Genomic DNA, 57,671 nt, shown 5'->3' on the forward strand with positions numbered 1-57,671 from the left:
CTGCATGTTGTGCGCTTTGCTGATTGGACGTTTGACATTCATCGTCGGGCATTGAGCCGCAATGGTGAACCGGTAAAATTAACCAAGGCGGAGTATGAGTTATTAGTAGCACTCTCGTCATATCCCAACCAGGTGCTGAGCCGTGAGCGCATTTTAAACATGATTAGCCATCGTGTTGATGCGCCTAACGATCGCACCATCGACGTGCTGATTCGCCGCATGCGTGCCAAGATGGAGTTTGACCCCAAGAATCCGCAAATTTTTGTCACAGTTCACGGCGAAGGCTATATGTTCGCAGGCGATTAAAAGCCAGAAATGCGCTAAAGCAGACCGCTTGATCTCAGTGTCGAACAATAAAAAACGAGCTGCACAGTCAGCTCGTTTTTTATTGGATGGCTTCGTTTTAAGCAGGATTTTTCGCGGCGACTTTTTCGTTGTTAGGTGCAGTGGTCAGTAAATCGCGCAAAGATTGCCAAATAATGCCTAAAGTTTCATACCAATAGCGTTCGGTTTGCTCTAAATAGAGCGCTTTTGGCGCGTATTTGTCCCAAGCTTGGGTGATCTCTTTTTGCGCCAAATAGTTGGTAGGGGCTGGCAAAGGGGTTAAGCCGGCATCGTTAAACTCTTTCAAAGCTCGGGTCATGTGACTGGCCGAGGTAACCAGCACCAACTGCTTCTGCCGAACAAAAGCGGCGGCCTGTCGTGCTTCTTCCCAAGTATCTTTGGCATCTTCCAACAAGATAATGTCGGATTTCGCTACCCCAAGCGCTAGAGCCACATTCGCCATCATCCGGGCATGACTGATTTCAGAACCGCCAGCGTAACCAGACAAAATCATTTTTGCTCCCGGGTACATACGCAAAATGCGAATCCCTTCAGCAAGGCGCATCAAGGCGGTGCGACTGAGTTCAGAGGTCGGGGGAATTTGGTCGTCCACTACATGGCCATTACCCAATACCATCACGTAATCGACACTTTGCACTTCAGGTAGAAAGACCGAGTATTGGCGCTCTAGAGGCATTAAAAGTTTGCTGGCAACGGGTTGGAATGAAACCAGAAAAATGCCAGTAAAAGAGAATAAAATGACAAAGCAACCTGTTTTTTGCCTGGTAGTAAACATAATCAACATCAGGCCGAGCAGGCCGATGATGAGTAGCGCAGGCAAAGGCATGAGAAGCGCAGATACCGCTTTTTTCAGCTCAAACATACAGAAATAGTCCGAAAAAACATCACTTGACAGTAAAAAAGAGAGAATCCCTCTTTATTCCTGCTTTCCTTATGACAGAATAGCAGCACGATTCGATATGATAACCCAAGCCACAGTGAACCAAGACCGTAATTTCGACGATATTGCCCACAAATTTGCAAAAAATATTTACGGATCAGATAAAGGTGAGATCCGCCAAGTGATTGTTTGGGAAGACCTTGAGCAGGTTTTGACCGCAATCGATGCTGGCACGAAGGCGCTGACTATTCTCGATGCGGGCGGTGGCTTAGCACAAATGTCGCAAAAGCTTGCTAAGCTCGGACATCAGGTTGCGTTATGTGATCTATCTTCTGAAATGCTGCAATTGGCTGAACAGGATATTGCAAAAAACGGTTTGCTTGCGCAGTATCGGCTGATCCATTCTCCGGTGCAGTCCATTGCTGAACATTTGGAGCAACCAGTGGATTTATTGCTGTTTCATGCGGTCATGGAGTGGTTAGCCGATCCGAAAAGTGCGTTAGAGACGCTGCTTGAGCAAGTGAAACCCGGCGGGGCGGCATCCATCATGTTCTATAACCATCATGGTTTGGTTTATAAAAATGTGGTGTGCGGTAATATTCCACATGTTTTGCAAGGCATGCCGCATCGCAAACGCTTTAAACTGCAACCGCAAAAAGGCCTCGATCCGCAACAGGTTTATCAGTGGATTGAAGATGCAGGATTTGAGATTGGTGGAAAATCCGGTATTCGCTGTTTTAGCGATTACATAGGTAACCGACAGAATATGGGCGACTACCAGTATGAAGACGTGTTGGCACTGGAAAAACAGTTGTGCCGACAAGAACCATACCTCTCGTTAGGCCGATACATCCACGTATGGGCGAAAAAGAAAGAAAAGCAGGAATAACAATGAGTGAGACAACTCTCAATGCTGCAGAGCAACCAATCGATGAATTGGTGAGCTGGGTTAAGCAGCACGATTTCTCATTGAACCTGACCACAGAACGTCTGGCATTTTTGATAGCCATCGCGGTGTTAAGTAACGAAAGGTTCGATGAAGAGTTGGGTGAAGGTGAATTGCATGATGCGTTTACTATCGTCACTCGATTATTTGAAGAAACAGGTGAGGCGTCGGCGTTTCGAGCCAACAACGCAATTAACGAACTGGTTAAACAGCGCCTTATCAGCCGTTTTACCAGTGAAGTGACCGATGGAGCAAGCATCTATCGTTTGTCACCACTGGCGATTGGTATCACCGACTATTACGTCCGTCACCGAGAGTTTTCCAAACTCCGCCTCTCGATTCAGCTCTCTATGGTGGCTGGTGAAATGGCCAGAGCCATTGATGCCGCTCAGAAGGGGGGAACCGCAGAGCATTGGAAGAAAAATGTCTATGGGGTGCTTAAGTACTCGGTCGGTGAGATTTTTGACCAGATCGATCTCAACCAGCGTGTGATGGATGAACAGCAGCAATCGGTTAAACAGCAGATTGCTGATTTGCTCAACAAAGACTGGCGTGATGCGATCAACAACTGTGAGTCTCTGCTGTCTGAAACCTCCAATACACTCAAAGAGTTACAAGATACGCTACAAGCGGCAGGCGACGAGCTACAAACGCAGATTTTGGATATCCAAGAACTGGTTTATGGCGATCCTGAACTGGAGTTTATCGAAGAGACGCTGTTTGGTTTGCAGATGAAACTTGATCGCATCGTCAGTTGGGGACAGCAGGCGATTGATTTGTGGATCGGCTATGACCGCCACGTGCACAAGTTTATCCGTACGGCCATCGATATGGATAAGAACCGCGCCTTTAGCTCGCGCCTACGCCAATCGGTGAAGGACTACTTTGACCTGCCTTGGTATCTCACCTATGCCGATGCAGAGCGCCTGAGCGATCTTCGCGATGAAGCGCTGATGTTGCGTGATGAAGAAGTCACCGGACAAGTCCCCACAGAAGTGGAATATGAAGAGTTTCAACAAGTCAATGATGAGCTTGCTGAGCGTATTGGCGGCATGCTTAAAGCGCATAAAGAGCAGGGTAGACCGATTGATCTTGGCGCAGTACTGCGCGATTACCTCGCGCAACATCCTCAGACTCATCATTTTGATTTAGCACGAATGGTTATCGACCAAGCGGTTCGTCTTGGCTATTCCGAGTCGGATTATCAGGCGATTCAGCCCGATTGGCAGGCGATCAACGATTTTGGTGCAAAGGTACAAGCAAATGTCATCAACCGATATTAATGAATACATGCCAGAGAATCTGGCCAAAGCGATTTGTAACCCGCTTTTTCCCGCTTTAGATAGCCTGCTGCGTGCAGGACGTCATATCTCCAGCGAAGATCTGGATAACCACGCGCTACTTTGCGACTTTGAAGTTGAGCTATCGTCTTTTTATCAGCGCTACAACACCGAGCTGGTGAAAGCGCCGGAAGGCTTTTTCTATCTGCGCCCGCGCTCGACCTCGCTGATTGGTCGCAGCGTTTTGTCTGAACTGGACATGCTGGTGGGTAAAGTGCTCTGTTTCCTTTACCTTAGCCCAGAACGTTTGGCGCACGAAGGCATCTTCACCAATCAAGAACTGTACGAAGAGTTGCTGGCACTGGCGGATGAGAAGAAGCTGATGAAGCTGGTCACTAACCGCGCTTCTGGCTCGGATCTTGACCGCGAAAAGCTGTTTGAGAAAGTGCGCACCTCACTTCGTCGTTTGCGCCGTCTTGGCATGATCATCCATATCGGCGATACCGGTAAATTCAGCATCAGTGAGGCGGTATTCCGCTTTGGCGCTGACGTTCGCGTTGGCGATGACATGCGTGAAGCGCAGCTTCGCCTTATCCGCGACGGTGAAGCGGTGGTGCATACCAAAGAGCCAACACAAGGCAGCCTATTGGGTGATGAAGACGATAGTGAATTTAACGAGCAAGCAGAATTAGAGGGTGAAGCATGATTGAAAGAGGTAAGTATCAATCGCTGACCATGGTCAACTGGAACGGCTTCTTTGCTCGTACTTTTGATATCGATGGTCTGGTGACGACTCTCTCGGGCGGCAACGGTGCGGGTAAATCGACCACCATGGCGGCATTTATCACCGCTTTGATCCCAGACCAAAGCTTGTTGCATTTTCGCAATACCACTGAGGCGGGGAGTAGCCAAGCTTCACGTGACAAAGGCCTCTACGGTAAGTTGCAGCCAGGTGCCTGTTATGCGGCGCTGGATGTGGTGAACTCGCGCAACCAACGTTTGCTGTTTGCAGTGAAACTGCAGCAGGTGGCAGGGCGCGATAAAAAAGTCGACATCAAACCGTTTGTGATTCAAGGCTTGCCGAGCCATGTGAAGCCGACCGATGTGCTGATTGAAACTGTTTCGTCTACTCAGGCTCGCGTGCGCCAGTTGAATGACGTGAAAGAGTGTGTCGGCCAATTTGAGGGCGCGCACTTTAAATCGTTCCCATCGATTGTCGATTACCACTCGCAAATGTTTGAGTTTGGCGTGATCCCGAAAAAGCTGCGTAACTCAAGTGACCGCTCTAAGTTCTATCGCCTGATTGAAGCCTCGCTTTATGGTGGTATCTCAAGCGCCATCACCCGCTCTTTGCGCGATTATCTCTTACCGCAAAACGGTGGGGTGAAAAAAGCCTTCCAAGACATGGAATCGGCTCTGCGCGAAAACCGCATGACGCTGGAAGCGATCAAAACCACGCAGGCGGATCGTGATCTGTTCAAACACCTGATCACCGAATCAACCAACTACGTGGCCGCCGACTACATGCGCCACGCCAACGATCGCCGCAACAAGTTAGAGCAAACACTTTCTCTGCGCTCTGAGCTGTTTGGCTCACGCGAAATGCTGATTGAACAAAATAGCTTACTGACTCGCGTTCAGGAAGAGCTGGCGCTGTTGATCGAGTCGGAATCAGCATTAGAACAAGATTATCAAGCGGCGTCGGATCACTTGCAGTTGGTACAAAACGCCTTGCGTCAGCAAGAGAAGATCGAGCGTTATCAAGAAGATCTTGAAGAACTGAACGAGCGTCTCGAAGAGCAGAGTATGGTCGTTGAGGAGGCGCAAGAGCGCGTATTGATGGCCGAAGAGCAGGCGACGGTGGCCGAAGAAGAGGTGGATAGCCTCAAGACTCAGCTCGCTGACTATCAACAGGCGCTGGATGTACAACAAACGCGCGCGCTTCAATACCAGCAAGCGGTGCAAGCGCTGGAAAAAGCCAAACTGCTGCTTGGTAACGATGAAGTGAGCGCGGAAAGTGCACAGTCAATGGTTGCTCAGCTCAAAGAGAGCGAAGCGCAACAAACCCAAGCCCTATTAGCACTTAAACACAAGCTGGATATGTCTTCGGCCGCTGCGCAGCAGTTTGAAAACGCGCTGAAGTGGTTACAAAGTATCACTGGCCCCGTTGAGCGTGCGTCAGCGGCAGAGAAGGCCCGCAGCGTCATGCAACAAGCGCGTGCGGCGCAGCAGTTGCTGAGCAATGAATCTCAGTGGCGTGCACAGCATCGTGATTTGGAACGTAGCCTGAACGCACAGCGTCAAGCCCAAGAAATGGCGGATGAATACCGCAAGCAGCACAATGTTTCGCTAAGCGATGAGCTGGTGTTCGAGCAAGAGCGTGAGCGTCACCACGAGCTGATTGATTCTCTGGAGATGAGCTTAGAAGAAGCCCGTGAGCAGCGCAGTGAGCAGCGCCGTCTAGAACAAGACACCCGCGCTGAGATCGCACATTTGCAAGTGCTCGCGCCGAGTTGGATTGCGGCCAATGATGCGCTGGAGAAACTCCGAGAGCAAAGTGGCGCTGAGCTTGCCGACAGCCAATCGGTGATGTCACAGATGCAGATGGTGCTCGAGCGCGAAAAAACGCTGTCGCTGAACAAAGACAAGTTGGCAGAGCGCCGCGCCAAGCTCGAAGGCGAGATTGAACGTTTGGCATCGCCAGGCGGCTCGAACGATCCGCGCCTGAAAGGTTTGGCGGATACGCTTGGCGGGGTGCTGCTATCGGAGATTTACGATGACATCACCATCGATGATGCGCCGTACTTTAGTGCCATGTACGGCCCAGCGCGCCACGCCATCGTGGTGTCTGATCTGTCCGGCATCGAAGAAAAATTGGTTGAGCTGGACGACTGCCCCGAAGATCTTTACATCATCGAAGGGGATATCGACGCCTTTGATGACAGCTCCTTCAACGCTGAAGAACTGCATGGCGCAGTCTGCGTGCGCCTGAATGAGCGTCAAATGCGTTACTCGCGCTTGCCGGAAATTCCTCTGTTCGGCCGCGCGGCGCGTGAGCAGCGTTTAGAATTGCTGCGAAGCGAGCGTGAAGAGGTGGTTGAGCAGCATGCCAAAGCGGCGTTTGATGCGCAGAAGATGCAACGTCTGTTCCAAGCCTTCAACCAGTTTGTTGCTGAACACATCCAAGTGGCGTTTGCCGCTGACCCTGAACTGGCGCTGAACAAAGCGCGTGATACGCATAACCAATTGACTCGCACCTTGAGTGAACTGGAAGGCAAAGAGCAACAATACCGAGCGCAGATCAGTAGCAGTAAGCAAGCTTTGGTGCTACTAGATAAACTTGCGCCGAACATGCGATTGGTTGAAGACGAGACGATCGAAGCGCGTTTTGCCGAAGTTGAAGCGCAAATTAGCCAACTTACTCAAGCGAAAGCCTTTATCAGCGAGCATGGAAAAGCGCTCGCGGAACTGGAAAAAATGGCTTCGGTGTTGGAGGCTGATCCAGAGCAGTTTGACGCGCTCGAGGCCCAATTTGCAAGCGCCGATCTCGCTCTGCAAGATCTGAAAAAGCAGATTTTTGCGCTGTCGGATCTGGTGGAACGTCGCCACTACTTTGCTTATTCCGATTCGGTTGATCTGCTTAACCAAGGCAGCGAGCTCAGTGAGCAGCTTCGCGGCAAATTGGTGGCAGCGGAGCGCAGCCGTACTCGTTACCGCGAAGAGTTGAAACAAGCCCAAGGACAGATGAACCAATACAACCAAGTGCTGGCGTCACTGAAGAGCTCGTATCAAGCCAAACTGGAAACGGTGCAAGAATTTAAGCAAGAACTGGCAGAGTTTGGTGTGCACGCTGATGACGGTGCGCAAGAGCGAGCCATTCGTCGTCGTGATGAACTGCATGAGCGGCTACACACTTCGCGCAGTCGCAAGAGCGAATACGAGCGCACCATCACCTCGACCGAGCTTGAAATGAAAGGCCTCGTCAAACGTCTGAAAAAAGTGCAGAAAGATTACAGCGATCTGCGTACCTTCGTTGTGGCTGCCAAAGCGGGTTGGTGTTCGGTATTACGCTTAGCACGTGAAAACGACGTTGAGCGTCGCTTACACAAGCGTGAGCTGGCTTACCTTTCGGCCGATGAACTGCGCTCAATGTCGGATAAATCGCTTGGCGCATTGCGTCTAGCGGTGGCGAATAACGACGATCTGCGTGATGCGCTGCGCTTGTCGGAAGATAACTCCCGCCCAGAGCGCAAAGTCCTGTTCTACATTGCGGTCTATCAGCATCTGCGTGAGCGTATTCGCCAAGACATCATCCGTACCGATGATCCGGTGGAAGCGATTGAAGAGATGGAAGTGGAACTGGCTCGTTTGACCGAAGAATTGACGCTGCGTGAAAACCGCCTAGCGATCAGTTCTGAATCGGTGGCGAGTATTATCCAGAAAACCATTCAGCGTGAGCAAAATCGTATCCGCATGCTCAACCAAGGCTTGTCCAACATCGCCTTTGGTCAGGTGAAAGGGGTGCGACTGAATGTCAAAGTGCGGGAAAGCCATGAAGTGTTGCTGAACGGTTTGGCCGCGCAGCAAGAACAGCACAAAGATCTGTTTGAATCGCCGCGTTATACCTTCTCGGAAGCGATGGCGAAACTGTTCCAACGGGTCAACCCACACATTGATATGGGCCAACGTTCGCCGCAAGTGCTTGGTGAAGAGCTGCTGGATTACCGCAATTACCTCGAGTTGAGCATTGAGGTCAACCGTGGTTCAGATGGTTGGTTGCAAGCCGAATCGGGCGCGCTATCGACCGGTGAAGCGATTGGTACTGGTCAGTCGATTCTGCTGATGGTCATTCAGAGCTGGGAAGAAGAGTCACGTCGTCTGCGCAGCAAAGACATTGTTCCTTGTCGCTTGCTGTTCTTGGATGAAGCTGCACGTCTCGACGCGAAATCGATCTCGACGCTGTTCGAGCTGTGTGATCGTCTCGACATGCAACTTTTGATCGCCGCGCCTGAGAACATCAGCCCAGAGAAAGGCACAACCTATAAACTGGTGCGTAAAGTGTTTAAAGATCATGAACACGTGCATGTGGTTGGGCTGCGCGGATTTGGTCAAGAGAAGAAGCCAAAGAGCGAGGCTCAGGAGCTGTTGGAAGCCTTCTAATCTTTCCGATGTAAGTTAAACACCCGCCCAATATGGCGGGTGTTTTTGATTGTGGCGGCAACTAAAAGCAAACAATGCCGATCATCACAGCATGTTCGCTGCCAATTGCAACTGTTCGTCATGTAAACAAGATGTTAATATAAGCCAGCGATGACAGAGGAAGAGGCAATGAATGCACTGGTGAAACCTGAAACGGATATCCCTTTTGAAGCAACATCCACTCATGCAGTCAATGAGCTTGAGTCTTGGTTTGATGCACTCAAACGCGCTTATCAGCAAGAGCCAATGCCAAGCTTTAGCCAAAGGAAGCAGCGGTTGCTGGCGCTAAAAAAACAGTTAAGTCGCTATCAAGATGTGCTTGCGCAGGCGATGAGTGACGATTTTTCTGGCCGTAGCGTCACTGAGTCGAAAATGGCTGACGTACTCGCGCCGATTTTAGACATCAACCACGTTGTGCGTCATTTAAAAGGTTGGATGAAACCGCGCCGCCGCGCCACTGAGCTGATGTTTAAGGGCAATAAACTGGAGTTGCGTTATCAGCCCAAAGGAGTGGTGGGGATCATTTGTCCGTGGAATTTTCCGATTTATCTTTCTGTTGGGCCACTTATTACTGCCTTGGCGGCAGGTAATCGCTGCATGATAAAAATGCCGCCAAACTGCCCGAGAACCAGCCAAATTTTGAGGCAGATGTTGAGTGAAACTTTCCCCCAAGACTTGGTGTGTGTGGTGGATGGCACTCACCCTCAAGCGATGCAGATCTCCCATTTGCCGTTTGACCACTTGGTTTTTACCGGATCGCCAACCAGCGGACGGGTTATCATGGCGAATGCGGCTGCCAATCTCACCCCAGTGACTTTGGAGCTCGGTGGTAAATCGCCAGCCATTGTGCTGGATGACTTTGATATCACTCAGGCGGCGCAGCGTATCGCCCATGGTAAAGGGTTTAATGCAGGGCAGATTTGTATCGCACCTGATTATGCCTTTGTACCGCAAGCGAAAATGGCCAAATTTGTGGCGGCGCTGAAACAAGCGCACAGCAAAATGTATCGCCAGCTTTCTGGTAATCAGGATTACACCTCGCTGGTAGATGAGGCGCAATATCAACGTTTTCATCAGCTTCTGGAGGATGCTCGCGAAAAAGGTGCAGAGATAACACAATGTCTTGAGTATGGCGATGGCAGACAAACGCCGCTTTATGTCGTGACACAACTAACGCCACAGATGCGCATTTGTCAGGAAGAGATTTTTGGCCCACTGCTTCCCGTGCACTGCTATCAAGACGTGCAAGAGGTGATTGATTACATCAACCAACGTCCACGGCCGCTGGCTTGTTACCTCTTTAGCCACGATGAGGCTCAGCGCGAGCAAATCCTAGCGCAGACCCATAGCGGCGGCGTCACCATCAACGATTGGGGTTGGCATGTGATGAACCATTCGGTGCCGTTTGGCGGAATTGGCAATTCTGGTATCGGTAACTATCACGGTGAAGAAGGCTTTCGTGAGCTGAGCCATGCGCGCAGCGTTTTGCTAATGCGAGATTGGTTTCCGATCAGCCTATTTTCTCCGCCTTATGGCCGTTTGATTCAAAAGCTGGTTTTGCGGCTGTTTGTCGGCAAGGCCGACAGAAATCTATAAAGTCGATGGCTGGATTTGCCCGTTTGTATCTAAGACAGTCGATAACCGCCAGTGGAAAACAACACGTGAGCTAGGCAGAAAAAGGCCCACATTGGTTGTGGGCCGTTGTGGCGATTAATAGCGTGATGTGATCACGCCAAATTGTTTGGCTGAATATGCGACGCGCTCTGCCGGTGTGGGATACGTAAGCTGAGTACCTAAATTTTCAATATGGTGCAATCTTGGTAGCAAGCCACAGCCATTGGCTATCTGAATCGCTAAACCCGGACGAGCGTTGAGCTCCAACACCATCGGCCCTTCTTCTTTATCCAACACCATGTCGGTGCCAATATAGCCAAGCCCGGTCATTTCCCATGCGCTGGCGGCCAATGTGAGTAAGCGCTCCCAATGGGGAACCTGCAGTGTTGCCAGCTCCTTTCCGGTATCTGGATGGTGGGTGACTGGCTGGTTAAATTGCACCGCGCGCACCGCTTTACCTGTCGCAATGTCAATGCCCACTCCGACGGCGCCTTGGTGTAAGTTGGCTTTGCCATCGGATGCAGCCGTCGAGCAGCGCATCATCGCCATGATTGGATAGCCTTTAAAAACAATAATGCGCACATCCGGGACGCCTTCAAAACTGAAACCGTCAAAACAGTCATCAAATTTGATGAGGTTTTCCACCACAGCAACGTCGTTTTTTCCGCCCAGAGAAAAGAGCCCTGCCAGTGTGTTACTTAAATGGCGCTCGACTTCTTCCCTATTGATGGTTGCCCCAGAGGGTTTGGTATACACGCCATCTTTATGCGAAGTGACCACCAAAATGCCTTTGCCACCACTGCCACGCGCTGGTTTGATAACAAAGCCAGGCCAGCTTTTGACCATCTCATGAATGGTTTTCACTTCAACCTGATTACTGATCACACCAATCAATTGCGGCACCGTACATCCAGCGCGCTGGGCGATGATTTTGGTTTGCAGCTTGTCATCCACCAAAGGGTATTTAGAGCGATCGTTATAGCGGCCAATGTAGCTATGGTTGCGCTTGTTCATGCCCATAATCCCTTTACGGCGCAGCTTAAACGGCGAGGTGTAGTTGGACAAAATCGATAGCATCAATTAGTCCTCCACCAGAGGTTTGAAGCGGCGTAATTCGGTGATACGGTAACCTGTGTAAGTACCCAGCAGCAAAATAGCGGCAAGGACGATCAACTGTAGGCCGATAAAATTAAAGGTCAGATGCTGCACATAGCTGTTGGTCATACCAAGGTAGACCAACACGGCGGTAAAGAGCGAGCCACCACCTTGCAAGATAACCTCTTTGGCGCCTTCCTCTTCCCACAGAATGGACATACGTTCGATGGTCCAAGACAGGATAATCATCGGGAAGAAGGTGATTGAAAGCCCTTCTGTCAAACCGATCTTAAACGCCACCACAGTGAATATGGAGATGATTAAGATCACCGTTATGATCACTGCTGATATCCGTGCGACCAACAGTAAGTTCAGTTTGGAAAGATAGCTGCGGATGATTAAGCCAGTACCGACAATCAGCAAAAAGCCGACAATGCCCGTGACCAGTTGCGTTTGCACGAACGCCACTGCGATCAGTACCGGCATAAAGGTCCCTGAGGTTTTCAGACCGATGATAACCCTGAGGAAAACGACAATTAGAGCGCCGATCGGGATCAGCATAATAGTCTTAAACATCGCTTGTTCTTCAAGCGGCAAGCTGTGAATAGAAAGATTCAGTAGGCCATCGGCTTCGACCTTGTTGTTGGTCGCTTGCTGCGGAGAGATGTCCTGAGCGATCATCGAAAAGTGCACTTGGCTGTTCTGACCGCCCATCAAATCTAACAAAGAAATGTTGGACTCATCCCACACAAGTAGGTTGGCCGATGTTGCGTGCTGCTCTGAATTGGGTGAAAACAGCACCCATTCTTGGCCATTCCATACTTGGACCATAGGTTGAATCATTTGACGGCGACGTCCATCTTCAAGCTCAATGACACCGACAATTTTGCTCTGCACTTCGGCGTTGGAAAGCAGTTTGTAGAGCGTCGTGGTTTTGTCTTGGCTATTAAGCAGCAGCGCCGCACTCTGGCTATCGGGGTCATTGAGCGTTTTGATCAGTTCACGTGTAAACGTCACGTTATCTGAAGAACGGCTCATTGCTTGATTGATCAGTGCATCGGCCGCGGTTTGTTCGGGGCCAGTAAAGGTCGGTTTTTCGATGGTTTCTGCCGGAGGAATAGGCGTGGCTTTAGCATGCGGATCAACCAAAAACTGAGTTTTGTAATAGATGGTCTGTGCACCAGAAGCTTTGCGAATCGACCACTCTGCACGGCGGCCTGAATCGGTGTTCACGTAGGAGACACCGTAACCTGGCGAAGAGGCTGTTTCACTAATCAGGGTAAAACCAGTTTGCGTATTTGGGGCGGCAAGAGAGGCTTTTACCTCCTGACCTTGCGCGTTAAATTCAATGCGCGCCTCGATATCCCAAATTTGGCGGCTTTCGCCAGGAGTCCAAGGAACGCCATAAGTCTGATGTCTAAAAACACTTAATGTTACCCCGGCGACGATCAGCAAGATGATCGATAGGTAAAAAGGAATTCGGGAAGTCATGATCTACCTTATTTTTTCTTTGCTTCGCTCTGAATGTACGTACGACTGACGTCCACCAGAGCGATATCGCGAATAAACTCGCGGCCGAGCAGAACCGGATGGCTCATCTGTGAGCGGTCTGCTAATGTAAACTGTGCTTTTTCATGAATCGCCCCCACTTTCACCCACAGCTCAACGACTGCGCGGCGTTCGGTTTCATCACTAGTGGACTGGCGGATTTTGACGAAGCGAATAATCGGCGCTTCAATCCAATTTTCCTCGGTTGCAGGCTGAGTGTTGTCGGCGAGATGAAAACGTACCCACTGCTTGCTATTGCGCTCGAAGATTTCAATATCGATAGCATTAAGAGAAGAGGTGGCCGCACCTGTATCAACGCGGGCATCAAAAGACTGCTTAATCGAATCAATCGTCACTTTCTCAATTGCGCCGAGAACAATGTCCGTTTTGGCTGGAGCATGCTTGACTGCGACGACTTCAGGTTGAACCGCCTTAGGAACGGCAACGGCTACTGGTGCTTGAGGTTGCGGCATCTCGGCGATTTTTTTTTGTAGTTCGAGGATCTGATTTTCTAAGCTTTCAATGTAATCGACCTGATTGGACGATTGAAGAGTCAGGTTTTCGATTCTGTTGGTAATACGCGCTTCAGAATCTTGTAAGGCGGAAAGCATTTGTTGTTGGTGTTGCTCGCTGTTGGTTAATGTGCAGCCAGATAACAGAACAAAAGCGAGTGCTGGCGTCAATCGTAGTAACATTGAAAGCCTTATATTTATGAGGATTAAGTATTTGTATTTGGGAGTTTAGCTTAATAAAAAGGATGCGTGAAGCATCCTCATGTAAGGGTATGGTGATACTCAAATTTCTGAGTCAAGAGAGTGTCAATTATGGCTTCTTCGCAACTAACACGGCGCGGCGAGGCGCTGGGTAGCCTTCAACGGTTTTGCTCGCTTCGTTTGGATCAAGATAATCGGGCAGTGAATTGTGAGTCATCCAATCGGTGCTACGTTGCTCTCCAATCGAGGTGACATTTTCATCGACAATGCGCACTTGTTCAAAGCCGACCAACTCCAACCACACTTTCAATGCGCGCGCAGAAGGGAAAAAGTAGACATTGCGCATTTGCGCGTAGCGCTCTTTCGGTACCAAGACGGCGTTTTCATCGCCCTCGATGACCAGTGTTTCCAAAATCAATTCACCCCCAGCAACGAGCTGATCTTTCAGTTGGATCAGATGATCGAGCGGTGAACGGCGATGGTAGAGCACACCCATACTGAATACGGTATCAAACGCTTGCAACTTTGGCAGTTGCTCAATCCCCAAAGGCAGAAGGTGAGCACGTTGATCTCCCCCCATCAGTTTGCGAATTGCTTCAAACTGGATCAAAAACAGATGAGAAGGATCAATGCCTACACACAGACGTGCTCCTTCGCCGAGCATGCGCCACATGTGATAACCGTTACCACAACCGACATCCAGCACGCTGCGGTTTTTCAGTGGCGAAATATGCGGGAGAACACGATCCCATTTCCAATCACTGCGCCACTCGGTATCAATATGAATGCCGTGCACATGGTATGGCCCCTTGCGCCAAGGGTGAAAAGTGCGCAGCAAGCTTTCGAGTTTTTTCAGCTCACCAATAGGCATGGGTTGGTGATTTGAAATGGTCACCGACTGCTTGAGATCGATGTTGTCTGGTGTGTCGGCAGAGATTTTGTTGAGTGCACGTAACCAGCGATCAAAATCACCGTGCTCCGCGTTTTGCCAATCTGTCAGTTGCTGTGGCAGTACATTGAGCCAAGGTTGCAGACGAGTGTCCTGAGCAATAAGTTGATAAAAATTTGCAAAGTTAAACATGGTTAATTGATCACTGTTGGTAAAGTCATTTTTAAGTATGTGTTTGAACGGCAATGCTGGCCGCTATGTATGGCACCTGGTGACTATTTGATGGCAAACATTGAGCCAAAGTTAAAGCATTGGAACCACACTTCAAAGCTGGAGAAGCCAATTTCAGCGAAACGTGCTTTGTGCACTGCGATAGAATCTGGGCGCATTACGTTTTCAATGGCACTGCGTTTTTGGCTGATTTCCAGTTCGCTGTAGCCGTTGGCGCGCTTGAAGTCATGGTGTAAGTCAATCAGCAGTTCGTTCGAGACTTTGTCCTCAAACACGTATTTTTCCGACAAGATCAAAATACCGCCTGGGCGCAGCCCCTGATAGATTTTTTCCAGTAGCGCTCTTCTGTCGGCAGGTACTAAAAATTGTAACGTGAAGTTGAGTACCACCACTGAGGCGTTTTCGATATCAATGTCGCGAATGTCCGCTTCAATGACGTCAACCGGTGTATCGCTACGATAAGCGTTAACGTGCAGTTTGCAACGCTCGACCATCGCTGGTGAGTTGTCGACCGCAATGATCTGACACCCTTCTTGTTTGATACGGCGGCGCATTGATAAGGTCGCGGCCCCTAGCGAGCAGCCCAGATCATACACTTTACTGTGCGGTTTGACGAAGCGCTCAGCCAGCATGCCGATGGCAGAGATGATGTTGCTGTAACCCGGCACCGAGCGTTGGATCATGTCCGGAAAGACTTCGGCAACACGCTCATCAAAGGTGAAATCCCCAATTTTATCGATTGGAGCCGAAAAAATAGTATCTGGATTGCTTTTGGGGTTCATAGCCATTCTCTGCATGCAACTGGCCTACAACGACGCAGGCACTAAAAAGGCGCGTATTTTAGGGGAAATTGACGCGTGTGTCATGTTTTGCCGTGCCCTGTTTAGAACATCGATATCTGCGATTGGTTGTCGTTTGCTGGAAAATTTGCCAAATCAGGTAATTGCACCATTTGTTGTAGCTGTCGGTAGAGTTTGAGCGCGAGCTCGGGCGCCAAGATGTTATCGGGCGTATGGATCATCACATAGGGCTGTTTTCCCTCACTTATCCACTGTGGCAGTTTTGCCAGCCAAGGCTGGAAAAAGGGCAGGTTTGCCTCAAGAGCCGGATGACCAATAAAGCGGATCATTGGATGATGGGCGGTAGCAATCGCGTGCACAGGCACGCGCGGTTTTTTCTGCTGGGCATCAATGACGGCATCGCTGGTGGGAGCGGCAGCAAAAACCGGACGGCTATCCATAATAATGCGATCGATGCCGGCCTCCATTAACCAGTGGTTAAGGCATTTTTCGTCGTCGCCTTTGGCAAAAAAGGCCGGATGGCGGACTTCCACGCCAAGCGGAAAATCGCGCGGAAAAAGCTGACAAAAGCGTTGTAGCCTTGGCAAATATTCGGGAGCAAAGGCGGCAGGCAATTGAATCGTCCATTGGCCGATGCGTGCATGCAAAGGGGCCATAATGTGCAGAAAATCCGCCAGCATTGCTTGGCAGCCTTGCAGCATTTGTTGATGGGTAATCGCTTTGGGCAATTTGAAGGTAAAGCGAAACTCATCGTGTGTGGCTACAGACCAATTGCTCACTGTAGATGCGTTAGGCGTGGCATAAAAGGTGGTGTTGCCCTCTACGGTATGAAAGACTTGCGCATACTTTTCCAATCGCTGTGCAGGCTTAGTGCCGGAGCCATAAAAGCTCTGTTGCCACTGGTTGTGCGACCACATCGTTAAGCCGAGTCGCATAGGGAGTTTATTCATCATTTACCTTGCTCTCATTCCACCTGATTACTTTACGGCAGTTTTGCCCCAATAGGTACTTTCACGCTATAATCGCGACCCATTTTTATGCTTTGCTGTGCTTTTGAACAGTTGTTGTATTAAAAAGCACCAATGCATGATAAAACGCAATAAATTGTATTCTGACTAGTCGATTTTCTTAGACTTTCAGCGTATAAATGGACCTTTGCTCTGCGGAGAAATTCACCGGCGGAGTCGTTATCAATTTAAGAGAGATTGGGAATTTCATTATGCGTACCCATTACTGTGGTCACCTGAACAAGTCCCTTGCAGGACAAACTGTAGAGCTATGCGGCTGGGTTAACCGCCGTCGTGATTTAGGCGGTCTGATTTTTATCGATATGCGAGATCGCGAAGGTGTCGTTCAGGTAGTCGTCGATCCGGATATGGCGGACGCGTACGAGATCGCAAGCCAACTGCGTAATGAATTCTGTATCAAACTCACGGGTGAAGTTCGTGCGCGCCCAGAAAGCCAAATCAATGCGGAGATGGCAACGGGTGAAGTGGAAATCTTGGCCAAAGGTCTTGAGATTATTAACCGCTCTGACGTGCTGCCATTGGACTTCAACCAGAAGAACTCAGAAGAGCAACGTCTGAAATATCGCTATCTGGACCTGCGTCGTCCAGAAATGAGCGATCGCATTAAACTGCGTGCCAAAGCGTCGAGCTTTGTTCGCCGTTTCCTCGATACCAATGGTTTCCTTGACATCGAAACGCCAGTGCTGACCAAAGCGACGCCGGAAGGTGCGCGTGACTACTTGGTGCCAAGCCGAGTGCACAAAGGTAATTTCTATGCGCTGCCTCAATCACCACAGTTGTTTAAACAGCTGCTGATGATGTCTGGGTTTGACCGCTACTACCAAATCGTCAAATGTTTCCGTGACGAAGATTTGCGTGCAGACCGCCAGCCTGAATTTACTCAGATCGATATTGAAACGTCATTCATGACGTCAGATGAAGTGCGTGCTATTACGGAGAAAATGATCCGTGAAATGTGGCTGGAGTTGCTGAACGTTGATTTGGGCGAGTTCCCAGTGATGCCTTACAGCGAAGCGATGCGCCGTTTTGGTAGTGATAAGCCAGACCTACGTAACCCGATGGAATTGGTTGACGTGGCTGATCTGCTCAAAGACGTTGATTTCAAAGTCTTCTCTGGCCCGGCGAACGACGAAAAAGGTCGTGTTGCGGTTCTGCGTGTTCCAGGCGGTGCGGCTTTGACGCGTAAACAAATCGACGAATACACGTCATTTGTGGCGATCTATGGCGCGAAAGGCTTAGCATGGTTAAAAGTTAATGATCTTGCCGCTGGCATGGAAGGTATTCAGTCACCAGTGGCCAAATTCCTTTCTGATGACATCGTCGCTGCGATCATTGAGCGTTCGGGCGCGCAATCTGGCGATATCATCCTATTTGGCGCCGATAAAGCCAACGTGGTTGCCGAAGCGATGGGCGCGTTGCGTCTGAAAGTGGGTAAAGATCTTGCTATCACTAACGAGTCCGCTTGGGCGCCGCTGTGGGTGGTGGATTTCCCAATGTTTGAGAGTGATGGTGAAGGCAATGTTGCCGCGATGCACCACCCATTTACCTCGCCACTCAACATGACGCCAGAAGAGCTGAAAGCCAACCCAGAAGGTGCGTTATCTAACGCATACGACATGGTTCTAAACGGCTACGAAGTGGGTGGCGGTTCAGTGCGTATCCATGACGCGAAAATGCAAGCTGCCGTGTTTGATCTACTGGGCATTGAAGCCGAAGAGCAGAAAATCAAATTTGGCTTCCTTCTGGATGCGTTGAAATTTGGTACACCGCCTCACGCAGGTTTGGCGTTTGGTCTGGACCGTTTGGTGATGTTGCTGTGTGGAACGGAAAACATCCGTGACGTGATTGCCTTCCCGAAAACCACTGCGGCAGCGTGTCTGATGACCGATGCGCCAAGTCTTGCTAATGCGGCGGCGTTGGAAGAGCTGGCAATTTCGGTCTCGCTAGCAAAAGAGAAAAGCGCTGAGTAAGCGTTAAGTTTGTGAAAAAACTCCCGCCTTTGCGGGAGTTTTTGTTTTCACACTGGAGCCATCTTTTCTAAGATGAAGCCAGTCTATCCACATGACAAAAAGAAAGTGGGAAAGTCATGTCTATTATTCTTGGGATTGATCCGGGTTCGCGTGTCACGGGATACGGTGTGATTCGTCAAAACGGTCGCCACCTTTACTACCTTGGTAGCGGTTGTATTCGCACTTCGGAAAAAGATCTGCCCGGTCGGCTGAAACAGATCTACGCTGGAGTAAGCGAAATCATCACTCAGTTCCAACCGGATGCGTTTGCCATTGAACAAGTCTTTATGGCAAAAAACGCCGACTCCGCGCTGAAACTGGGCCAAGCTCGGGGGAGTGCGATCGTGGCTGCAGTGAATGCAGAGCTGCCAGTGTATGAGTACGCGGCGCGTCTAATTAAACAGGCCGTGGTGGGTAACGGTGGGGCTGACAAGGTGCAAGTTCAGCACATGGTACAGCATATGCTCAAGTTACCCGCTAAGCCGCAGGCGGATGCGGCGGATGCGTTGGGGGTGGCGATTTGTCACGCCAATACCAATAAGACCTTGATTGCATTAGCAGGCCAAGCCACCAGTGCCAAAAAAGGTCGTTATCGCTGATAACCAAGCGATGCAGAAAAATGAGACAGGCGAAACAGAATCAAAAATGAGATTTGTTATCCAAATGTTACATAGATATAGTGGTCGGAGGTCATAACAGTTTCGATCAGGAAGATTGAGCATGAATCCAGCCACCTTATGGCGTCAGTTTTTTGTTCCCTCGCAAAGCGAGTGGACAAGCGCTCAGCAGCGGCAAGCTGACATCTTATCTCTCTTTACGTTCATCGCGTTTCTCGTTGGCGTTTACAGTTTAATCAAGTGGAGTAAGCATGGCAGCGAAAGCCTTGTCACCACGTCAATCGCGTTAATCGCACTCGAGTTGCTGGCTGCATTTTGTCTCAAGTGGTTTAAAAATCCGACCTTAGCTCTCAACTTGGGGTTTGTCGGTATGACGTTGCATGCGCTCAACATCATCTATCAAAGCGGTGGCGTGGTGGACTCGACCCAGACCTATTGGGTTCCGCTGTTGGTGGTGGCTTTTTTCCTCTCAGCGACACGCGCTATGGCGCTCACTTGGAGTGGCATTGTCATCGCGATTTCCGCCATCATGACTTATCAACATATTGCAGGGACTCCCTTTCCCCATTTAACGTTATCCGCTGGAGAGACACGTGTAGAGATTTGGTCGGGAACCATTTTGCCGCTGGTGGTGATTTGCATTGCTCAGGCGTTTACTGCCCGGCAGCGTGACAATGCAATTGAAGGGGCTGAACGGGCGAAAGCGCAAAGTGAAGCGGTGGCTTTGCAAGCGAAGGAGGGGGAGAAAAACCTGTCGACTGTGCTGGCGCATGCCACTACCAATACCAACCAGTTGAACATCGTTTCTCAAGCGCTGGAAAGCCAATCGACAACGCTTGATAGCCAAGTCACTCAACTGAATCTCAATTGTGAGTCGCAAGCCAGTGCCGCAGAGCAAATGAGCCAGCAAGTACACCAAATGGCGCAAGGGGTCGAAGAATCGGGACGTTTTGTGCAAGAGCTGCGGCAAAAGAGTGAGCTGGTACATCATCAAGCTGAAAAAAGCTCAGAGCTGCTTAATGCCTCGACAGAGGCTATCAGCCAGATCTTAGAAAGCCACGAACAGATCATGAAAGTGGCGGATTTGATCACCTCAGTAGCGGAGCAAACCAATCTATTGGCGTTGAATGCGGCGATTGAGGCAGCGAGAGCGGGTGAACAAGGCCGCGGGTTCGCTGTGGTTGCCGATCAGGTACGTGAACTCTCTTCGCAAAGCAGCCACTCGGCTGTTGAGATCCGAAATTTGCTTGATCGTAGTGAGCAGGAAGTGAAGCATGGTCAGCACGTGATTCACTCCAGTGCTGAGCGAATGGCTGAGATCATCGACCAAGTGACAACTATTTCCTCTGACGTTAACAGCTTGGCCGATATCATGAGTCAGCAAATGACTGCGCTTAACGAGTTGGATCAAGCCAGTAGCGAAGTAGCGTCAGGCGTAGTGAACACAAAAAGTATCTCTGAAATTGTCGCGGCGAATGGTACGCAATTGAGGCAGCAAGTTGACACGGTTCGTCAGTTGACATCCCAGTTAGAACAAGTCGTCTCAAAAATCTGAACGCTCGCCAATAAAGAACTGGATGTCTATCCAGTTCTTTATTATTCTGTCGCAAATTCATTTCCAAAGAGTATTTAACGTGATCGGACGTCTTCGCGGCATTTTGCTGGAAAAACAACCCCCTGAAGTTTTGATAGAAGTTAACGGCATCGGCTATGAAGTGCAGATGCCGATGAGCTGTTTCTACGAGTTGCCTCATGTGGGGGAAGAAGCCGTGATTTATACTCATTTTGTGGTGAGAGAAGATGCGCAACTGCTGTACGGTTTTAATACGGTCAAAGAGCGTGCTTTGTTCCGTGAGGTGATTAAAGCCAATGGTGTGGGGCCGAAACTGGGTCTGGCCATTTTGTCCGGTATGACGGCCAGTCAATTTGTCGCGTCGGTTGAGCGTGAAGATATCTCGACTCTTGTGAAGCTACCGGGTGTTGGCAAGAAAACCGCAGAGCGGTTAGTGGTTGAAATGAAAGATCGCCTCAAAGGGTGGAGCGCTGGTGATCTCTTTACCCCGTTCACTGATGCCGCACCAGCAGATATCGGCGCGGCGGCAAGCAGTAACGCCGAAGACGAAGCGGTGAGCGCGTTGTTAGCGCTGGGTTACAAACCTGTTCAAGCGTCGAAAGTCGTCGCGCAAGTGGCTAAACCGGACATGACCAGCGAGCAGGTGATCCGCGAAGCGCTGAAATCCATGATCTAAGGGTGCATATTGAAATGATTGAAGCAGATCGCTTAATTGCACCGGAAAACCCTACATTTCGTGAAGAAGACGTGATTGATCGTGCTATTCGGCCGAAAAAGCTGGCTGATTATCAAGGCCAAGATCATGTGCGTGACCAGATGGAAATCTTTATCAAAGCGGCCCAGTTGCGTAGTGAAGCGTTGGATCACTTGTTGATTTTTGGTCCTCCGGGCTTGGGGAAAACCACCTTGGCTAACATCGTCGCCAACGAAATGGGCGTCAATATTCGTACGACTTCTGGGCCTGTGTTAGAAAAGGCAGGGGACTTGGCAGCGCTACTGACCAATCTCGAAGAGAATGATGTGCTATTTATTGATGAGATCCACCGTCTTAGCCCAATGGTTGAAGAGGTACTCTATCCGGCGATGGAAGACTATCAACTCGACATCATGATTGGTGAAGGCCCTGCGGCGCGTTCGATCAAAATCGATTTGCCGCCTTTTACTCTAATTGGCGCGACTACGCGAGCGGGCTCCCTTACCTCGCCGCTACGCGATCGCTTCGGCATCACTCAGCGTCTTGAGTATTACAACATTCCTGACTTGCAAAATATTGTCCAGCGTAGTGCCAGTTGTTTGAATCTCTCAATGGATGCAGAAGGTGCTCTGGAAGTGGCGCGCCGCGCACGTGGTACTCCTCGTATTGCCAACCGTTTGTTGAGGCGTGTACGAGATTACGCCGAAGTGAAAGGTGATGGGCACATTTCAGCTGAGGTTGCGGATCTTGCGTTGAATATGTTGGATGTTGATTCGCAGGGTTTCGACTACATGGATAGAAAGCTGCTGCTCGCTATCATGGAGAAATTCTCTGGCGGCCCGGTTGGGCTAGACAATATGGCTGCAGCGATCGGTGAAGAAAAAGATACGATTGAAGATGTACTTGAGCCGTATCTCATTCAACAAGGTTATTTACAAAGAACACCCAGAGGCCGGATCGCAACAGATAGGGCTTATCTCCATTTCGGAATAGAAAAATAAGTTTGCAGAGCCAGAACGTCAGATCTGGCTCTCTACTTAATGTGATTTAATTCACATTATTTGAAATCTTACCACCCCTTTGTAGGTAAGAAAAAGTGGTCAATTGTTAATCTTTGGTGTTACTTATTTTCCCTTTGATTCTCTGTGGTTACCTGCATTTAACAAACCCTCTATTTGAGTGTTGATTTAGATCAATTTGACGCTTTTTTGCTCAAAAATGAACAGATTATCTTGATTTGGATCAACGCAGAATCTCCCTATAAATTTTTTGAAACAAGATAGCTTTAGCAGTAGTATTAGCTGTAGCTATATTAGCTGACGCTTAACAATTAACTAACCAATACGGTACATTTTTGCAACAAATACTTGTTTTGTTTAAACAAGTGCTAAGCTTTCTCAACACTGGTGAGTTGTAAAATGTAGAGAGTGTCATTCAGCCGACACATAGGAGTTACTATGATTGACGTAGTTGATCTATCGCGGTTGCAGTTTGCACTGACAGCGATGTATCACTTCCTGTTCGTACCTCTGACTCTGGGCATGGCTTTTCTGTTAGCCATCATGGAGTCACTGTACGTAATGACCGATAAGCAGATCTATAAGGACATGACAAAGTTCTGGGGTAAGCTGTTCGGGATTAACTTTGCTCTAGGTGTGGCGACAGGCCTAACCATGGAGTTCCAGTTCGGTACCAACTGGTCTTACTATTCGCACTACGTAGGTGATATTTTTGGTGCACCTCTCGCGATAGAAGCCCTGATCGCCTTCTTCTTAGAATCCACTTTTGTTGGTCTTTTCTTCTTCGGTTGGGATCGTCTATCTAAACGTCAACACCTAGCGGTAACCTGGTTGGTGGCCTTAGGTTCTAACTTCTCTGCATTGTGGATTCTCGTGGCGAATGGTTGGATGCAAAACCCAGTGGGCGCAGAGTTCAACTTCGAAACCATGCGCATGGAGATGGTGAGTTTTGCCGAAGTAGTGCTTAACCCAGTGGCACAAGTGAAGTTCGTTCATACCGTGGCTTCTGGTTACACCACTGGCGCAATGTTCATCTTGGGCATCAGTGCTTACTACTTGCTTAAGGGTCGAGATATCGCCTTTGCTCGCCGCTCTTTTGCTATTGCCGCTTCGTTTGGTATGGCCGCTATTCTCTCTGTTATCGTGCTTGGTGATGAATCAGGCTATGAGCTTGGTGAAGTGCAGAAAGTGAAACTAGCCGCTGTTGAAGCCGAGTGGCACACAGAGCCAGCGCCTGCCGCTTTCACGCTGTTTGGTCTGCCGAATCAGGATGCGATGCATACCGATTACGCCATCAAGATCCCTTATGTGATGGGTATTATTGCCACGCGTTCATTTGATGAACAAGTGACGGGCTTGCGTGACCTGCGTGATCAGCACGTTGACCGCATTCGTAACGGCATGTACGCCTATGAACTGTTGGAAAAACTGCGCGCTGGCGATAAATCACCTGCCAACATGGCGGCTTTTGATGAGGTCAAAGGTGACTTAGGTTATGGCTTGTTGCTGAAACGCTACACAGACAAAGTGACCGATGCGACAGAAGAGCAGATCCAAGCGGCTGCGGATGATTCTATTCCAACGGTTTGGCCACTGTTCTGGTCATTCCGCATCATGGTTGCTTGTGGTTTCATTATGTTGTTCGTGTTTGGTGCCGCGTTTGTACAAACTTGTCGTCAAAAGATCGAACAAAAGCAATGGATACTCAAAGCGGCGCTATTCAGTATTCCACTTCCTTGGATCGCAGTCGAAGCAGGCTGGTTTGTTGCTGAATTTGGTCGTCAGCCTTGGGCCGTCGGCGAAATCTTACCTGTCAATGTGGCAGCCTCTGCGCTGAGCGCTGGCGAAATCTGGACATCGTTGTTCGCTATTTTAGCGCTCTATACCGTGTTCTTAATCGCAGAAGTTTACCTCATGGTGAAGTTTGCCCGTAAAGGCCCAAGCAGCCTGAAAACAGGTCGTTATCACTTCGAACAAAATGCAGACTCTGTTGCAGACAAAGTCAGTCGTCAGGTCGAAGCGTAAGGTCAAGGAGATACAAGATGTTTGATTACGAAATCTTGCGATTAATCTGGTGGGTACTGATCGGTGTGCTACTCGTTGGTTTCGCAATTACTGATGGATTCGATATGGGGGTGGGTGCGCTCGTCCCTGTAATTGGTAAAAATGACAATGAACGCCGCGTGATGATCAACTCGATCGCGCCACACTGGGATGGTAACCAAGTTTGGCTTATCACCGCTGGTGGTGCCCTGTTTGCCGCTTGGCCACTGGTTTACGCGACCTCGTTCTCTGGTTTTTACTTAGCAATGATCGTAACGTTGGCCGCGCTATGGCTGCGTCCGATTGGTCTCGATTACCGCTCAAAAATTGAAGATGCCAAATGGCGCAACACTTGGGATATCTGTATCTCGATCAGTGGTTTTGTGCCGCCTGTCATTTTTGGTGTGGCGTTTGGTAACTTACTGCAAGGCGTGCCATTCCAACTGAGTGACTTTTTGATGCCAACCTATCATGGTTCATTCTTTGGTCTGCTGAACCCGTTTGCATTGCTTTGTGGTTTGGTGAGCTTGTTTATGATCCTGATGCAAGGCGCGACTTGGCTGCAAATGAAAACCACAGATGCGGTTCACGTTCGTGCACGCAATGTTGCACAACTGACTGGTGTGCTGACAGCGCTTGCTTTTGTGGCAGCAGGTTTTTGGATCCAGAGCATTGACGGTTACGTCATTGTTGGCAGCATCGATACCATGGCCGCATCAAACCCACTGAATAAAGAAGTAGTTCGTCAAGCGGGTGCTTGGATGAACAATTTTGAAGCTTATCCACTGCTATGGGCTGCACCAGCTCTGGGTGTACTCATGCCTTTACTGGCCGTGATTGCTTCTCGTCTTGAAAAAGGGGCGTTGGCTTTCTTAGCTTCAAGCCTAGGAAATGCGGGTGTGATTTTTACGGCTGGATTTGCCATGTTCCCATTCATCATGCCATCGGATCTAATGCCAAGTCACAGCTTGACGATGTGGGATGCGACTTCATCTGAGTTGACACTGAATTTGATGACGGGCGTTGCCTTTGTGATGGTGCCGATCATTTTGGCCTACACTGCGTGGTCGTACTACAAAATGTTTGGCCGCCTAGACAGCAAATTCATTGAAGACAACAAAAACTCACTTTACTAAGGAGCAAAGACTATGTGGTATTTCGCATGGATTCTCGGTGTACTGCTTGCTTGTGCATTTGGCATCATCAACGCTCTTTGGCTAGAGCATTCAGAAATGATGGACAAAGACAGTGAATAAACTAGCAGAACAGATCGCGACACTGCATGAACCGTTCGACAGAACGTGGCTGAAAGCATTCACGCTAGTACTCGGGTTTGTTCATGTTGGTTTAGTGATGTGGGAGCCTCACGCCTACGCAACAGCAATCGGCGGTTTTAATGTGCTGATTGGTCCAGCGCTCATTTGGGCGGTGTGTTCGAGCATGGTGTATGGTATTGGGTTTACGCCGAAAAATTGGTATTGGCAGCTCTTGTTCAGTCCCTATTTTTCAATCCCAATTCTGCTGTTTTTAACCGCTTTACACATTTTGTAACCGAGATGGTTAATATTTGAGCCAGGCCAAGTGCCTGGCTTTTTATTTTCTCCACACAATTCAAAAAAAGGCAGGCGTGTAGTACCAATTTATGTGACTTAAGTTATAGTAATCGCTTTAATCCATGCACTGAATCGGTACGACATTGAACAGCAATAACCAAGCTTTTACTTGGCCAGTGACGGTTTATTATGAAGATACGGACGCCGGAGGGGTGGTTTATCATGCTAACTACCTCAAGTTTTTCGAACGCGCTCGGACAGAGTTACTACGCTCGGCTGGGATCTCACAAGATGCGCTACTGAAACAAAATATCGGTTTTGTGGTCCGACATATGGATATCGATTTTATACATGCAGCAAGACTCGATGAAAAGTTGACCGTACGAAGCAAAATTGGCGAATTTAAGCGCGTTTCTCTGACCTTTTGTCAAGAGTTGGTCAATGAAGAAGGGCGGTTGTTGTGTAAAGCAACAGTTAAGGTAGCATGTATCGATAATTTGAAAATGAAACCTTTTGCCATTCCCACATCTATTATTTCGGAGTTAACAAATAGTGACTGCTGATATTTCTATCTTAGATCTTTTTCTACAAGCGAGCCTGTTGGTTAAGTTGGTCATGTTAACTTTGCTTGGTATGTCAGTCGTCTCTTGGGCCATGATCATCAAGCGTAGCAAAGTGTTGTCGAAGGCGAGCAAAGATGCTGAAGAGTTTGAAGACAAATTTTGGTCTGGTATCGACCTTTCTCAGCTTTATCAACAAGTGAAAGCCAGAAAAGAGAACCTCTCTGGCGCAGAAGAGATTTTTTATGCTGGTTTTACCGAGTTTGCTCGATTACGTAAAACCAATGCCAACTCACCAGCTTACGTTATGGAAGGAACGGGCAGAGCAATGCGTGTTGCCGTTTCCCGTGAGGTGGATGATTTAGAAAACAGTCTGCCATTTTTGGCAACGGTTGGTTCAATCAGCCCTTACATTGGACTATTTGGTACCGTTTGGGGCATCATGCACGCCTTTATTGCTTTAGGTGAAGTGAAACAAGCCACCCTTTCTATGGTCGCCCCTGGTATTGCTGAGGCTTTGATTGCTACAGCTATGGGTTTGTTTGCCGCTATCCCTGCTGTTATGGCCTATAACCGTCTGAGTAATAAAGTGACGAAGTTGGAGCACAACTACGCCACCTTCTCAGAAGAGTTCCACAGTATTTTGCACCGTCAAGCCATGGCAGGTAGCCACTGATGGCGGGGTATCAACCGAAAAAACGCAAGATGACCGCGGAGATCAACGTGGTGCCGTATATCGACGTTATGTTGGTTTTGTTGATCATCTTTATGGCGACCGCCCCTTTTGTGACTCAAGGGGTGGATGTAGAACTACCGAAGGCAAGTACTGGTGAGGCTTCTGAGAGCAGCCTTTCTTACATTGTCATTGAAATCGATAAGAATGGGCAGCTCGGGTTAAGCGTTAATAACGAAGAAGTGCAACGTGGTCTATCGTTGGCCGACGTTATTTTGCGAGTTAAAGCAGAGCTTTCTCTCAAACCTGATTCGCCTGTTGCTGTTGGTGGTGACGCCGCAACACCGTACGCGGAAATTGTGTTATTGCTCGATGAACTCAGTAAAGCCGGCATCCCCAAAGTTGGCCTGCTAACCGACATAGAATAAGTCAGACGCGATCATGAGAGAAAAGAAAAATAAAAAGAATGATTTCGTAGTCCCCATTGTGGTCTCACTACTCCTGCATGTCGCCTTAGTTGTCGCTTTGCTTTGGAGCACCGATTTTAATATGCCTAAACCGCAAGCTTCTGGGCAAATGGTACAGGCTGTGGTGATTGATCCTAAGTTGGTACAACAGCAAGCGAATGAAATCCGTCAGCAGAGAGAAAAAGCCGCTAAGAAAGAACAGGAACGGCTGGACAAGTTGCGTCGTGAAGCAGAACAGTTAGAAAAGAACCGTAAAGCAGAAGAAGAGCAACTGCGTAAGCTAAAAGAGCAGCAAGTTCGTGATGCGAAAGCAGCACGTGAAGCTGAAGAGGCGCGCAAAAAGAGAGAGCAAGAGCAAAGAGTCGCAGAAGAGAAGGTGCGACAGGAAAAAGATCGTGCCGCTAAGCTAGAAGCTGAGCGGAAACTGAAAGAAGAAGCGATAAAAAAAGCCGAACAAGAGCGCGTTGCGAAAGTAGCGGCTGCCGCTAAAGCGGAACAAGAGCGTTTAGCAAACGAAAAAGCGGCTAAAGAAGCCGAAGAAAAGGCTCTCCGTGAGCGCGAAGCTGCACAAAAAGCAGAGCAAGAGCGGATTGCTCAACAGAAAGCCGCTGCAGAGGCAGCGGAAAAGGCGCGCAAAGAGAAAGCACGTTTGCAGCAGCTGGAAAAAGAACGCAAAGAGAAACAAGAAGCGCTCGATGATATTTTTTCGGGCTTAGAAAATGAGTTGGAAGCTAATTCATCGGCACGTTCAAAATATTTATCTGATGAGCGCTCTCGCTACATCGCAATCTATGAAACAACAGTTGAAAATAATTTAATTAAAGATCAACCGTACAACGGGCGTAGTTGTGTGCTGAACATAAAACTGATTCCCACTGGAAACAACAAAGCTTTTGTCTCCGAAGCTACTGTTGTTGAGGGAGATCCTGCACTTTGCCGTGCTGCGAAAGCATCCATCGTGAAAGCAAAAGAGTTTGATTTTCCAAAGGAACCGGAGCTTCAAAAGGAGTTTAGAGATTTTGACTTTAGATTTAAATTATAGGGACCTGACGTGAAAGAATTAATGAAATGCTTATTGCGGCCATTGTTCTGTATGCTCCTAGTGCTAGTGCCACTTACAGCAAATGCAAAACTAGAAATTGTAATTACGGATGGTATCGATTCGGCAAGGCCTATCGCTATTGTTCCGTTTAAATGGCAAGGAAAAGCAGCACTTCCAGCCGATGTCTCCGCGGTGATTGCGTCCGATCTGCAACGTAGCGGTAAGTTTAGCCCAATCGCAACCAATAAAATGCCTCAGACTCCTTACAACGAGTCTGAGGTTAACTTTGACGCGTGGACGGCTTTGGGCGTTGATACGTTAGTAACTGGCAGCATCAGTCAAAATGAGAAAGGTGAGTATGTCGTCCGCTATCAATTGATCGATGTCGTGCGTGGTATGCTCACCAACGGTCAAAGTCGGGCATTGGAAGACGGCCAACTCGTGCTATCAAAAGATCATGTGTTGTTTACCAAAGTCGCAACCGTCGAAGGCGAGCGTCTGCGCGAATACGCCCATCGCATCTCCGACCTAGTCTATGAGCGTTTAACCGGAGAACGCGGCGCATTTTTGACTCGCATAGCGTATGTAGTAGTCAACGACAACGACAAATTCCCCTATCAACTGAGAATCTCAGATTACGACGGCTTTAATGAACGTTTAGTGCTGCGCTCAAAGCAACCACTGATGTCACCCGCTTGGTCTCCTGATGGTCGACAACTGGCTTATGTGAGTTTTCAAAATGGTCAGGCGGAAATTTTCATACTGAATATTTATACTGGCGAACATGAGAAACTAACGTCATATCCACGTCATAATGGTGCGCCACGCTTCTCTCCAGATGGGAGTCAATTGGCGCTTGTTCTGTCCAAAACGGGATCTTTACAGCTCTATACGCTGGACTTAAAAACTCGCCAGTTAACCCAAATAACGCGGGATAGATCAAATAATACGGAGCCATTCTGGCATCCTGATGGCAAATCGCTCATCTTTACTTCTGATCGGGGTGGTAAACCACAGATATATAGAGTAAATTTGAGCGACGGGTCGACTAGCCGTCTTACATGGCAAGGTAGCCAGAACTTGGGTGGACAGATTACTCCGGACGGAAGATTCCTGATCATGGTTAATCGTAGTGAATCCGGCTTTAATCTGGCCAAACAGGATTTGGAGACGGGTGCAGTTCAAGTATTGACAAAAACCTTACTTGACGAGTCACCAAGTATTGCGCCAAATGGAGGTATGGTTATTTATAGCTCCATTTACGATAAGAAAAATGTACTGTCGATGGTGTCTATCGATGGTCGCTTTAAAGCTAGATTACCGGCAACGAATGGGCGTGTCAGAGCTCCCGCATGGTCTCCGTTTTTGTAGCAACTAAGTTTGATTAATAAAGGAAAATAAGATGCAACTTAACAAGGTTCTTAAAGGGCTTCTAATCGCACTCCCAGTAATGGCTGTTACTGCGTGTAGCTCAAGTGATGACGCAGCGTCTAACGCTGGCACCAGCACTGAAACTAACCAAACAACGTCTGGTGGTTCAGCGACGACTGGTGGTACTGATACCACAGTGATCACGCCGATCAACCAAAACGGTCAGCTATCTGAGCAAGAGCTTAAAGAACAAACTCTGCGTGAAACTCAAACCGTTTACTTCGCATTTGATAATTCAACTATCTCAAGTGACTACGAAGAGATGTTAGCGGCGCACGCAGCGTACCTAAGCAAAAACCCGTCACTGAAAGTAACTATCGAAGGTCACGCCGACGAGCGTGGTACACCTGAGTACAACATCGCGCTGGGTGAGCGTCGTGCACAAGCAGTTGCGAAATATCTGCAAGCGATGGGCGTTCAAGCGGATCAAATCTCTATCGTGAGTTACGGTGAAGAGAAACCTCTTCTTCTTGGTCAAACCGAAGAAATCTACGCGAAAAACCGTCGCGCAGTATTGGTTTACTAATTGAGGATATGCCTCATGTTCAGTAACACTAAGCGAGCGGTTACGCTTACGTTACTGGCAAGTGCAGCGAATATTGCATTCGCTGCACCAGCCCCAGTATCTGATCTCAATAGCGAGCCCGCGACAGCGTCTGCTGTCAATGCTAGCCAATCTGTCGTTAACGCTGCGCCTGAAACAGATGTTCAGCGTCTTGAGCGTCTGCTGCAAAACCGAAATCGAGTTCAACTGCAGATGCAGCAACAAATCGATCAAATGTCGCTAGAAATTGCGGAGCTGCGTGGCAAGCTTGAGCGCAATAGCTACGATATGCAGCAAATGCTAGAAAGACAGCGTGAATTGTTCATCGAGCTGGATCGCGTGCGGGGTGAAATTAAGTCCGTAGGGAATACGAGCTCACCAGCAGCCGAGGTGGATTCGGGTGCAGATAAAGGTGTGTACAGTACCAACGTGGATGAGCAGACCGCATATCAAAATGCAGTCGACATGATTTTGAAAAAGCGTGATTACGCTGGTGCGATTGCCGCGTTTATTCAGTTTCAAAAAGATTTCCCAGATTCGAGTTATGCAGCGAATGCCAGTTATTGGCTAGGTCAGCTTTATTTTGCGCAAAAGCAGGATAAAGAGGCGGCTAAGAGTTTTGCTGCGGTGGTGACTTACCGTGATTCCAACAAGCGTGCTGACGCTTTGGTCAAGCTGGGTGATATTGCGGCTCGCAACAACAATCAAGCGGAAGCGAAGAAGTTCTATCAGCAAGCGATTGATGAACATCCTAGTAGTGCTTCGGCCAAGGTCGCTAAATCAAAATTGCAAGAATAGGGAGCTCAGGCTCCTTATTTTTTTGCCAGTTTTCTGCATGCTATGGCTTTTGCATCTTCTATTCGCTTGAGGTTACAATACGCGAACTATAGGAAGTTGCGTAGAGCACGAGCAATGAGCCACATTTTAGACAAGATTGACACGGTTTATCCTTTCCCTCCAAAGCCTATCCCTTTGACGCAGGAACAAAAAGAGCAACATCTTTCCAACATCAAAGCATTGTTGAAAGAGAAAGATGCCGTCCTGATTGCCCACTATTATACCGATCCTGAAATTCAAGCCCTCGCTGAAGAAACCGGTGGTTTTGTCGGCGACTCTCTGGAGATGGCTAAGTTTGGTAATCGTCACCCTGCGAGCACTTTGATTATTGCTGGTGTGCGCTTTATGGGTGAATCGGCAAAAATCCTTACCCCAGAGAAACGCATTTTGATGCCGACATTGGAAGCTGAATGTTCTTTGGATCTGGGCTGCCCTGCAGACAAGTTCACGGAGTTTTGTGACGCGCATCCAGACCATACAGTGGTGGTGTATGCCAACACGTCTGCCGCCGTCAAAGCACGAGCTGACTGGGTGGTGACTTCCAGTATCGCACTTGAAATTGTCGAGCATTTGGACGCCGAAGATAAGCCGATCATTTGGGGGCCAGATCGCCATTTGGGCTCTTACATCGCCAAGAAAACCGGCGCAGATATGCTGCTTTGGCAAGGCGAATGTGTCGTGCATGATGAATTCTCTGCCGATGCGCTTCGCAAAATGAAAGCCGTTTATCCCGACGCTGCTATTTTGGTGCATCCAGAATCGCCAGCCAGTGTGGTTGAACTGGCCGATGCCGTAGGTTCAACCAGTCAATTGATCAAAGCGGCTAAAGCATTACCTCAGCAGAAGATGATCGTCGCGACCGACAAAGGCATTTTCTTTAAAATGCAGCAGCTCGTGCCTGAGAAAGAGTTGATTGAAGCGCCGACAGCTGGCGCCGGCGCGACATGTCGCAGTTGTGCCCATTGCCCTTGGATGGCGATGAACGGCCTGCAAGCCATTGAGACCGCTTTGCGTGATGGTGGCGAACGACATGAGATTTTTGTAGATGAAGAATTGCGTGTTAAGTCTTTGATTCCATTAAACCGTATGTTGGACTTTGCCGAAAGATTGAACATGCAGGTAAAAGGAAACGCCTAATACTGCGCACAAGATCACAAAATGGAAACCAGCCTAATCGGCTGGTTTTTTTATCTCAAATAATTGACTTATATTCAGCATCCTGATGAATGAAGGGGTTCACTATGTCAATTTGGTTGGTGCTAAAAAAGTGGTTTCAAACCCATGTATTTAGGCTAAGCAACCGCAATTTACTGTTACTGGTTGGCGTGTACCTGAGCCTTTGCTGGGGATTATTACGCTGGGCTGGTGAGGATGCGATTACCCGTGATCTCTCGGTATTTGTTTACTACTTAATGGTGACGGCATCGACCGTGGGGTATGGCGATTTATCACCCAGCACCACCTTTGGTCGCTGGGTTGTGGTTCTCGTTGTTATTCCTGGTGGATTGAGTCTGTTTGCTGCGTTACTCAGTCGTATCGCGGGTGGGGCGATTGATTATTGGCGTGCTGGCGTCTTGGGCAAAAGGAGAGTTCGAGTGGAAAATCATATTCTTTTATTAGGCTGGAATAACCAGCGAACGATTCACTTGATCCGCATGTTACAACATTAAGAGGCGGGTAAGCGGCCGATTGTGCTCTGTAGCCGTTCAGACATTGAGAATCCATTACCCGGCGAGATAGGTTTTGTTAAAGTGACCAGCTATACCGATGGCCAAGAGATGATCAACGCCAATGTGGAGCAAGCGAGTTGCATCATCGTTGATACTCAGCAAGATGACATTACTCTGTCCGCCGCGCTTTATTGTGCGAGCGTCACTCCAAACGCCCATTTGGTGGCCTATTTCAAAGATGAAGCGCTTGGCCGCTTGCTGAGTCAGCATTGTCCAACCGCAGAATGCATTCCTGCGGTTGGCGCGGAAATGCTGGCCAAGGCGGCGGTGGATCCTGGCTCTAGCACTTTGCATCAAGAGCTACTCGCGTCGACCAGAGGGATGACGCAATACTCAGTGCTGTACCCGAACACGCAACCTGAGACCGATGTCGACAGTGTGTTCACCTTTATTAAGCAACAGCATCAGGCAACGCTAATTGCCGTGGATGTTGGCCAAGGGATTGAACTCAATCCACCACTCAACAAGCGCATTCCATCCGGCAGCAAGCTCTTTTACATAGCAGACGAGCGGGTGGAGTCGTTCCACTGGCAAACAATGAATCAATTAAGGTAAACATCTAGGTAAAATCATGGAAATGATCTCTAAGTTGTTGGCAGGATTCCCCAACTTTCTCCTCTATTTTTCACTGTCGTTGGCTTTTGTGCTGGCTTTTAAATTTATCTATGTCCGACTGACACCTTATGATGAGTGGACGCTGATAAAGGACCACAAAAATACCGCAGCGGCGATTGCCCTTAGTGGCGCGTTTTTGGGGTACTGTTTGGCCATCTCCGGCGCGGCGAAAAACTCGGTTAACATTGCTGATTTTGCTGTTTGGGGTGTCGTTGCCTTGATGGCGCAATTGGTCGCGTTTGCTATTGTTCGTTTGGTGTTATTGCCGCGCATCGGTGAGCGAATTGAGAACGATGAAGTACCAGCGGGGATTGTTTTGGCAACGGTTTCGGTGTCTGTGGGTGTACTCAATGCTGCGTGCATGTCTTACTAGGAGTCGAGATGAAACGCAGTGCTAACGTGAAAAAATCGTCTTTTGAGAAGGTCCTGCCTGCCATTCCATATCTTCTTGTTGGTGGTGTCGCGGCTTACTCATTCTATGAGCCTAAGACAGAAGGCTACATTTACCGAGACAGCGAACAGTGTAAAAGAAACCATCCCGGTTATTTCGAACAGTGCGAACTGGCCTACAAAGAAGCACTCGCACGCGCGGAGTTCAGTGCGCCGCGCTATCAATCAGAAAGTGAATGTAAAAGAGAGTTTGGCTATGATTCGGATGACTGCTATTACAGCAGCACCTATCACTCTTATATGCCACGCATGAGCAGTTTCTTTTACACACGTGACACCAGCGGTTTAACGTCTCGCTCAAGCGCCTTTTTCTCTCAGCCGCTCTACCGCTATCGTAGTGGTTACTACTCTGGCAATGGTGTTTCTTATGGCACCAAATTGGGCCAAGCGATGAAAATCAACACCAGCTCGATTAAGTCAAGCGGCGGCACGATAGGCAAAGTGATGTCGCGTGGCGGGTTTGGCAAGTCGGTCTCTATCAGTCGAGGCGGCTAAATGTTTCGTCGCGAAATAAAAGAGCGAGATCACTGGCGGGCACTTGCCGAGCGCTACGGCTTTGGCTTTCATACTATGTACGGGCAGCCTTATTGGGATGAATCGGCCTATTATCAGTTTAATTTGCAGCAGATTGAACACGATCTCGAAGCGCCGACGGAAGAGATCCACCAAATGTGCCTGTCCATCGTCGACAAAGTAGTACACGACGAAGCGCTTTTGACCCGTTTTGCCATACCCGAAACGATGTGGGAGGCGGTGCGCCGTTCATGGTTGATGCAAGAGCCATCACTTTACTCACGGCTTGATTTCGCCTATTCAGGCAACGGCCCGGCCAAGTTGTACGAGAATAATGCCGATACCCCAACTTCGCTGTTTGAAACAGCCTTTTGGCAGTGGATATGGTTGGAAGATGTGGTGAATCGAGGCGTGATTTCTCGACGTGCCGACCAGTTCAATATCTTGCAAGACTATCTTATCAAACGGTTGGCCCATATTGCCCGTTTGCAGCCGGGGCAAACCTTGTACTTCAGTTGCTGTAAGGAGACTGAAGAAGACCGAGCGACCGTGCAGTATCTTGAGGATTGTGCAAGAGAAGCCAGACTTTCAACCGCGTTTGTCTATATCGAAGACATTGGTGTCGATGAACAAGGGCAATTTGTCGATCTCGAGAATCGGGTTATTCATTGGATGTTCAAACTCTACCCTTGGGAAGAGATGTTCCATGATGAGTACAGCCAGTTTCTCACCACGTCGAAAATCAATTGGTTGGAGCCGATGTGGAAGTCGGTATTGTCGAATAAAGCGTTGTTGCCTTTGCTATGGCAAGAGTTCGAGGGGCATCCAAACCTTCTACCGGCCTATTTTGCCGATGATACAAAAGCGAGCGCATTGAGTGATTTTGTGCGTAAGCCCTTGTTTTCTCGTGAAGGGGCAAACATTGAGATCGTACGTAATGGGAAATCTCGCCATAAAACCGACGGGCCGTATGGGGAAGGGCGTTTTATTGTCCAACAATATTGCCCATTGCCAAAGTTTGCCGATAGCCACACCTTAATCGGTAGTTGGTTAGTCAACGACAAAGCGGCGGGTATTTCGATTCGTGAAGACTCAAGTTTGATCACTCAAGACTTGGCTCGCTACTTGCCGCACGTGATCGTGTAACGTCCTATTAGCAAAAGGCACCGAGGTTGCCCTTATGGGTTTTGCCTCAGTGCCTTTTCTTTTTCGTGAGTTATCTCGCTATTACATCTTCATCATGGCAGGTGGTATTAGTGAGTGTGGGTATGCACGTGGCCCGCCTCTTCAATCGCCATCTCGACTTCGATACTGCCCGCTTTTTTAAATGTCAGCGTCATCGGGAAGCGTTCGCCTTTCTTATAGTTCTTGCTTGGGTTGAAGATCATCAGGTGATAGCTGCCGGGTTCGAACATCACGCTTTGCATACTGCCAACGCGCACCGCGTCAATTTTCTTCATCTGCATCATGCCGTCAGCCATCTCATGAGTATGAATTTCCACTCGCTCAGCGATTGGGGTTGATGCGCTGAGCAAAAAGTCGTCGCTGCTTGCGGTGTTCTTCAATTGGAAAAAACCGGCAATCACCGTCGCCGTCGGTGGCGCTTCACGACTCCAAGGGTGATCGATTTGTATGCTGCCTTGATGGTAGTCATGGGCGAAAACGCTGCCAGTGGTCAAAGACAGCAGTGTGATGAGCAATGTGTGGATGGTTTTTTTCATTTTAATTTACCTTGTGGTTTTTCTTGGTTTACCAGTTCAGGTTGCCCTGATACACCAGCCAAAATGCGTTTTGGCTAAGGTGAGTAATCTCTTCGTAGTTACCTTGTAAGCGCAGCGTTTGCGCTGGGGCGAAATGCCAGTTGAGCACCGCGCTAATACGTTGAGGACGCAAACCTTCGGCATTGAGCGCTTGACTAAACTCACTGCTCTCTCTGCTGACTTGGTTGTCGCTGATGAGCGCGTCGTAACGTAGTGCCAGTTCAAGCGTCTCTCTTTGCCAAACTATCTGCGAGCTCACCCCATACTGAAAGGCATCGAGGTCGGTTTGCATCTGCTGAGAGTCGCTAAGACGAGCGTCGATTTGTTGCCCCATCCATTGCGCTTCAATGCCAAATTGTTGCCACTGCCATTGAGCGCCGAGAGCAACCAAGGTGGTGGTGCCATCAAAGATAATCGTGCTGCTCGTGGTGGTATGGTTATGACCTTGGTTGGTTTGTGCGCCGCGTTGGGTTGCATCGAAATGGGCCAACGAGCCGACAACTCGCCACGAATGCGCTTGTTTAAATCCTTGCCACTGATAGCTCAAACCAAGCGCAGCGGGTGTACTTTCGCTAGCATCCGCTTGGGCGGGGTAGCCATTGCCGCGCCCAACCCAAGCGGTAAGATCATGCATACCATTGGCGTAGGTGAGCTTGATGCTGTCGTCTTGATACTGGTTGGCAAGAAATGCTTGCTGTGGCAACGATGCATCGACAAATCGCCAGTCGTGCTCATGCACGTCATTGTATAAACCAATGGGCGACAGTTGACGGCCTAAACGTAAGGTCCAGTTTTGCCCGAGATGCGGTTGTAGCCAGAGCTCTTCAACCTCGACATTCTCTCCGTGGTGGCTACCGAGGATGATTTTCCCGGCGACAACTTGCGGCCAAATGGCTAGTAGCCCTAGCTCACCGTGCATCAACTGCAGGCCTTGCTCTTGGTGCGCCGCATCTGCGCTGGTCAAAATACCCGGAATAGCAAATTGCTGATCGCGACTTTGATGGTAGTAGCCGAGTTGAGCGAACACGTTGCTTTTTACTTCAATGTTTGGCTCATGGCTCGGGTTGGCATAGGCAATATGGCTAGAGAGCAAACTAACTGCCGTGAGTGTGAAAGCGTGTTTCATTGGTTATCCTCCGGCAAAAATGGGTTGGCATAGCGCGGGTTGCGAACAAAGGCTTCATCGTTGAGCGCCCCCAAAAAGGCCAGTACGTCCTGCTTCTCTTGCGGGCTTAAAGTAAAGCCATTGACAAACTCACTTTTGTTGGGGTTGAGTCGCCCATCGCCTTGGTAGAAACCGCTTTCGATATGACGGCCGCCTGCGGCGTAAAAATCCAGCACTTCAGAGAGTGTGGCGATGCTGCCGTCGTGCATATATGGCGCGGTATAAGCAAGGTTGCGCAGCGTGGGCGGGCGAAATTTGCCTTTGTCCGCTGCGTTTGCTGTCACTGTATACAGGCCATTATCTTGCGCTGGGTAGCTGCCTTGCTCATCTAAGTTGTACAGGCCGGTGTTAAAAAACGGACGACTGACAAATACCGTATCGGCGTGCAAGGTCGAATCGCTGAAGTTAAAGCCGCTGTGACAATGAAAGCACTCCATCTTTTCGCTGTTGAACAGTGCTTGACCGCGTAGCGCCGCACTGCTCATCGTACCTTGATCAAAATCGCTCTCTTTAGAAATCAAGGCGCGGTTAAACACCGCCAGCGCTTTGATGATGTTGGGCAAAGTCACGGGTTGCTGCTCGTTCGGAAACGCTTGGTTAAACAGCGTCTGATATCGGGGATCTTGCTCAAAGCGTTGCAAAATCTCGTCACGGTTCGCATCGTTAATCCCCATCTCAACCGGAAATTCCCCAAACAGTGGGATCACCAGTTGTTGCTCTATGGTGTGCAACACCGGATTGGCCCAAGTGTAGGAGGCGTTGTAAGCCACATTGGTTAACGTTTGCGAGTTGCGGTGTAGCACCTCGCCGGTTGAACCAGTCGGAACCGCCAGCCCATCGGTAAATGCGAGCGCCTGCTGATGGCAAGATTCACACGCAAAGGTCTGATTGCCCGATAAACGCTTGTCGTAGAAAAGGTGTCGTCCCAGCTGGAATTTTTCTTCGCTGGCCGGGTTATCGTTTGGCTCTCTCGGCATGGGAAGAGAGCCCGTTTGAAAATCAAATCCACTGAGGTTGGTTGAACCCGCCGCAGTGACGTCGTAGCTTGATTCGCCGTCACAGCCCGTTACTGATGTCAGCGCGAGCAGTGTCAGCAAACCACTTTTGAGGTTTGCTGACATCGGTATTACTCCACACTCACCCAAGATTGTGAAGTTGAGCAGTTGCCTGCAAAGCACTGACCCGTGGTGAGATCCAACCCTAAGTTATCAAACACGCCTTGGCAATCAGGGTCGCTATTCGCCGACATACAGCCCAATGGCGTTGCGTCCGTATTTTTAGAGATGTCGCTGTTGGCGACCAGCTTTTGATAATCGAACACCACCTTGTTGGTGGCTAGATTGAAGTTATCCAACTGATATTGTGGGCGGTTCGGGCGAGAGCCTGAGCAGTCGACGACTTCTGCGTTGGCATCGGTCACTTCACAGCCTGTGGTGCCAAGGTGGATGTTCCAACCCGCCACATCCATGCGCAAATGTTTGTGCCCTTTTTGCCAGCTCCAGTTCATCCCCGTGACATCAAGAGGAGAGACAGCATCATCGCCATCAATACCGTAGTGGTTGAGCTCTGCTGGCACGCCGAGGGTAAAACGAAGACTGGTGTATTTACCCTGTGGAACCTTGCCGCGAATGGTATGGTTGGTGTCTGGATTGCCGTTCGCACAGCTGCCCGTGCCCGTTTCGAAATCCAGCAGGGCAACATTTTGATACTGCCATTTGCCGTCTTGGGTAAGTTCGACGGATACCGCTTCACCTTGTTCGTTGATCAGCGCAACTTCCGAGATATACATACGCACATCGCTAAAAGTGGGTTGGCTGTTGGCTGTGCCTACCACGCTGTTGTTCATCGCTTCGCAGCGAATTTCTTCATTGCCGACTCGTGCCGAAAACTGAATTGCTACCTCTTGGCTGGTTTTGCTATCGGTGTTACTTGCCCCCGAACTGCTGTTGTCACTGCCGCCACATGCGGCCAATAAGCTACAAAGAGTGATAGAGACAAGTGTTTTAGCGCTTAATGATGGGTTAAACATGATTCTTCCTTCTGAATTTTTAGTCAGCGCGCGCCGTTTAACAGATAGCATTAACGGATAGCAAACAGCACGCGCGCACCATCCCGTTAAAGGTGGCGTTTTTTTAATGTTGAGCGTGAATGACTCGGCTGAGCCGATGGCTCAGAGATCAGGCGAAGAAAGAACGTGGTGGAGATTGTTTCGGGGCGATGGAGAGATACACCTTTTGTAAACAAAGAAGGTGTTGATAGAAGATAGGTGTTGGGGCGGGGCGAGATAGCCAAGCCAAGATGATGGCTAAGCAGAGAACAGCCAGGCTTAAAGAAAACTGGCATGCTTTGAGCAGTGGGCAGTGAAACTTCAGATTCTCATGGCCGCTGTCCGCATCCGATGTTTCAAGGTTATTGGCTTCAATCAGTTCACTGATATCCACCCACTTAAAGCCTTGTGCGGTACACAGCAGCACTTTGCCGCCTTGGCTGTCTGATAGCCAGTTTTGTCGATTAACTTGAGAAGGGTTGAGCGCCATGGTCGCCAACAGATAAATCTGAAACAACAAAGCAATAATGACGTAAAACGCCACTGCTGTTTGTTTGGTTTGCGGATTTATGCGTAGGTTCATTGCAACATTGAGTTAACCGAAATTGGCGCGGATACTAACAAATAACCGCTAGAGATGTAATGCTATTTTTACTGGTTGGTATAATTTATGTGATTATTATTGTGTTTGATTATGAGTGGTTGGCTGGATATGCGTAATGTGTTGGCTAAAGTCAGTCGACAAGAAGTGGGTAAAACAAACAGGCATGCACGGCGAGTGGCACACCACTCGCCGCGGGAAAGAGGATTTATTGCTGCTCAGCGAGCATCACACCACGTTGGGTTAGGCCGCAAAGCATCACCGGCATGGCATTAAAGATCTCAGCAAACTGCTCAAGCCCTTCAAAGCCCTGCTCGCTCAATGTCGCAATGGTGGTTTCTGGGTCGTAAAGCATCGTTAAAGAGAGCAACACTCCGCCGAGCAGCGCATTTTCCTCACTCTCTTCTGGCATCAAGGTTTCCCAATCATCGCGCGCCAGTTGCCAGCCTTGCAGTACACCTTCACAAAAATCACGAGTGGCTTGGTTAACAATTTCCGCGTCATCTAACTTACAGTTTTCTGGCCACTGCCAAGAGCCATCAAGCAGCGCTGGGCGTGCCTGATTCCACAGTTGCACTACTGCGTCAATGTAGGCTTCAAGCTGTTCACCGTCGGAAAAAGGTGCAGTTTCTTCACCTCCCCATAAGAAAGGTAGCCATTCATGTGGGTCGAGGATGTTGGGCGCCGCCGCCATTGAAGTGACAAAGCCTTGCGTTTTAGCAAGATTGAGCAACTTACCGTCTAATTCCTCAAGGGAAAGAATGTCAAATAACGTCAAAATAGAATACCTTGGATGTTAAGGGCGAGTGAATGGGGGGATCTTACCAATCTCGGCCGCCATTAAAAAGGGCAGAGCGCCAGTTTCAGTGATTGTCGCTCTTTTCCTCTGTGTCGTTGTTGCTAAGAAAAGTAAGTCATTGATCCCCGTACCTTGAGAGGTGCTGGGTATGGTAATACACTAAAGTGAGCTAACAGGGAACGCTATCATCATATGGAAATTCGCTCATCACTTCGCAACAAAAGCATTCTCGCCTTGAGTCTGTACCTCTGTTTTTTTCTCGCTATCATCGGCAGCGTCACCTATTTCGTGGTTGAGCCTTTAGTTCGCAGCAAAATCGAGCAGAATTTGGATTTGAGAACCGAGCTGCTTGCCGCACACATTGAAGAGCCGCTCAATAGCTCGCTCGGATTACTCGACAGCCTCGTCGGCTTCGCTCAAGGTAACCCCCCTCAAGCGCAACTTTCGCGTGGTGTTGCCAATCTCATCGCCGCCAGCAGCAAGATTATCGCCAGTGGTGGGCTTTGGCCTGAGCCGGAACTCAATCAAGCGAAACCTGTCTATCGAAGCTTGTTTTTTAATAAAACCAAGCAAGGTGAAGTAAGGCAGGTGCATCTTTATAACAACCCGGAATCCCAAGGGTATCATCTTCAGCCTTGGTATCAGTCCGTTGCCAATCAACCTTCAGGTCAGCTAAATTGGTCGCAGGTGTACATCGACCCTTATACGCAAGTGCAGATGATCACCGCATCCAAACCTTATTACCTTGATGGGCAGTTTGCTGGAGTGGCAGCGGTTGATCTCTCCTTGCAAGCACTGTTTGATTTTATTCGCAAGCATACCGAGATTTACCAACTTGGGGTCACCATCAGCGCATTAAATGGCGGCTTGATCACCGAGCATAACTACAGTCTTGTTCGGGGGCGTTATGTGAGCCAGATTGAACTCAGCGATTTTCATTGGCAGATGAAAGTAGTCAATGCTCGCCAGCGAATAAGTGACGAAGTATTCGACAAAGTGCTACGGGTGGAATGGGGCATTTTGCCTTTCTTACTCATCTGCGTTTTGGCGGGTTACTACTTACTTAATCGCTATTTGATTGCACCAATCATCACGATTGCGCAAAGCGTGGACAACTCAAAAACCGGTGGGATCGTTGATATCGATTATCAAAGCGATGACGAGATCAAACATCTGATTGATGCGTTTAACGAGAAAACCGTCTATCTGGAGGCAGAAAAAGTCAAAGCGCAAGCGTCAACCAACGCCAAAACCGCCTTTTTAGCCACTTTGTCACACGAAATTCGTACACCCATGAATGGCGTATTGGGCACGGCGCAGCTGTTGCTGAAAACCCCATTGACCGACGAGCAGAAAAAGCACCTAAAAACGCTATACGATTCCGGTGATCACATGATGACTTTGCTCAATGAAATTTTGGATTACTCTAAAATCGAGCAAGGACACATGGAATTTGATCTCGCCCCATTCCCGTTTGACTCGATTATTGGCAGTGTAAACAGCATCTACTACACCCTGTGTACAGAAAAAGGACTGCAATTTCGCGTCTATTCACAGGTTGCCAAAGAACGTTGGTATCATGCAGATCGTGCACGCTTGCGGCAAATACTATTCAACTTACTCAATAATGCGGTGAAATTTACTTCCCACGGAGTGGTTGAAGTCTACTTGGAAGAAGTGTTCAAAGGAGGGATGAACTACCTTGTGATTAAAGTTAAAGACACAGGGATAGGCATTCCTATTGCGGCACAAAAACGTATTTTCCGCCCATTTGAACAAGCCGAATCGTCGACGACACGACGTTATGGTGGCACTGGCCTTGGACTTGCAATCGTTAAAAAAATCGTTGAAAAGTTAGGTGGTAAAATTAGCGTTTCCAGTCAAGAAGGGCTTGGCAGTTGCTTTAGCGTCGAATTACCACTGCAAGTGTGTGAAGCGGGCAGTGTGGAGCAAGAGCAAAATTATCACCTCGATTATCAAGGTTTGACCGTGCTGATTGTTGAAGACAACCGTACCAACGCTATCATTCTTGAAACGTTTATGCGCAACAAAGGCTTTATTCCCACTTGTGTCGAAAACGGCCAAGAAGCGTTGGATCTGTTACCACAGCAATCATTCGACTTGATCTTAATGGACAATCACATGCCCGTACTGGATGGTATTGAAACCATTCGCGCCATTCGTGCCATGCCAACCTCAATTAACCAAGTCTTGATCTTCGGTTGCACTGCCGATGTATTCAAAGAAACACGAGTTTGTATGTGCGAGGCCGGTGCCACTCACATCATCGCAAAACCGATTGTAGAGAAAGAACTCGATGATGCGTTATTCCGGCATGCAGACTTGCTCTACCAATACCGTCGTGAGGCATAAAAGGTCTTCTTTCTCTTCTCAACGCAAAATCATTATATGTAGTTAAATTACATCTCAAAGATCGTTGAAATGAGGTTTTATCCATTTCTGGTGACTTTATCTACATTTGGTGTGTTTTTTGGTCATAAATTTACAACTCAATTTCAAATACGGTATCTAAAACTACAAATTATTTGCTCTAATAGCGCCATGAACTGCTCTGGTTTTTATATCCAGTTCATGATGTCGTTAAATTGCCATTTTTATAGTTATATATTTTAGAGGACGTAAATGAAATCTCGTGCGCCATTTTGTATCCGTCATGCAGCAGCAGATACTTTTGCTATGGTGGTTTTTTGTTTTATCTCAGGGATGATTATCGAGATTCTGATTTCTGGAATGACTTTCCAGCAATCATTGGCATCACGAACGTTGTCGATTCCGGTCAACATCGCTATCGCTTGGCCTTATGGTGTGTTCCGCGACTGGGTATTACGTCAAGGCGCGAAAGTGTCGACTAGCGGACTGATGAAAAACGTCTCCGACTTGGTGGCGTATGTGCTGTTCCAATCCCCAGTTTACGCAGGCATTCTGCTTGCCGTGGGCGCATCGACAGAGCAGATCGTCACAGCCGTAACCAGTAACGCGGTGATCTCCTGTGGAATGGGCGTTCTATATGGCTACTTCCTAGATATGTGTCGCCGCTGGTTTAAAGTGCCGGGTTACTATCAACAAGCGTAGTTGCTGGTAGAGTGGTCGATTTAGTCAATAACTGACCAACTGAACCGCTTGGGGCGCTTTTTTTAAAAACTGGGCTTGACCAATCCCAAGATAATCATTAAATTAGCGCCTCGTTGAGAGGGGAAACCCAACAACAATTCGGTGAGTTGTCCGAGTGGCTGAAGGAGCACGCCTGGAAAGTGTGTGTACGGCAACGTACCGAGAGTTCGAATCTCTCACTCACCGCCACATTCAAGAAAAAAGACGTCCTAGGGCGTCTTTTTTTACGTCTGTAAATACTTAAAGCAACACGTTAAAGTCCGAGCTCTTGCAAGCTCGTTCAACAAATCCACGGTTTCAAGTAATACCTGCCGCTGTTTCTCTTATGCATACGATAATGAATGAAGTTACTGCGTCATAACCTTTTTCAGCCTCGCAAATGTCTTCATCGAGTCATTGGCAGGCATTAACTCGTAATCTGGGTTATTGGCTTTTAGCCAGTAGCGGCCTTGTGCATCTTTCTGCACCACACGCAGTAGGTACTGATTCTCGCCTGAGCTATCTTGGATTTCGATCGCCATGGTGTTGCCTGTGATGGAGCCAGCGGAAATCGGCGTCACAAACTCGAGTAACAGCAAATCACCGTCTAGTATGGGGGTTTTACCCCCGTTCATGGAATTGCCAGAGGCTCTGGCTAAGAAATGTTTTTGAGGATTGAGGTTAGCCATATCAACGGGCATGTATTCAACCTCTTCATGAGAGCCTGTCTTAAAATGGCCACAAGCGATCTTAAGGTTTGGGTAGTAGGGCAACAAGGTTCCTTCATTGGCAGCCTCTGCTTGAGTGGTCGGTTGTGCCACTACTTGGTGAGACTGTTTAGGTGGCCTGTCTGAATATTGAGCAAGTTGTAGGTCCACGAGCTCTTTGACAAAGTCATGGAACGCTTGCTGGTGGAGTGGGGCAACATCTAAGTCAGCTTTGAGCTTTCCGTTGACAAGCTTGAACCAAGCACGACTCTTAGTTTTGTTTTCACCTAAAAATGCCTTGATAGGGTTACCGCGCCAATATTTTAACCATGCCGGAGAGTCTGCGGTTAAGCGTAGGTTGTCCTCTGACAGATCGGATGCCTTTAGCTTGGGATAACGAGAGAGCACGTGCCAACTTTTACTCGCGAGCACTTCGAGACTCGGGGCATCTCTGAACCCATCTAGCTCGAGGTAGGCTTCAAGTAATATCGCTTTAAAACTCTTGGTCATGCTTGCTTTTTGGATGGCGTTGGCAAAGAAGTCACGATGTTCGCGAACGAGGTAATCTAACTCCGGATCTTTATCCATACTTGCTACCAACTCTAGCCAACTGCCGTGCTGCTTGTTCACTTTGGCAAGGTCGTAACCTGCTCGGTAATACTCGACCGCACGAGGTCGATGGCCCAAATGATTGGTCAAATGTTCAAATTCTTCTTGAGCGGAATAGCGAAGCTGCTTTGTTAGCGTTTGCCAAAAATCGATGATTTTCGGGTCGATGTTGGTAAAGCAACCTTTGCCTAATTCTGGCCGTGTTTGTGACTGCCCACTCAGTTGTTCGAGTGAGCTTGATGCGCTGATCCCTAAAATGTCTTTCTTGTTCAAAAACGAGCGATGGTTGCCAATGAAATCCAACACCACCAAGTGTGATTTGCCTTTGTGGCGACGAAGTCCTCGGCCCAATTGCTGAATGAAAACGATGTTGGATTCAGTAGGGCGCAGCATTAACACGGTATCGATTGAGGGTAAATCTGTCCCTTCATTGAACAGATCAACCGAGAAGAGAACGTGAATTTCTCCTTTGTCGAGCATGCTCAACGCTTCATTACGACGAACTGAGGAATCACTGTGAACAGAAAGCGCCTTCAAGCCTTTAGTTGCAAAAGTTTGATTGAACTGCTGCGCCATAAAATCTGCGTGCTTTTTGGATACACAAAACGCCAAGGTGCGAGTTTGTTGCCTGTTCTGCCAATGTTTAAAAATATGTTTGGCACGTCGTGTGGTTGCAAACTGGGCGTCAAGAGCGGTGGGGTCAAACTTACCATTTCGCCATGGGATCTCTTGGTAATCGACCGAGTCATCCCAAATGCCGTAGTAGTGAAAAGGCACCAGAATTTCATCATCGATACCATGCACTAAGTTACGTTCAAATACTAAGTTGTCGTGGCAAAGCGAGAGGATGTTCGCTTGGTCTGTCCGTTCTGGAGTAGCCGTTAGCCCGAGTAAAAATTTAGGCTCAAAGTAATTGAGAATATTGAGATAGGTTTTGGCGCTGGCATGATGAAACTCATCTACCACGATGTAATCAAAATGGTCGGGAGCAAAGTGTTTGAGGTGTGCTGCTTTACCCAAAGTTTGCACTGAGGCAAACAGCATCTCTTTGTTTCTTTCTTTGCTCTTACCGTGATAGTAGCCTGCGGATTTTTGCGGCCAAAGTTTAGCGAAAGTCATCAGTGCTTGAGTCAGAATTTCTTCGCGGTGAGCAACGAACAGAACTCGCTTTGCTTCCAGTTGTTTGGCATCAAACGCAGATAACCAAGTTTTCCCCATGCCAGTGCCCATCACAACCAATCCACGCACATTGCCTTTTTGACGAGTCTCGCTGAGTCGCTGCAATGCTTCCAATTGTGCTGAGTTGGGTGAATACTCTTCGTCATCCAATAGTGTTGTGTCGCCAACAGCGCAAAACTTCGGAGGTGTTCTTCTTTTGATGTAGCTGTCAATCCATTCATCCGTCAGCAATATGGCAGATGGATGATGAAACAGTTTGTCAAATTGAGTTCGGATATTGTGAAACTGTACCGCCTGAGGGGAGCTGTCTGGTTGCTGGTAATCTAAACGTAGGCACCATTCATGGGCATCGGTGAGTGCGGTTTTACTGATGTTGTTAGAGCCAACAAAAGCGGTTCCTTGGTAAATGGACCGAGCTTCATCGCTGCGAACAAAGATGTACGATTTGAGGTGGAAACTGCGGTTATTGGCTTCAAAAATCTTAATTTCTATCTCATCCCCTTCTAATTCGATCAGAGAGCGCAACGCAATAGGATGAGTGATGTGCAGGTAATCTGACGTTAGGATGCGCAGTTTTAAGGGCTGCTGGTGTGACTTTTTACGTTCAATCGCCTCGTGAATGCTTGGCAGAAGCAAATCTAGGCCAGAGGGTTGAATAAAGGACACCGCAATCTCGATTTCGGTCGCATGGTTGATCGCGTGGATCAGCTGCGGCAGCAGAGGGTCTTCACCGCCAGTGGTTAATAGGGCGTCTTTAAGAGTAAGCGACTGATGTGACATCTACCGTTTCCTAACTATCATCTAACCAAGATGGCGTTGAGCCACTGTTCCGATCCTCGACCCGGTCTTACGTCTGACGTTACCCAAGTTTGCTTGATCGTTAAGGGCGATGTCGTGAGTGTCGCGTGTAGCTTATGCTCATCCATATCGGTAAAAAAACGTCCGTTACGTACTTGAGCCGCCTGACCATATTTGAATGAGCAATAAAAAATACCCTGCGGTTTTAATAGCTGGCTGAGTGTGAAAAAGGTTGCGGCTAACTCTTGGTCTGGGACATGCAGCAAAGAGGCGCACGCCCAAATGCCATCAAAGCTGTTGGGCTCAGCACGGAAGGTATCAAACTTAGCATGGATGACGTTTTGCTCTAAATGGCGAGAAGCGAGTTCAACCAAGGCTTGATTGGCGTCGAACGCCGTCACTTTAAAGCCTAGCGCTTTGAAATGTTTGGCATCACGGCCAGAACCACACCCCGCATCGAGAATCGCACCATGCGGATTTAGATGAGGAAGAAACTGGTCATACAGTTTCTCAACATCGACGCTTACGGTCGACTCGAAGAAAGATTGAGCGTTCTCGGTGTAATATTGGTCGGTGATGTTCATAGAGCGGACAGCCAGTGCATTGAAAGAGACTATTTTGCACTATCTGTTCTCTTTCTTCTACGTGGTACAGCCGTTTGCGTGAGATTAAGCTATTGATTCTGTTTAAGAGAATGACGCACAAATATAGGCTGGCATCCATCACCCGATGAATGCCAACCGCAGTTTATTTTAATTGGAAATCGACTTAGCCATTAAACGCGCGAGCGACACGACCTTCACAACTTAACCTGTATGTTCCCACATACGCAGGAATGAAAGCCGATTGCCCTTTACCAAGTACTAATGTTTCGCCGCTTTGTGCGAGAAGTGTTACGTCCGCATCGATGGGCATTAAGATTTCCGCACTGCTCATCTCGACTCGTTGTTCTTTTGGCGCTTGGAAGACGGAGAACTGAAAATCTTGCACAGGAACAGGGAAGTGATGTTCACAGCCGCTGATTTCTGCTTGGGTTAATAGGGTGTTGATTGGCTTTGGAACGAAGTCGGTACACTTAACCAGTTCTTCCACATCCATGTGTTTCGGTGTTAAACCGGCGCGAAGTACGTTATCTGAATTCGCCATGATTTCCAGCCCCGTGCCTTTGATGTAGGCGTGAGGCGTTCTTGCACATAGGAACATGGCTTCACCCGGTTTAAGCGTAATAACATTCAGCAATAACGGGGCAAACAAACCCACATCATTTGGGTACTGCTCAGCAAGGTCTAAAATCAATTCGCACACTGGGCGTGCTTGGTTCATTGCGGCGTAACTTAATAGGTGATCGACTGCATTGAGCTTACGTGCTTCCTTCATAGAAAGGATCTCAACGAAGAAGTGGCACAAGCCGTCTTGGCTAGGGTTACGTTCAAACTGCTCTAGGTAGCCGTTAATCTCAGGAATGTCACACAGGCGAAACTGAGCGATGATTTCATCAAACGGACGAAAGCCGTTCATTGCTTGGTATTCCGTTAGTGCGTAAACCAGCTCAGGCTTGTGGTTGGCATCTTTGTAATTACGATTGAATGCACTCAGTGGTACGCCCAGCTCTTGTTCTTTGGCGTAACCAAGCTCCGCATCTTGTTTGTTGGGGTGCACTTGGATAGACAAGGCTTTATCCGCCGCAAGGATCTTGAAAAGGAAAGGTAGGTCACCAAAGGTCTTTGCCGTGCTTTGCGATAGAAAGGCTGACGGATCTTGTTTGATCAGTTCCGACAGCGAAACATGGGTACTTCCTTGCTTTACCATAGAACAACCATTGGGATGCGTACCCATCCAAACTTCAGCTTGAGGTTGCTGCGCTTGGTTAGCAAAGCCAAACAAATCTTGGATCGCAGTGCGGCTTCCCCAGTCGTAGTTTTGGATCTTATTGTCCATTTTGAAGAAGCATTTTGATGAAATAGTATTCGAATTCATGAATTTTACCCGTAGAAAACCCTCCGAACGGAATCGGAAGCAAAAAATAGTGGTGATTGGACGGGTGAGCGCTTAACTCACCCCAAGAGAGGTAGAAGTCGCTTCTACAATGAGATGTCTACAGCCTAAGTTTGGGAGCGAGCGGCTTTCTCGAAGGTTGAGCCTGCAAGAACGGCAATAACAGCAAGCCAATGACGGCAGCGCATACTGAGATGGTGATGAAGAATCCAGTCCAACTGTATTCTTTAAGAATCAATGCGAGCGGGTAGCCAGAAAGCGCAGCGCCCATGTAAGCAAACAAACCCACAAAGCCAGTGGCTGCGCCAGCGGAATCTTTATGCGAACATTCCGCCGCAGCCATGCCGATCAACATTTGTGGGCCAAACACGAAAAAGCCAATCGAGAACAACCCCGCCGCTTGAAACGTAAAGTTGGTTAACGGCATCAACCACAGCGCTGCGACAGAGAGGAAAATACCTGCGGCAAATAACAGGTTCATCGGGCCTCGGTTACCGCCGAACAGTTTATCCGAGCCCCAACCCGCCACCAGAGAGCCGACAAAACCACCAATTTCAAACATAGATACTGCAGCGTTGGCATTAATTAGGCTGTAGTGGTGCTGTTCTGTCAGGTACAAGTTACCCCAGTCGTTGATTGCGGTACGCACGATGTAAACCAGAACATAACTAAATGCGAGCAACCAAATGTACTTGTTGTTGAACACGTATTGTTTGAGGATCTCTTTGTAACTCAGCCCTTGTCCGTGATTCTCTTGGGCAAGTTCTAATGGATCGTTGCGCCATTGCCCAACGGTTGGTAGACCTTGAGTGGTTGGTTTATCGCGCAAGCGCCAACACACAACCACACCGAGAATGACGCCAATGACTCCCGGAACGATAAAGCCTTCCCGCCAGCTATAGTGGAACGTAAGAAATCCAACGAGTAGGGGAATTAAAGCCCCACCGACGTTATGAGCGGTGTTCCAAATTGCCCACAAGAAGCCACGTTCTGAGCGTGAATACCAAGTGGTAAGTAGCTTAGAACATGAAGGCCAGCCCCAACCCTGGAACCAAGCGTTCATTACCCACAGAACTGCGAGTGCAACCAAAGAGCTGGAGAAGCCAAACGCGATATTGATTAAGCCGGTGGCGATTAAACCGACACCCATGAAAAAGCGGGGGTTGGAACGGTCAGAAATGGTGCCGGAGATAAACTTGGATAAACCGTAGGTGATGTAGAAAAGCGTCCCAATCATACCGATATCGGCTTTGTCTAAACCTAGATCAGCAATCATCGCGGGTGCGGCATAGTTGAACGTTTTTCGCGTGAAGTAAAAGCCCGCGTAGCCAAGATACATCCCCAGCATGATGTGCAGACGCCAATAACGGTAGCGTTCATCCACTTTCTCTTTGCTAAGGGGAGCTCGGTCATAGCTCGGAGACTGAAATAATCCAAACATGCTCGTTACACCTTAGGTAATGTGATGGCGATTTGCGTGCCATCTACATGATCGTTCAAAGAGTAGATATACATTTTCCCGCCAAGCGCTTGCACCCGTTCTTGCATGCCGCGAACGCCCATCCCTTTCATGCACTCTTCGGTTTTAAACCCAATGCCGTTGTCAGCGATGTGCAATGAAATGTTCTCGTCTATAGAGAGCTCGATAACGATAGACGTCGCATTCGCGTACTTCGCTGCGTTGTTTAGCGCTTCTTGGCACAAACGGAACAGAGTGACTTTTAATGTGTCGCCCAGAGACTCGTGGTCGCCTTGCCAATCAAGCACAACGCGTGTGCCATGATTGTCGAACTCCATATCACGGGTTAACTGGTGAACAGAATCCTTCAAATCCAGATCGTCGAGCATTTTCGGGCGCAATTTGCTCAGCAGGTGTTTAGTAGTGTCATAAACATTGAGCGACAAATTCTCGATCATCTCGGCACAGCGTGTGTTCATTTCTGCGTTATCGACTCGCTTAATGATGCTTGCTTGGGTTCGAATCGCTGTGATGTTCTGTCCAATCTCATCGTGCAGCTCTCTTGCTACGTCGCGTCGCACCGACTCTTCCGCTTGAATAAGTTGGCGAGACAAGGTTTGGTTTCTTGACAATTCACCCCGAAGCTTTTGATTAAGATCTTTCTGTTTTTGCACCGCTAAACCGAGCATGATGCCGGTTAAGGTTTGTGCAGAAAGAGAGAGCAGCAGGTCAGTGATTTCTAAGTTCGACACCCCACTTCGCGCAGCAATCAAGGCAATACTGTTTAACATGGTCGCAAGCAGCGCACCCTGCCAGCCATAGCGCAGCGCAAGCACAATGATTGGGATGGCCATACAAAAAGGGGCGAAGCGTTTTAGCTCATCCGGCAAGCTGGTTTGAATCAAAATGCTGGCGATCAATAACACGCTATAAAGCAAGATATGACGAACTTTGAATTGAATGTCGTTAGCTAACAAATTTGAGGTCAAGGGCGACCAAGGGCTTTGGAAGAGATAGTTCCAAAGCAAGTAACACATTGGCAGAACCAACAAACCGCCGGCAATACTTGCCAACCACGCCATATAGACCGATTGAACATGGTAGCCAACCGCGAGCACATTAATGCAAGACGTTACGAGCAACACGACAGCCATAACCGCTAAGTGCTGATTCTGATCGCCTTTGTAATAGCGCTTAGCAAGGTAAACCACTGGAATACTTAATACGCTAGCAACCAACACCATCAACCATTGAGGTTGTTCAAGAAGTAGAGCGAGTGCGACGGTCAATCCCCATTCGGCGAGATAAATCGTGGCCCAGTATTTTTTACGCGTATGCAGTGTTAATCCCAAACGCAACGCGAAGGGGAACAGCATGATCGCAAGCTCAGCATCGTTGACAAAGTAATACGCGATCACCCACAGACAGAACCATGAACATCCTGCCATGAATAAACCGCAAATGGAGGTGATGAGGTAGCTACGCATTAAAACGACTCTTGCGAGAACAGTTTGGCAAGTTCAACGTTGTTCTTGACGCCGAGCTTATCCATCGCGTTTGCACGGTGAACGTGAACCGTCTTATGGCTTAAGCCAAGCTCAGTGGCGATCGACTTCACATCCAAACCGCGAGCCAGCAATTGGCACACTTCGTTTTCACGGCGAGTCAGTTGAGTCTGCGTCGCGGCCTTGCCACTTGGTGTTGCCAGCTTTAACGCAATATCGGGCGTTAGGTAACAACCGCCAGCAGCACTGGTTCTTACGGCTTGGATTAACTCATCTGGACTACAGCGTTTACTTAGATAACCTTTCGCGCCCAGTTTCAGTGATTTCTCAACCATCGCGGCAGAATCGTGAACACTTAGCATGACACACGCAATGCCAGAAGGGATTTCGGAGAGTAGGGTAAGCCCACTTTCGTCTGCCATCGAGATATCTAGGATAACCACATCTGGCTTGCATGCAGGTAATCCCACTCGAGCTTCGGCTACCGAGCTAAATTCACCGACAACATTCATGTCTGTTTCAAGGCTCAACAGCTGAGCAAATCCTGAACGAACAATGACATGGTCATCCACAAGCGCTACGTTAATCATCTTAAATACCAAACTTCAGCAATAAACAAACGAAAATGAGTTCTTAAAGAACTCAATAAAATCCTACGATGATACTAAATTGACCAAGTTTATTTAATGATCTAGTGCGCTTTGACTGGCAAAGCGCACAGGTTGATTAAGCTTGGTTTTCTGCGAGTTCAAGCTTCTTCTTGTTATGTCGGATCTTTTTCTCTTCCGCGATGGCAACAAAAGCAAGCAAAACAATACAAATCATTGCTGAGGTATCTAGGGCTGCGAAGGTGCCTTTCCAACCGGTTAGACCAAAGATTGGCGTACCGTCTGCAATCATACCAAGCCCCAGTTTCGCGAAGCTGTCACCAATTAGGTAGGCGAATGTGCCTTTTACACCATCTGCCACACTGATTGCTTTCTTAGGCACAAAGCCAACTGCCGCAACACCGATAAGCAACTGAGGACCAAACACGAGGAAACCAAGCACAAACAGCGACGCTAGGTACATGAACTCGCTGGTTGCATGTTGGTAGAACTCAAGGGATACAATGATCAATGCAAGAGAGACACAAGCCACTAAAGCACGGCGACCATTTGCAAGGTCAGATAGGTAACCCCACATTAGCGTACCGACGAGTGCGCCCACTTCGAATAGGGTAAAACCAGAGATTGCCGCTTCTTTTGATAGACCAAGCTCTTGGTATGCGTAAACCGTTGACCATTGGTCGATACCGATACGCACGATGTAAAGGAAGATGTTGGCAAAGCAAAGTAGCCAGATCACTTTGTTTTTCAGTACATACTCAACAAAGATCTCTTTTTTGGTCATCTGGTTTTCTTCAGCGGCGGTGTCTTCTTCACTCACTGCTTCATCGAAAAGTTCTTCTACTTTACCCAGACCGTAAGCTTCAGGAGAGTCACTACCAAAGCGCATGCCGATGAAACCCACGATGATCGCAATGATAGAAGGGAAGACAAACATACCGATTACGTGACCGTCGAACAGGTAGTTAGCACCAAACAGAGCGACACCAGCAGCACCAGCACCACCGACGTTGTGCGACATGTTCCACAAGCCTAGGTAAGAGCCACGCTTGTTACGTGGAGTCCACTTGGTGATGGTCGAGTAACTAGAAGGACCACCCGTACTTTGGAAGAAGCCACTGAGTGCATAGAAAGCCACCATCAAGAACAAACTCGCACTGCCGCCACCCATGCTGAAGCTGAAACCAAGCATGGCAAGACCTGAAAGGATCAGCATGAAAGGGAGGAACTGCTTGGTGTTCTTACCATCGGCATAGTAAGAGACGACGGTTTTACCAATCCCGTAAGTAATCGAGAAACCCAGACCAATTAAACCGAGATCGGTCATGCTCAAACCGTAAGTGGAGATCATGTCGTTTTGCGCGACGTTGAAGTTTTTACGGACCAGGTACATGGTCAAGTAACCAATAAATACCACTAGGTAAGATTGGATAAATGGCTTGAACCACATTTTTCTACGTACTTCGACAGGAAGATCGAGGGTCGGCTTCCGGACTTGTTCAAGGAATTTTAACATCGTGAACTCTCTTGGATTAGGGGGATGCACTTGCGTGCTCGCTTTCTTTTACCTGCTGGCGATTGTAGAGAGTCCGTTTTTGAATCACATGAGAGCAGGGCTTAGATTGGCTAAGAAAAATTCCTAGAAAAGAGTGAGTGAGCGCTAAAGCGTGAAAATCATCACATTCTGTGGGGCATAGTTAATACGCACAATGTAAGGCTTCAACCGCTCGCGCTTTGTGAAGCATATTACGCCGGCTCGCATCCATCGGGCGATGGATGCGAGCTGCTGTTTATTTTTCTTTTATTTTTCTTCGAGCAGGTATTCGTAGCGTTGGTCGGTGAGTGTCTTCATAAAGGCGACTAACGCGTCCACTTGCTGATCGGTCAAAGCGCGCGATTGAAATTTTGCTTCGGTCAGCGCTAAGTTTTTATCAACCTCAGGCGCTCGCCAAGGCTGGCCTGTTTCCGGGTTAGTCGTGCGGGTTGAGTTATTATATTTGTCGTAAAACAGCACCACAGTACGCAAGTCTTTAAACACGCCGTTGTGCATATAGGGGCCAGTCACGGCGACGTTGCGCAGTGTCGGCACTTTAAACTTGCCAGCTTGCGCTTCATCGTTGATGCGCGGGTGTTCAAGCAGCCCTTTGTCAATGTGCTTCGTGCCTAGGCCGTTAACCTTACGCACTGCCGTATTCACCGGAACCCCTAAGTTATGGTACTCATAGTTGCTAAATGTTTCCCCTTGGCTGTTCGGAAAAGCTTTTAGCTGGTGGCATGCGTTGCAATTGGTAAACTGCTGAGAAAAGAACAGAGCCTCACCCAACGACTCTTGTTGAGTCAACTTGACTTCATTACGCAGATAGCGGTCGTATTTAGAATCAAAGGGCGAAAAAAAGTCCGTTTTTTCAAACGCGGCAATGCTTTCTGTCATTGCAAGGTAGGCGGCGTCGGTGTCTGACCATATCGCATCACCAAATAAAGCAGTAAACCCTTGCACGTAGACACGGTTTTCCTTGAGCCGATCGACTACGGCTTGTTTGTTAGGCATGCCCATTTCAAGTGGATTTAAAGGAGGGCCACCAGCTTGGCCAGCCAAATCGCGCTCTCTGCCATCAAGGAAGAGCCCGCCTTTAAATTCGCCCGCGTCATTACGGGTTATGCGAGGGATTTTGTTGGCGTAAGAGGCAGTTGGTGTATTGCGGTCACCAAACGACACCCCGTCGTCGCCTTTTGAGACCATTCCCTCCAACTCTGACTCTCTGTTGTCAATAAAAGCATGGTTCGGATTGTGGCAAGTGGCGCAAGATTGCGTTCGATTTTGCGAGAGATTGACATCAAAAAACAACATCTGCCCGAGTTGTTCCTTGGTCATGGCTGAACCATCGCTTGCTGCAATAGGGTAAGCATGAAGTAACGCAACAAGACCTAGCCATAACGCTGTGGGTTTGGACAAAATAACCTCCGTGGTAAGAATGCCCAAGCAGTTGGGCTGTCATAAGTGGTGAAGATTATACCTCAAGCGTGTTAACAACGAATACTAGAGTAAGCCTGTGTATGCGGAAATGATAACAATGAATGATAGCGGTTCACACGCGAAGTTTTTATATTTGAATCAGTCTCTTATGTTTGGAGTGGATAAGAGCGAATTGGTTATTGCTGTCCGGCATGCGAGTGAGGTAGCATCCAGCCTTCAAATAGTGAAGGCGGAATCGCAACGCTTGGCATGTTGAGGCTTAAGTTGGTACTGTCAAAAGGGGATGTCACGCTCTGCCTAAGGCGGATTACGCATTACTTGTTTCTAAACACAGAATCATGGACTGGGAGAGAATAATGGAAGCAAAAGAGGTCGTTTTAGCCTTTTGGCAAGCGATGAAAAGTAACGATTTTGCCAAAGCCAGTGAATGGCTAAGTGTGGATTTTGAGGGCTTTTGGCCGCAGTCGCGTGAGCTGATTGTTGGCAGAGAGAATTTCACCGCCATCAATTCCTATTATCCTGCTAATGGCGTCTGGCGGTTCGACATCCATTCTGTGGTTGGCGACGGCGATACGGTGGTGACGGACGTCTCGATCACCGACGGTGTACAAAAAGCGCGTGCTATTACTTTTCACACCGTTGCAGATGGACTCATCTGCAAACAAAAAGAGTTTTGGCCAGAGTCCATGCCAGCCCCTGAATGGCGGGCACAATGGGTAAAAATAGTACCAGAATAGCCTGTGTCGAGTTGGAGTGCTAAGGCGTGAGACAAACTAGTGATACCAGTATGATGAGAAAAATAATCTCTTTCTTTATGTTGGCAACTTGTGCCGTATTTATTGTCGCAGGAGCGGTGAATCAAGGTTTTAGTGGCTTTACACTTGCTTTGCCTTTCGTCGCTGTGTTTCTTTATCTCTTGAGGCACTTTTCATTCAAGGCACGAGTTATTACATTATGTGGCATCGTATTGATGGTACTGCCATTCGCTTGGCAGCATGAAGAGAACACCATCATCTACCCTTGGATAGGTGACGAGTTTACTGCCAGTTGTGGCTGGGAGGCTATCACATACGGCAAAGAATTCACTGGCTATCAATACGCTACATTAGTTTTTGACGGCGCCGAAGTCGATGAAAAACATCTGCTTAGTCGGCGTGCTATTCCTTGTGAAGCGACTTGGACCTTAAAGCGTGTCTTGGTCCGGCATCCGGATCTGACTACCCAGTATTATCCTGTCTTTACCATCAACGGCGTTGAAGCAACTATGTCGGGGCGTGAGCTTGACACCGCATTTCAAGCTGGGAGACTGACGCACGCGTACATCCGTCATTCTTATGAGCTGCAATCTAAATGGACCCAAAACTTGAGCCAATTAATGATGTGGCCATCAGTGCCCATTTCGCTGCTGACCCGAAT

At 48.5% G+C, this 57,671-nt stretch carries 51 protein-coding genes, 1 tRNA gene and 1 pseudogene (2 of these 53 running past the window's edge); 32 read left to right on the plus strand and 21 right to left on the minus strand.

Annotation, left to right across the window (positions count from 1 at the left end):
- On the plus strand, window positions 1-306 hold the 3' end of the coding sequence (torR, locus tag EWA64_RS14145) for a two-component system response regulator TorR (protein ID WP_061893855.1). Its footprint begins 408 nt before the window's first position; only the last 306 of its 714 coding nucleotides appear in the window; its start codon lies off the left edge, out of view; its stop codon occupies window positions 304-306.
- 97 nt (window positions 307-403) lie between these two features.
- On the opposite strand, the gene elyC is transcribed toward torR, so the two are convergent.
- Entirely contained in the window at window positions 404-1,207 is an 804-nt protein-coding gene (gene elyC / locus EWA64_RS14150; RefSeq protein WP_061893856.1) for an envelope biogenesis factor ElyC, read from the minus strand.
- A gap of 97 nt (window positions 1,208-1,304) precedes the next feature.
- Between elyC and cmoM the strand changes: the two genes are divergently transcribed.
- The 5 genes from cmoM (at window position 1,305) to EWA64_RS14175 (ending at window position 10,246) form a co-directional block, all read left to right on the plus strand.
- Window positions 1,305-2,114 carry a tRNA uridine 5-oxyacetic acid(34) methyltransferase CmoM gene (cmoM, locus tag EWA64_RS14155; RefSeq protein WP_061893857.1) on the plus strand — a complete coding sequence of 270 codons (810 nt, stop codon included), beginning with the start codon at window positions 1,305-1,307 and terminating at the stop codon, window positions 2,112-2,114.
- Window positions 2,115-2,116: 2 nt separating this feature from the next.
- Window positions 2,117-3,454, plus strand: coding sequence for a chromosome partition protein MukF (gene mukF, locus EWA64_RS14160; protein ID WP_061893858.1), 1,338 nt, complete (start codon window positions 2,117-2,119; stop codon window positions 3,452-3,454).
- The gene (gene mukE / locus EWA64_RS14165) at window positions 3,435-4,157 is read left to right on the plus strand and encodes a chromosome partition protein MukE (protein WP_061893859.1); all 723 of its coding nucleotides are present in this window, start codon (window positions 3,435-3,437) and stop codon (window positions 4,155-4,157) included. The genes mukF and mukE overlap by 20 nt, the downstream gene beginning before the upstream one ends.
- On the plus strand, window positions 4,154-8,611 hold the full coding sequence (gene mukB / locus EWA64_RS14170) for a chromosome partition protein MukB (protein ID WP_061893860.1): 4,458 nt from the start codon (window positions 4,154-4,156) through the stop codon (window positions 8,609-8,611). The genes mukE and mukB overlap by 4 nt, the downstream gene beginning before the upstream one ends.
- A 168-nt stretch (window positions 8,612-8,779) precedes the next feature.
- Window positions 8,780-10,246 carry a coniferyl aldehyde dehydrogenase gene (locus EWA64_RS14175; protein WP_061893861.1) on the plus strand — a complete coding sequence of 489 codons (1,467 nt, stop codon included), beginning with the start codon at window positions 8,780-8,782 and terminating at the stop codon, window positions 10,244-10,246.
- 114 nt (window positions 10,247-10,360) lie between these two features.
- Here EWA64_RS14175 and EWA64_RS14180 read toward each other — a convergent pair whose 3' ends face one another.
- The 6 genes from EWA64_RS14180 to EWA64_RS14205 form a co-directional block, all read right to left on the minus strand.
- The gene (locus tag EWA64_RS14180; RefSeq protein WP_061893862.1) at window positions 10,361-11,341 is read right to left on the minus strand and encodes an alpha-L-glutamate ligase-like protein; all 981 of its coding nucleotides are present in this window, start codon (window positions 11,339-11,341) and stop codon (window positions 10,361-10,363) included.
- A gap of 3 nt (window positions 11,342-11,344) precedes the next feature.
- A complete protein-coding gene (locus tag EWA64_RS14185) occupies window positions 11,345-12,850 on the minus strand; it encodes an inactive transglutaminase family protein (RefSeq protein WP_061893863.1) in 1,506 nt (501 codons plus the stop codon).
- A gap of 8 nt (window positions 12,851-12,858) precedes the next feature.
- The gene (locus EWA64_RS14190) at window positions 12,859-13,602 is read right to left on the minus strand and encodes an ATP-dependent zinc protease family protein (protein WP_061893864.1); all 744 of its coding nucleotides are present in this window, start codon (window positions 13,600-13,602) and stop codon (window positions 12,859-12,861) included.
- 127 nt (window positions 13,603-13,729) lie between these two features.
- Window positions 13,730-14,701, minus strand: coding sequence for a tRNA 5-methoxyuridine(34)/uridine 5-oxyacetic acid(34) synthase CmoB (gene cmoB / locus EWA64_RS14195; protein WP_061894093.1), 972 nt, complete (start codon window positions 14,699-14,701; stop codon window positions 13,730-13,732).
- A gap of 83 nt (window positions 14,702-14,784) precedes the next feature.
- Window positions 14,785-15,522, minus strand: coding sequence for a carboxy-S-adenosyl-L-methionine synthase CmoA (gene cmoA / locus EWA64_RS14200; protein WP_061893865.1), 738 nt, complete (start codon window positions 15,520-15,522; stop codon window positions 14,785-14,787).
- Between the two features lie 101 nt (window positions 15,523-15,623).
- Window positions 15,624-16,490 carry a DUF72 domain-containing protein gene (locus EWA64_RS14205; RefSeq protein ID WP_369435828.1) on the minus strand — a complete coding sequence of 289 codons (867 nt, stop codon included), beginning with the start codon at window positions 16,488-16,490 and terminating at the stop codon, window positions 15,624-15,626.
- A gap of 269 nt (window positions 16,491-16,759) precedes the next feature.
- Between EWA64_RS14205 and aspS the strand changes: the two genes are divergently transcribed.
- From aspS to EWA64_RS14310, 21 genes and pseudogenes are all read left to right on the plus strand, one after another.
- Window positions 16,760-18,538, plus strand: coding sequence for an aspartate--tRNA ligase (gene aspS, locus EWA64_RS14210; protein ID WP_061893866.1), 1,779 nt, complete (start codon window positions 16,760-16,762; stop codon window positions 18,536-18,538).
- Between the two features lie 116 nt (window positions 18,539-18,654).
- The gene (gene ruvC, locus EWA64_RS14215; RefSeq protein ID WP_039425503.1) at window positions 18,655-19,176 is read left to right on the plus strand and encodes a crossover junction endodeoxyribonuclease RuvC; all 522 of its coding nucleotides are present in this window, start codon (window positions 18,655-18,657) and stop codon (window positions 19,174-19,176) included.
- Window positions 19,177-19,297: 121 nt separating this feature from the next.
- Window positions 19,298-20,749 carry a methyl-accepting chemotaxis protein gene (locus EWA64_RS14220; protein ID WP_061893867.1) on the plus strand — a complete coding sequence of 484 codons (1,452 nt, stop codon included), beginning with the start codon at window positions 19,298-19,300 and terminating at the stop codon, window positions 20,747-20,749.
- A gap of 79 nt (window positions 20,750-20,828) precedes the next feature.
- A complete protein-coding gene (ruvA, locus tag EWA64_RS14225; RefSeq protein ID WP_061894094.1) occupies window positions 20,829-21,443 on the plus strand; it encodes a Holliday junction branch migration protein RuvA in 615 nt (204 codons plus the stop codon).
- A gap of 14 nt (window positions 21,444-21,457) precedes the next feature.
- On the plus strand, window positions 21,458-22,462 hold the full coding sequence (ruvB, locus tag EWA64_RS14230) for a Holliday junction branch migration DNA helicase RuvB (protein WP_061894095.1): 1,005 nt from the start codon (window positions 21,458-21,460) through the stop codon (window positions 22,460-22,462).
- Between the two features lie 456 nt (window positions 22,463-22,918).
- Window positions 22,919-24,505 carry a cytochrome ubiquinol oxidase subunit I gene (gene cydA, locus EWA64_RS14235; RefSeq protein ID WP_045568934.1) on the plus strand — a complete coding sequence of 529 codons (1,587 nt, stop codon included), beginning with the start codon at window positions 22,919-22,921 and terminating at the stop codon, window positions 24,503-24,505.
- A gap of 17 nt (window positions 24,506-24,522) precedes the next feature.
- Window positions 24,523-25,659: a cytochrome d ubiquinol oxidase subunit II gene (gene cydB / locus EWA64_RS14240; RefSeq protein WP_061893868.1), complete on the plus strand. Its 1,137-nt coding sequence runs from the start codon at window positions 24,523-24,525 to the stop codon at window positions 25,657-25,659.
- Window positions 25,660-25,671: 12 nt separating this feature from the next.
- Entirely contained in the window at window positions 25,672-25,779 is a 108-nt protein-coding gene (gene cydX, locus EWA64_RS14245; RefSeq protein WP_000270284.1) for a cytochrome bd-I oxidase subunit CydX, read from the plus strand.
- Window positions 25,772-26,074 carry a cyd operon protein YbgE gene (gene ybgE / locus EWA64_RS14250; protein ID WP_061893869.1) on the plus strand — a complete coding sequence of 101 codons (303 nt, stop codon included), beginning with the start codon at window positions 25,772-25,774 and terminating at the stop codon, window positions 26,072-26,074. Before cydX ends, ybgE begins: the two co-directional genes overlap by 8 nt.
- Window positions 26,075-26,219: 145 nt before the next feature.
- A complete protein-coding gene (ybgC, locus tag EWA64_RS14255) occupies window positions 26,220-26,639 on the plus strand; it encodes a tol-pal system-associated acyl-CoA thioesterase (protein ID WP_061893870.1) in 420 nt (139 codons plus the stop codon).
- A complete protein-coding gene (tolQ, locus tag EWA64_RS14260; RefSeq protein ID WP_039425563.1) occupies window positions 26,629-27,312 on the plus strand; it encodes a protein TolQ in 684 nt (227 codons plus the stop codon). Before ybgC ends, tolQ begins: the two co-directional genes overlap by 11 nt.
- Window positions 27,312-27,737, plus strand: a complete 426-nt coding sequence (tolR, locus tag EWA64_RS14265; protein ID WP_061893871.1) for a protein TolR — start codon at window positions 27,312-27,314, stop codon at window positions 27,735-27,737. Before tolQ ends, tolR begins: the two co-directional genes overlap by 1 nt.
- 13 nt (window positions 27,738-27,750) lie before the next feature.
- The gene (gene tolA / locus EWA64_RS14270) at window positions 27,751-28,818 is read left to right on the plus strand and encodes a cell envelope integrity protein TolA (RefSeq protein ID WP_061893872.1); all 1,068 of its coding nucleotides are present in this window, start codon (window positions 27,751-27,753) and stop codon (window positions 28,816-28,818) included.
- 21 nt (window positions 28,819-28,839) lie between these two features.
- Window positions 28,840-30,189 (plus strand): Tol-Pal system beta propeller repeat protein TolB, encoded by a 1,350-nt coding sequence (gene tolB, locus EWA64_RS14275; protein ID WP_139045654.1) that lies wholly within the window; start codon window positions 28,840-28,842, stop codon window positions 30,187-30,189.
- Between the two features lie 31 nt (window positions 30,190-30,220).
- Window positions 30,221-30,775 (plus strand): peptidoglycan-associated lipoprotein Pal, encoded by a 555-nt coding sequence (gene pal / locus EWA64_RS14280; protein WP_039443581.1) that lies wholly within the window; start codon window positions 30,221-30,223, stop codon window positions 30,773-30,775.
- Between the two features lie 15 nt (window positions 30,776-30,790).
- The gene (ybgF, locus tag EWA64_RS14285; protein WP_061893874.1) at window positions 30,791-31,591 is read left to right on the plus strand and encodes a tol-pal system protein YbgF; all 801 of its coding nucleotides are present in this window, start codon (window positions 30,791-30,793) and stop codon (window positions 31,589-31,591) included.
- A gap of 114 nt (window positions 31,592-31,705) precedes the next feature.
- A complete protein-coding gene (gene nadA / locus EWA64_RS14290) occupies window positions 31,706-32,767 on the plus strand; it encodes a quinolinate synthase NadA (RefSeq protein WP_039433167.1) in 1,062 nt (353 codons plus the stop codon).
- Window positions 32,768-32,871: 104 nt separating this feature from the next.
- Window positions 32,872-33,915: pseudogene (locus EWA64_RS14295) on the plus strand (ion channel).
- Window positions 33,916-33,931: 16 nt separating this feature from the next.
- Complete coding sequence (locus tag EWA64_RS14300) at window positions 33,932-34,348, plus strand: DUF350 domain-containing protein (RefSeq protein ID WP_061893875.1); 417 nt, start codon at window positions 33,932-33,934, stop codon at window positions 34,346-34,348.
- 8 nt (window positions 34,349-34,356) lie between these two features.
- Window positions 34,357-34,920, plus strand: coding sequence for a DUF1190 domain-containing protein (locus tag EWA64_RS14305; protein WP_061893876.1), 564 nt, complete (start codon window positions 34,357-34,359; stop codon window positions 34,918-34,920).
- The gene (locus tag EWA64_RS14310; RefSeq protein ID WP_061893877.1) at window positions 34,921-36,084 is read left to right on the plus strand and encodes a glutathionylspermidine synthase family protein; all 1,164 of its coding nucleotides are present in this window, start codon (window positions 34,921-34,923) and stop codon (window positions 36,082-36,084) included.
- A 107-nt stretch (window positions 36,085-36,191) separates the two neighbouring features.
- Here the strand turns inward: EWA64_RS14310 and EWA64_RS14315 are convergent, their stop codons facing one another.
- The 6 genes from EWA64_RS14315 to EWA64_RS14340 all read right to left on the minus strand — a co-directional run bounded on the left by EWA64_RS14315 (window position 36,192) and on the right by EWA64_RS14340 (window position 41,289).
- A complete protein-coding gene (locus tag EWA64_RS14315; RefSeq protein WP_061893878.1) occupies window positions 36,192-36,659 on the minus strand; it encodes a copper chaperone PCu(A)C in 468 nt (155 codons plus the stop codon).
- Window positions 36,660-36,687: 28 nt separating this feature from the next.
- Window positions 36,688-37,824 carry a porin gene (locus tag EWA64_RS14320; RefSeq protein ID WP_061893879.1) on the minus strand — a complete coding sequence of 379 codons (1,137 nt, stop codon included), beginning with the start codon at window positions 37,822-37,824 and terminating at the stop codon, window positions 36,688-36,690.
- On the minus strand, window positions 37,821-38,984 hold the full coding sequence (locus EWA64_RS14325; RefSeq protein ID WP_061893880.1) for a methanobactin export MATE transporter MbnM: 1,164 nt from the start codon (window positions 38,982-38,984) through the stop codon (window positions 37,821-37,823). Before EWA64_RS14325 ends, EWA64_RS14320 begins: the two co-directional genes overlap by 4 nt.
- 5 nt (window positions 38,985-38,989) lie before the next feature.
- Window positions 38,990-39,892: an MbnP family copper-binding protein gene (locus tag EWA64_RS14330; RefSeq protein ID WP_061893881.1), complete on the minus strand. Its 903-nt coding sequence runs from the start codon at window positions 39,890-39,892 to the stop codon at window positions 38,990-38,992.
- Between the two features lie 148 nt (window positions 39,893-40,040).
- A complete protein-coding gene (locus EWA64_RS14335) occupies window positions 40,041-40,493 on the minus strand; it encodes a hypothetical protein (RefSeq protein WP_061893882.1) in 453 nt (150 codons plus the stop codon).
- Between the two features lie 226 nt (window positions 40,494-40,719).
- A complete protein-coding gene (locus EWA64_RS14340) occupies window positions 40,720-41,289 on the minus strand; it encodes a YecA/YgfB family protein (protein ID WP_061893883.1) in 570 nt (189 codons plus the stop codon).
- A gap of 213 nt (window positions 41,290-41,502) precedes the next feature.
- Here EWA64_RS14340 and EWA64_RS14345 point away from each other — a divergent pair, with 213 nt between their 5' ends.
- The 3 genes from EWA64_RS14345 (at window position 41,503) to EWA64_RS14355 (ending at window position 44,631) form a co-directional block, all read left to right on the plus strand.
- Window positions 41,503-43,683, plus strand: a complete 2,181-nt coding sequence (locus EWA64_RS14345) for a hybrid sensor histidine kinase/response regulator (RefSeq protein WP_061893884.1) — start codon at window positions 41,503-41,505, stop codon at window positions 43,681-43,683.
- Between the two features lie 270 nt (window positions 43,684-43,953).
- Window positions 43,954-44,403, plus strand: coding sequence for an L-alanine exporter AlaE (locus EWA64_RS14350; RefSeq protein ID WP_061893885.1), 450 nt, complete (start codon window positions 43,954-43,956; stop codon window positions 44,401-44,403).
- A gap of 140 nt (window positions 44,404-44,543) precedes the next feature.
- Window positions 44,544-44,631, plus strand: a tRNA-Ser gene (locus tag EWA64_RS14355).
- 158 nt (window positions 44,632-44,789) lie between these two features.
- Here EWA64_RS14355 and EWA64_RS14360 read toward each other — a convergent pair.
- From EWA64_RS14360 to EWA64_RS14395, 8 genes are all read right to left on the minus strand, one after another.
- Window positions 44,790-47,696, minus strand: coding sequence for a DEAD/DEAH box helicase family protein (locus tag EWA64_RS14360; RefSeq protein ID WP_061893886.1), 2,907 nt, complete (start codon window positions 47,694-47,696; stop codon window positions 44,790-44,792).
- Window positions 47,697-47,713: 17 nt separating this feature from the next.
- Window positions 47,714-48,292 carry a class I SAM-dependent methyltransferase gene (locus EWA64_RS14365; RefSeq protein WP_212590088.1) on the minus strand — a complete coding sequence of 193 codons (579 nt, stop codon included), beginning with the start codon at window positions 48,290-48,292 and terminating at the stop codon, window positions 47,714-47,716.
- 190 nt (window positions 48,293-48,482) lie between these two features.
- A complete protein-coding gene (gene manA, locus EWA64_RS14370) occupies window positions 48,483-49,691 on the minus strand; it encodes a mannose-6-phosphate isomerase, class I (protein WP_061893888.1) in 1,209 nt (402 codons plus the stop codon).
- Window positions 49,692-49,809: 118 nt separating this feature from the next.
- Window positions 49,810-51,150, minus strand: a complete 1,341-nt coding sequence (locus EWA64_RS14375) for an MFS transporter (RefSeq protein WP_061893889.1) — start codon at window positions 51,148-51,150, stop codon at window positions 49,810-49,812.
- Between the two features lie 5 nt (window positions 51,151-51,155).
- Window positions 51,156-52,655, minus strand: coding sequence for a signal transduction histidine-protein kinase/phosphatase UhpB (gene uhpB / locus EWA64_RS14380; protein ID WP_061893890.1), 1,500 nt, complete (start codon window positions 52,653-52,655; stop codon window positions 51,156-51,158).
- Window positions 52,655-53,263 (minus strand): response regulator transcription factor UhpA, encoded by a 609-nt coding sequence (gene uhpA / locus EWA64_RS14385; protein WP_061893891.1) that lies wholly within the window; start codon window positions 53,261-53,263, stop codon window positions 52,655-52,657. The genes uhpB and uhpA overlap by 1 nt, the downstream gene beginning before the upstream one ends.
- A gap of 136 nt (window positions 53,264-53,399) precedes the next feature.
- Entirely contained in the window at window positions 53,400-54,797 is a 1,398-nt protein-coding gene (gene uhpT / locus EWA64_RS14390) for a hexose-6-phosphate:phosphate antiporter UhpT (protein ID WP_061893892.1), read from the minus strand.
- 285 nt (window positions 54,798-55,082) lie between these two features.
- Entirely contained in the window at window positions 55,083-56,234 is a 1,152-nt protein-coding gene (locus EWA64_RS14395) for a cytochrome-c peroxidase (RefSeq protein WP_061893893.1), read from the minus strand.
- Between the two features lie 377 nt (window positions 56,235-56,611).
- Between EWA64_RS14395 and EWA64_RS14400 the strand changes: the two genes are divergently transcribed.
- Both EWA64_RS14400 and EWA64_RS14405 read left to right on the plus strand, forming a co-directional pair.
- On the plus strand, window positions 56,612-56,992 hold the full coding sequence (locus tag EWA64_RS14400) for a nuclear transport factor 2 family protein (protein WP_061893894.1): 381 nt from the start codon (window positions 56,612-56,614) through the stop codon (window positions 56,990-56,992).
- 50 nt (window positions 56,993-57,042) lie between these two features.
- A protein-coding gene (locus EWA64_RS14405) for a hypothetical protein (protein WP_244881431.1) crosses the window boundary here: on the plus strand, window positions 57,043-57,671 show its 5' portion. The gene runs 19 nt beyond the window's last position; only the first 629 of its 648 coding nucleotides appear in the window; it begins with the start codon at window positions 57,043-57,045; its stop codon lies off the right edge, out of view.

The sequence above is a fragment of the Vibrio cidicii genome (assembly GCF_009665415.1).
GTDB lineage: Bacteria > Pseudomonadota > Gammaproteobacteria > Enterobacterales > Vibrionaceae > Vibrio > Vibrio cidicii.

Excerpts from the sequence above, each read along its gene's own strand:
- elyC (WP_061893856.1), bottom strand. The coding sequence starts at position 1,207 with ATGTTTGAGCTGAAAAAAGCGGTATCTGCGCTTCTCATGCCTTTGCCT.
- cmoM (WP_061893857.1), top strand. The coding sequence starts at position 1,305 with ATGATAACCCAAGCCACAGTGAACCAAGACCGTAATTTCGACGATATT.
- mukF (WP_061893858.1), top strand. The coding sequence starts at position 2,117 with ATGAGTGAGACAACTCTCAATGCTGCAGAGCAACCAATCGATGAATTG.
- mukE (WP_061893859.1), top strand. The coding sequence starts at position 3,435 with ATGTCATCAACCGATATTAATGAATACATGCCAGAGAATCTGGCCAAA.
- mukB (WP_061893860.1), top strand. The coding sequence starts at position 4,154 with ATGATTGAAAGAGGTAAGTATCAATCGCTGACCATGGTCAACTGGAAC.
- EWA64_RS14175 (WP_061893861.1), top strand. The coding sequence starts at position 8,780 with ATGAATGCACTGGTGAAACCTGAAACGGATATCCCTTTTGAAGCAACA.
- EWA64_RS14180 (WP_061893862.1), bottom strand. The coding sequence starts at position 11,341 with ATGCTATCGATTTTGTCCAACTACACCTCGCCGTTTAAGCTGCGCCGT.
- EWA64_RS14185 (WP_061893863.1), bottom strand. The coding sequence starts at position 12,850 with ATGACTTCCCGAATTCCTTTTTACCTATCGATCATCTTGCTGATCGTC.
- EWA64_RS14190 (WP_061893864.1), bottom strand. The coding sequence starts at position 13,602 with ATGTTACTACGATTGACGCCAGCACTCGCTTTTGTTCTGTTATCTGGC.
- cmoB (WP_061894093.1), bottom strand. The coding sequence starts at position 14,701 with ATGTTTAACTTTGCAAATTTTTATCAACTTATTGCTCAGGACACTCGT.
- cmoA (WP_061893865.1), bottom strand. The coding sequence starts at position 15,522 with ATGAACCCCAAAAGCAATCCAGATACTATTTTTTCGGCTCCAATCGAT.
- EWA64_RS14205 (WP_369435828.1), bottom strand. The coding sequence starts at position 16,490 with ATGAATAAACTCCCTATGCGACTCGGCTTAACGATGTGGTCGCACAAC.
- aspS (WP_061893866.1), top strand. The coding sequence starts at position 16,760 with ATGCGTACCCATTACTGTGGTCACCTGAACAAGTCCCTTGCAGGACAA.
- ruvC (WP_039425503.1), top strand. The coding sequence starts at position 18,655 with ATGTCTATTATTCTTGGGATTGATCCGGGTTCGCGTGTCACGGGATAC.
- EWA64_RS14220 (WP_061893867.1), top strand. The coding sequence starts at position 19,298 with ATGAATCCAGCCACCTTATGGCGTCAGTTTTTTGTTCCCTCGCAAAGC.
- ruvB (WP_061894095.1), top strand. The coding sequence starts at position 21,458 with ATGATTGAAGCAGATCGCTTAATTGCACCGGAAAACCCTACATTTCGT.
- cydA (WP_045568934.1), top strand. The coding sequence starts at position 22,919 with ATGATTGACGTAGTTGATCTATCGCGGTTGCAGTTTGCACTGACAGCG.
- cydB (WP_061893868.1), top strand. The coding sequence starts at position 24,523 with ATGTTTGATTACGAAATCTTGCGATTAATCTGGTGGGTACTGATCGGT.
- cydX (WP_000270284.1), top strand. The coding sequence starts at position 25,672 with ATGTGGTATTTCGCATGGATTCTCGGTGTACTGCTTGCTTGTGCATTT.
- tolR (WP_061893871.1), top strand. The coding sequence starts at position 27,312 with ATGGCGGGGTATCAACCGAAAAAACGCAAGATGACCGCGGAGATCAAC.
- tolA (WP_061893872.1), top strand. The coding sequence starts at position 27,751 with ATGAGAGAAAAGAAAAATAAAAAGAATGATTTCGTAGTCCCCATTGTG.
- tolB (WP_139045654.1), top strand. The coding sequence starts at position 28,840 with ATGAAATGCTTATTGCGGCCATTGTTCTGTATGCTCCTAGTGCTAGTG.
- pal (WP_039443581.1), top strand. The coding sequence starts at position 30,221 with ATGCAACTTAACAAGGTTCTTAAAGGGCTTCTAATCGCACTCCCAGTA.
- ybgF (WP_061893874.1), top strand. The coding sequence starts at position 30,791 with ATGTTCAGTAACACTAAGCGAGCGGTTACGCTTACGTTACTGGCAAGT.
- nadA (WP_039433167.1), top strand. The coding sequence starts at position 31,706 with ATGAGCCACATTTTAGACAAGATTGACACGGTTTATCCTTTCCCTCCA.
- EWA64_RS14300 (WP_061893875.1), top strand. The coding sequence starts at position 33,932 with ATGGAAATGATCTCTAAGTTGTTGGCAGGATTCCCCAACTTTCTCCTC.
- EWA64_RS14305 (WP_061893876.1), top strand. The coding sequence starts at position 34,357 with ATGAAACGCAGTGCTAACGTGAAAAAATCGTCTTTTGAGAAGGTCCTG.
- EWA64_RS14310 (WP_061893877.1), top strand. The coding sequence starts at position 34,921 with ATGTTTCGTCGCGAAATAAAAGAGCGAGATCACTGGCGGGCACTTGCC.
- EWA64_RS14315 (WP_061893878.1), bottom strand. The coding sequence starts at position 36,659 with ATGAAAAAAACCATCCACACATTGCTCATCACACTGCTGTCTTTGACC.
- EWA64_RS14320 (WP_061893879.1), bottom strand. The coding sequence starts at position 37,824 with ATGAAACACGCTTTCACACTCACGGCAGTTAGTTTGCTCTCTAGCCAT.
- EWA64_RS14325 (WP_061893880.1), bottom strand. The coding sequence starts at position 38,984 with ATGTCAGCAAACCTCAAAAGTGGTTTGCTGACACTGCTCGCGCTGACA.
- EWA64_RS14330 (WP_061893881.1), bottom strand. The coding sequence starts at position 39,892 with ATGTTTAACCCATCATTAAGCGCTAAAACACTTGTCTCTATCACTCTT.
- EWA64_RS14335 (WP_061893882.1), bottom strand. The coding sequence starts at position 40,493 with ATGAACCTACGCATAAATCCGCAAACCAAACAAACAGCAGTGGCGTTT.
- EWA64_RS14345 (WP_061893884.1), top strand. The coding sequence starts at position 41,503 with ATGGAAATTCGCTCATCACTTCGCAACAAAAGCATTCTCGCCTTGAGT.
- EWA64_RS14350 (WP_061893885.1), top strand. The coding sequence starts at position 43,954 with ATGAAATCTCGTGCGCCATTTTGTATCCGTCATGCAGCAGCAGATACT.
- EWA64_RS14360 (WP_061893886.1), bottom strand. The coding sequence starts at position 47,696 with ATGTCACATCAGTCGCTTACTCTTAAAGACGCCCTATTAACCACTGGC.
- manA (WP_061893888.1), bottom strand. The coding sequence starts at position 49,691 with ATGAATTCGAATACTATTTCATCAAAATGCTTCTTCAAAATGGACAAT.
- EWA64_RS14375 (WP_061893889.1), bottom strand. The coding sequence starts at position 51,150 with ATGTTTGGATTATTTCAGTCTCCGAGCTATGACCGAGCTCCCCTTAGC.
- uhpB (WP_061893890.1), bottom strand. The coding sequence starts at position 52,655 with ATGCGTAGCTACCTCATCACCTCCATTTGCGGTTTATTCATGGCAGGA.
- uhpA (WP_061893891.1), bottom strand. The coding sequence starts at position 53,263 with ATGATTAACGTAGCGCTTGTGGATGACCATGTCATTGTTCGTTCAGGA.
- uhpT (WP_061893892.1), bottom strand. The coding sequence starts at position 54,797 with ATGTTAAAATTCCTTGAACAAGTCCGGAAGCCGACCCTCGATCTTCCT.
- EWA64_RS14400 (WP_061893894.1), top strand. The coding sequence starts at position 56,612 with ATGGAAGCAAAAGAGGTCGTTTTAGCCTTTTGGCAAGCGATGAAAAGT.